The 54,738-nt window shown below is 69.3% G+C and carries 56 protein-coding genes, 1 tRNA gene and 1 pseudogene (1 of these 58 only partly in view); 29 read left to right on the top strand and 29 right to left on the bottom strand.

All coding sequences use genetic code 11. The annotated features are described in order from the left end of the window. Nucleotides 1-236 precede the first annotated feature (236 nt). Nucleotides 237-311: transfer RNA gene (locus tag GGD82_RS15100), tRNA-Val, on the top strand. A 5-nt stretch (nt 312-316) separates the two neighbouring features. Here GGD82_RS15100 and GGD82_RS15095 read toward each other — a convergent pair. From GGD82_RS15095 to GGD82_RS15070, 6 genes are all read right to left on the bottom strand, one after another. After that, complete coding sequence (locus tag GGD82_RS15095; RefSeq protein ID WP_150063251.1) at nt 317-679, bottom strand: site-specific integrase; 363 nt, start codon at nt 677-679, stop codon at nt 317-319. 63 nt (nt 680-742) lie between these two features. Then, nucleotides 743-1,207 carry a site-specific integrase gene (locus GGD82_RS15090; protein WP_150063250.1) on the bottom strand — a complete coding sequence of 155 codons (465 nt, stop codon included), beginning with the start codon at nt 1,205-1,207 and terminating at the stop codon, nt 743-745. Nucleotides 1,208-1,215: 8 nt separating this feature from the next. Beyond that, the gene (locus GGD82_RS15085) at nt 1,216-1,614 is read right to left on the bottom strand and encodes a hypothetical protein (RefSeq protein WP_150063249.1); all 399 of its coding nucleotides are present in this window, start codon (nt 1,612-1,614) and stop codon (nt 1,216-1,218) included. A gap of 3 nt (nt 1,615-1,617) precedes the next feature. After that, entirely contained in the window at nt 1,618-1,905 is a 288-nt protein-coding gene (locus tag GGD82_RS15080) for a hypothetical protein (RefSeq protein ID WP_150063248.1), read from the bottom strand. Further along, nucleotides 1,902-2,855: a phage Gp37/Gp68 family protein gene (locus tag GGD82_RS15075; protein ID WP_150063247.1), complete on the bottom strand. Its 954-nt coding sequence runs from the start codon at nt 2,853-2,855 to the stop codon at nt 1,902-1,904. The genes GGD82_RS15080 and GGD82_RS15075 overlap by 4 nt, the downstream gene beginning before the upstream one ends. Beyond that, nucleotides 2,855-3,127 carry a hypothetical protein gene (locus tag GGD82_RS15070; RefSeq protein ID WP_184123296.1) on the bottom strand — a complete coding sequence of 91 codons (273 nt, stop codon included), beginning with the start codon at nt 3,125-3,127 and terminating at the stop codon, nt 2,855-2,857. Before GGD82_RS15070 ends, GGD82_RS15075 begins: the two co-directional genes overlap by 1 nt. Nucleotides 3,128-3,176: 49 nt before the next feature. On the opposite strand from GGD82_RS15070, the gene GGD82_RS15065 reads away from it, so the two are divergent. Both GGD82_RS15065 and GGD82_RS21605 read left to right on the top strand, forming a co-directional pair. Further along, nucleotides 3,177-3,551, top strand: coding sequence for a phage tail protein I (locus GGD82_RS15065; protein WP_184123297.1), 375 nt, complete (start codon nt 3,177-3,179; stop codon nt 3,549-3,551). Between the two features lie 2 nt (nt 3,552-3,553). Further along, nucleotides 3,554-3,985, top strand: a pseudogene (locus tag GGD82_RS21605) (phage tail protein); the annotation flags it as partial. Here the strand turns inward: GGD82_RS21605 and GGD82_RS21600 are convergent. Then, nucleotides 3,877-4,302 carry an HD domain-containing protein gene (locus tag GGD82_RS21600; protein WP_170284372.1) on the bottom strand — a complete coding sequence of 142 codons (426 nt, stop codon included), beginning with the start codon at nt 4,300-4,302 and terminating at the stop codon, nt 3,877-3,879. The pseudogene GGD82_RS21605 and the gene GGD82_RS21600 sit on opposite strands and share 109 nt — an antisense overlap. Nucleotides 4,303-4,491: 189 nt before the next feature. Between GGD82_RS21600 and GGD82_RS15055 the strand changes: the two genes are divergently transcribed. Further along, complete coding sequence (locus GGD82_RS15055) at nt 4,492-4,845, top strand: HVO_A0114 family putative DNA-binding protein (RefSeq protein WP_150063243.1); 354 nt, start codon at nt 4,492-4,494, stop codon at nt 4,843-4,845. Between the two features lie 191 nt (nt 4,846-5,036). Here the strand turns inward: GGD82_RS15055 and GGD82_RS15050 are convergent, their stop codons facing one another. From GGD82_RS15050 to GGD82_RS15035, 4 genes are all read right to left on the bottom strand, one after another. Then, nucleotides 5,037-5,375 (bottom strand): HigA family addiction module antitoxin, encoded by a 339-nt coding sequence (locus GGD82_RS15050; protein ID WP_150063242.1) that lies wholly within the window; start codon nt 5,373-5,375, stop codon nt 5,037-5,039. Between the two features lie 110 nt (nt 5,376-5,485). Further along, nucleotides 5,486-6,067: an ATPase gene (locus GGD82_RS15045; protein WP_150063241.1), complete on the bottom strand. Its 582-nt coding sequence runs from the start codon at nt 6,065-6,067 to the stop codon at nt 5,486-5,488. Then, nucleotides 6,067-6,279 (bottom strand): hypothetical protein, encoded by a 213-nt coding sequence (locus tag GGD82_RS15040; RefSeq protein ID WP_150063240.1) that lies wholly within the window; start codon nt 6,277-6,279, stop codon nt 6,067-6,069. The genes GGD82_RS15045 and GGD82_RS15040 overlap by 1 nt, the downstream gene beginning before the upstream one ends. 243 nt (nt 6,280-6,522) lie before the next feature. After that, nucleotides 6,523-7,653, bottom strand: coding sequence for a CDP-glycerol glycerophosphotransferase family protein (locus GGD82_RS15035; RefSeq protein WP_150063239.1), 1,131 nt, complete (start codon nt 7,651-7,653; stop codon nt 6,523-6,525). A 241-nt stretch (nt 7,654-7,894) separates the two neighbouring features. Between GGD82_RS15035 and GGD82_RS15030 the strand changes: the two genes are divergently transcribed. After that, on the top strand, nt 7,895-8,914 hold the full coding sequence (locus GGD82_RS15030) for a serine hydrolase domain-containing protein (RefSeq protein WP_150063238.1): 1,020 nt from the start codon (nt 7,895-7,897) through the stop codon (nt 8,912-8,914). Nucleotides 8,915-9,028: 114 nt separating this feature from the next. Here the strand turns inward: GGD82_RS15030 and GGD82_RS15025 are convergent, their stop codons facing one another. Together GGD82_RS15025 and GGD82_RS15020 are read right to left on the bottom strand one after the other, a co-directional pair. Further along, nucleotides 9,029-10,093, bottom strand: a complete 1,065-nt coding sequence (locus GGD82_RS15025; protein ID WP_150063237.1) for a phosphotransferase family protein — start codon at nt 10,091-10,093, stop codon at nt 9,029-9,031. Continuing rightward, nucleotides 10,090-12,360, bottom strand: coding sequence for a tetratricopeptide repeat protein (locus GGD82_RS15020; protein WP_150063236.1), 2,271 nt, complete (start codon nt 12,358-12,360; stop codon nt 10,090-10,092). The genes GGD82_RS15025 and GGD82_RS15020 overlap by 4 nt, the downstream gene beginning before the upstream one ends. 382 nt (nt 12,361-12,742) lie before the next feature. Between GGD82_RS15020 and GGD82_RS15015 the strand changes: the two genes are divergently transcribed. After that, nucleotides 12,743-14,995 carry an adenylate/guanylate cyclase domain-containing protein gene (locus tag GGD82_RS15015; RefSeq protein ID WP_170284370.1) on the top strand — a complete coding sequence of 751 codons (2,253 nt, stop codon included), beginning with the start codon at nt 12,743-12,745 and terminating at the stop codon, nt 14,993-14,995. A 40-nt stretch (nt 14,996-15,035) separates the two neighbouring features. Here GGD82_RS15015 and GGD82_RS15010 read toward each other — a convergent pair whose 3' ends face one another. After that, nucleotides 15,036-15,299 carry a hypothetical protein gene (locus tag GGD82_RS15010; RefSeq protein WP_150063234.1) on the bottom strand — a complete coding sequence of 88 codons (264 nt, stop codon included), beginning with the start codon at nt 15,297-15,299 and terminating at the stop codon, nt 15,036-15,038. A 169-nt stretch (nt 15,300-15,468) separates the two neighbouring features. Here GGD82_RS15010 and GGD82_RS15005 point away from each other — a divergent pair, with 169 nt between their 5' ends. From GGD82_RS15005 to GGD82_RS14975, 7 genes are all read left to right on the top strand, one after another. Further along, nucleotides 15,469-15,783, top strand: coding sequence for a hypothetical protein (locus GGD82_RS15005; RefSeq protein ID WP_150063233.1), 315 nt, complete (start codon nt 15,469-15,471; stop codon nt 15,781-15,783). Nucleotides 15,784-15,826: 43 nt separating this feature from the next. Beyond that, nucleotides 15,827-17,800, top strand: a complete 1,974-nt coding sequence (locus GGD82_RS15000) for a Crp/Fnr family transcriptional regulator (protein ID WP_170284369.1) — start codon at nt 15,827-15,829, stop codon at nt 17,798-17,800. Nucleotides 17,801-18,157: 357 nt separating this feature from the next. Next, nucleotides 18,158-18,628: a cold-shock protein gene (locus GGD82_RS14995; RefSeq protein WP_150063231.1), complete on the top strand. Its 471-nt coding sequence runs from the start codon at nt 18,158-18,160 to the stop codon at nt 18,626-18,628. Between the two features lie 1,048 nt (nt 18,629-19,676). Beyond that, nucleotides 19,677-20,477 carry a hypothetical protein gene (locus GGD82_RS14990; protein ID WP_150063230.1) on the top strand — a complete coding sequence of 267 codons (801 nt, stop codon included), beginning with the start codon at nt 19,677-19,679 and terminating at the stop codon, nt 20,475-20,477. 140 nt (nt 20,478-20,617) lie between these two features. Continuing rightward, nucleotides 20,618-22,087 carry an outer membrane beta-barrel protein gene (locus GGD82_RS14985; RefSeq protein ID WP_170284368.1) on the top strand — a complete coding sequence of 490 codons (1,470 nt, stop codon included), beginning with the start codon at nt 20,618-20,620 and terminating at the stop codon, nt 22,085-22,087. Nucleotides 22,088-22,184: 97 nt separating this feature from the next. Then, a complete protein-coding gene (locus GGD82_RS14980) occupies nt 22,185-22,724 on the top strand; it encodes a polysaccharide biosynthesis/export family protein (RefSeq protein WP_150063228.1) in 540 nt (179 codons plus the stop codon). 372 nt (nt 22,725-23,096) lie between these two features. Next, nucleotides 23,097-24,110, top strand: a complete 1,014-nt coding sequence (locus tag GGD82_RS14975) for a DMT family transporter (RefSeq protein ID WP_211364801.1) — start codon at nt 23,097-23,099, stop codon at nt 24,108-24,110. Between the two features lie 19 nt (nt 24,111-24,129). On the opposite strand, the gene GGD82_RS14970 is transcribed toward GGD82_RS14975, so the two are convergent. After that, nucleotides 24,130-25,926: an acyl-CoA dehydrogenase gene (locus GGD82_RS14970; RefSeq protein ID WP_150063227.1), complete on the bottom strand. Its 1,797-nt coding sequence runs from the start codon at nt 25,924-25,926 to the stop codon at nt 24,130-24,132. A gap of 823 nt (nt 25,927-26,749) precedes the next feature. Between GGD82_RS14970 and GGD82_RS14965 the strand changes: the two genes are divergently transcribed. The 12 genes from GGD82_RS14965 (at nt 26,750) to GGD82_RS14910 (ending at nt 36,750) form a co-directional block, all read left to right on the top strand. Continuing rightward, nucleotides 26,750-27,373 (top strand): glutathione S-transferase family protein, encoded by a 624-nt coding sequence (locus tag GGD82_RS14965; RefSeq protein ID WP_150063226.1) that lies wholly within the window; start codon nt 26,750-26,752, stop codon nt 27,371-27,373. Nucleotides 27,374-27,415: 42 nt separating this feature from the next. Continuing rightward, complete coding sequence (locus GGD82_RS14960) at nt 27,416-28,231, top strand: pseudouridine synthase (protein ID WP_150063225.1); 816 nt, start codon at nt 27,416-27,418, stop codon at nt 28,229-28,231. Further along, complete coding sequence (locus tag GGD82_RS14955; RefSeq protein WP_150063224.1) at nt 28,228-28,737, top strand: GNAT family N-acetyltransferase; 510 nt, start codon at nt 28,228-28,230, stop codon at nt 28,735-28,737. Before GGD82_RS14960 ends, GGD82_RS14955 begins: the two co-directional genes overlap by 4 nt. Before the next feature lie 29 nt (nt 28,738-28,766). After that, on the top strand, nt 28,767-29,189 hold the full coding sequence (locus GGD82_RS14950; RefSeq protein ID WP_150063223.1) for a secondary thiamine-phosphate synthase enzyme YjbQ: 423 nt from the start codon (nt 28,767-28,769) through the stop codon (nt 29,187-29,189). Between the two features lie 97 nt (nt 29,190-29,286). Continuing rightward, nucleotides 29,287-29,820 carry a disulfide bond formation protein B gene (locus tag GGD82_RS14945; RefSeq protein ID WP_150063222.1) on the top strand — a complete coding sequence of 178 codons (534 nt, stop codon included), beginning with the start codon at nt 29,287-29,289 and terminating at the stop codon, nt 29,818-29,820. Between the two features lie 113 nt (nt 29,821-29,933). Continuing rightward, complete coding sequence (locus GGD82_RS14940) at nt 29,934-30,437, top strand: demethoxyubiquinone hydroxylase family protein (protein WP_246163961.1); 504 nt, start codon at nt 29,934-29,936, stop codon at nt 30,435-30,437. Between the two features lie 111 nt (nt 30,438-30,548). Further along, entirely contained in the window at nt 30,549-31,307 is a 759-nt protein-coding gene (locus GGD82_RS14935) for a TetR family transcriptional regulator (protein WP_150063220.1), read from the top strand. A gap of 246 nt (nt 31,308-31,553) precedes the next feature. Beyond that, nucleotides 31,554-32,030: a phasin family protein gene (locus tag GGD82_RS14930; RefSeq protein ID WP_150063219.1), complete on the top strand. Its 477-nt coding sequence runs from the start codon at nt 31,554-31,556 to the stop codon at nt 32,028-32,030. A 339-nt stretch (nt 32,031-32,369) separates the two neighbouring features. Continuing rightward, entirely contained in the window at nt 32,370-33,662 is a 1,293-nt protein-coding gene (gene ahcY / locus GGD82_RS14925) for an adenosylhomocysteinase (RefSeq protein ID WP_150063218.1), read from the top strand. Nucleotides 33,663-33,912: 250 nt separating this feature from the next. After that, nucleotides 33,913-35,019, top strand: a complete 1,107-nt coding sequence (obgE, locus tag GGD82_RS14920; RefSeq protein ID WP_150063217.1) for a GTPase ObgE — start codon at nt 33,913-33,915, stop codon at nt 35,017-35,019. A gap of 59 nt (nt 35,020-35,078) precedes the next feature. Then, nucleotides 35,079-36,263 (top strand): glutamate 5-kinase, encoded by a 1,185-nt coding sequence (gene proB / locus GGD82_RS14915; RefSeq protein ID WP_150063216.1) that lies wholly within the window; start codon nt 35,079-35,081, stop codon nt 36,261-36,263. A 202-nt stretch (nt 36,264-36,465) separates the two neighbouring features. Further along, nucleotides 36,466-36,750, top strand: coding sequence for a hypothetical protein (locus GGD82_RS14910; RefSeq protein WP_150063215.1), 285 nt, complete (start codon nt 36,466-36,468; stop codon nt 36,748-36,750). Nucleotides 36,751-36,789: 39 nt separating this feature from the next. Here GGD82_RS14910 and GGD82_RS14905 read toward each other — a convergent pair whose 3' ends face one another. From GGD82_RS14905 to GGD82_RS14860, 10 genes are all read right to left on the bottom strand, one after another. Further along, nucleotides 36,790-37,404, bottom strand: a complete 615-nt coding sequence (locus GGD82_RS14905) for an acyltransferase (RefSeq protein WP_150063214.1) — start codon at nt 37,402-37,404, stop codon at nt 36,790-36,792. Between the two features lie 54 nt (nt 37,405-37,458). Next, complete coding sequence (locus GGD82_RS14900) at nt 37,459-38,394, bottom strand: glycosyltransferase family 2 protein (protein ID WP_150063213.1); 936 nt, start codon at nt 38,392-38,394, stop codon at nt 37,459-37,461. Further along, entirely contained in the window at nt 38,391-39,623 is a 1,233-nt protein-coding gene (locus GGD82_RS14895) for a glycosyltransferase (protein WP_150063212.1), read from the bottom strand. The genes GGD82_RS14900 and GGD82_RS14895 overlap by 4 nt, the downstream gene beginning before the upstream one ends. Before the next feature lie 117 nt (nt 39,624-39,740). Continuing rightward, nucleotides 39,741-40,709, bottom strand: a complete 969-nt coding sequence (locus tag GGD82_RS14890; protein ID WP_150063211.1) for a 2-dehydro-3-deoxygalactonokinase — start codon at nt 40,707-40,709, stop codon at nt 39,741-39,743. Beyond that, nucleotides 40,706-41,368 (bottom strand): 2-dehydro-3-deoxy-6-phosphogalactonate aldolase, encoded by a 663-nt coding sequence (locus GGD82_RS14885; RefSeq protein ID WP_150063210.1) that lies wholly within the window; start codon nt 41,366-41,368, stop codon nt 40,706-40,708. Before GGD82_RS14885 ends, GGD82_RS14890 begins: the two co-directional genes overlap by 4 nt. Then, nucleotides 41,362-42,513 carry a galactonate dehydratase gene (dgoD, locus tag GGD82_RS14880; protein ID WP_150063209.1) on the bottom strand — a complete coding sequence of 384 codons (1,152 nt, stop codon included), beginning with the start codon at nt 42,511-42,513 and terminating at the stop codon, nt 41,362-41,364. The genes GGD82_RS14885 and dgoD overlap by 7 nt, the downstream gene beginning before the upstream one ends. Nucleotides 42,514-42,521: 8 nt before the next feature. After that, a complete protein-coding gene (locus GGD82_RS14875; RefSeq protein ID WP_211364800.1) occupies nt 42,522-43,850 on the bottom strand; it encodes a TRAP transporter large permease in 1,329 nt (442 codons plus the stop codon). Nucleotide 43,851: 1 nt separating this feature from the next. Beyond that, nucleotides 43,852-44,460, bottom strand: coding sequence for a TRAP transporter small permease subunit (locus GGD82_RS14870; RefSeq protein WP_150063208.1), 609 nt, complete (start codon nt 44,458-44,460; stop codon nt 43,852-43,854). Between the two features lie 99 nt (nt 44,461-44,559). Further along, complete coding sequence (locus GGD82_RS14865; protein WP_150063207.1) at nt 44,560-45,594, bottom strand: TRAP transporter substrate-binding protein; 1,035 nt, start codon at nt 45,592-45,594, stop codon at nt 44,560-44,562. A gap of 70 nt (nt 45,595-45,664) precedes the next feature. Then, nucleotides 45,665-46,621 (bottom strand): FadR/GntR family transcriptional regulator, encoded by a 957-nt coding sequence (locus tag GGD82_RS14860; RefSeq protein ID WP_150063206.1) that lies wholly within the window; start codon nt 46,619-46,621, stop codon nt 45,665-45,667. A 561-nt stretch (nt 46,622-47,182) separates the two neighbouring features. On the opposite strand from GGD82_RS14860, the gene GGD82_RS14855 reads away from it, so the two are divergent. Beyond that, the gene (locus GGD82_RS14855) at nt 47,183-48,985 is read left to right on the top strand and encodes a DEAD/DEAH box helicase (protein WP_150063205.1); all 1,803 of its coding nucleotides are present in this window, start codon (nt 47,183-47,185) and stop codon (nt 48,983-48,985) included. Nucleotides 48,986-49,277: 292 nt separating this feature from the next. Next, nucleotides 49,278-49,817: a GNAT family N-acetyltransferase gene (locus GGD82_RS14850; RefSeq protein WP_150063204.1), complete on the top strand. Its 540-nt coding sequence runs from the start codon at nt 49,278-49,280 to the stop codon at nt 49,815-49,817. A gap of 219 nt (nt 49,818-50,036) precedes the next feature. On the opposite strand, the gene GGD82_RS14845 is transcribed toward GGD82_RS14850, so the two are convergent. From GGD82_RS14845 to phnF, 3 genes are all read right to left on the bottom strand, one after another. Continuing rightward, complete coding sequence (locus GGD82_RS14845; RefSeq protein ID WP_150063203.1) at nt 50,037-50,498, bottom strand: bactofilin family protein; 462 nt, start codon at nt 50,496-50,498, stop codon at nt 50,037-50,039. A 245-nt stretch (nt 50,499-50,743) separates the two neighbouring features. After that, nucleotides 50,744-51,412, bottom strand: coding sequence for a GTP cyclohydrolase I FolE (folE, locus tag GGD82_RS14840; RefSeq protein ID WP_150063202.1), 669 nt, complete (start codon nt 51,410-51,412; stop codon nt 50,744-50,746). 213 nt (nt 51,413-51,625) lie between these two features. Then, a complete protein-coding gene (phnF, locus tag GGD82_RS14835) occupies nt 51,626-52,348 on the bottom strand; it encodes a phosphonate metabolism transcriptional regulator PhnF (RefSeq protein WP_150063201.1) in 723 nt (240 codons plus the stop codon). A 257-nt stretch (nt 52,349-52,605) separates the two neighbouring features. Here phnF and GGD82_RS14830 point away from each other — a divergent pair, with 257 nt between their 5' ends. Together GGD82_RS14830 and GGD82_RS14825 are read left to right on the top strand one after the other, a co-directional pair. Then, nucleotides 52,606-53,760, top strand: coding sequence for an alpha-D-ribose 1-methylphosphonate 5-triphosphate diphosphatase (locus GGD82_RS14830; RefSeq protein ID WP_150063200.1), 1,155 nt, complete (start codon nt 52,606-52,608; stop codon nt 53,758-53,760). Further along, complete coding sequence (locus tag GGD82_RS14825; RefSeq protein ID WP_150063199.1) at nt 53,760-54,467, top strand: DUF1045 domain-containing protein; 708 nt, start codon at nt 53,760-53,762, stop codon at nt 54,465-54,467. Before GGD82_RS14830 ends, GGD82_RS14825 begins: the two co-directional genes overlap by 1 nt. A gap of 32 nt (nt 54,468-54,499) precedes the next feature. On the opposite strand, the gene GGD82_RS14820 is transcribed toward GGD82_RS14825, so the two are convergent. Further along, a protein-coding gene (locus GGD82_RS14820) for a hypothetical protein (protein ID WP_150063198.1) crosses the window boundary here: on the bottom strand, nt 54,500-54,738 show its 3' portion. Its footprint extends 388 nt past the window's final position; only the last 239 of its 627 coding nucleotides appear in the window; its start codon lies beyond the right edge, outside the window; the stop codon is at nt 54,500-54,502.

Genomic DNA, 54,738 nt, shown 5'->3' with positions numbered 1-54,738 from the left:
CGGCGCGGGGTCACGCCCCGGGGGCACGCCTCGGGACGGCTATCGGCGCGCCCCCATGTCTCCATCCTTCCGCCGCCGTGCTGCGGCCCTCGGTCGGGTGAGGCCAGGTGACGGGTTCGGGAGGGAGGTGAAGGGAGGGGGGAGCGGGTGGTGGCGTTTTTCTCACGCAAAGGGCTTGCAAAGCCCCCAGAGCCGGAGTAAAAGGACGGCCCTCCGGGAAGGGAATGTCCCTCGGCGGGCGCGTAGCTCAGCGGGAGAGCACTACGTTGACATCGTAGGGGTCGCTGGTTCAATCCCAGCCGCGCCCACCATATAATCAAGGGGTTACGGGCTTTCCCGTAGCCCCTTTTTCATATCCGGTCACGCTTCCGGTCACGCTACGTCCGTCCAGCACCGCCGCCGCACGGTTCATGTGGTCGGGCGAATGGTGGGCATACAGCTCCGTCGTCCGGGCCATCGTGTGCCCGAGATACCCGGCCACTTCCCACAACGGCACGCCGCCCTGGGCGAGCCACGTGCCGCAGGTGTGGCGGAGGACGTGCGGCGTCACGTCCGACAGTCCGGCCCGGCGGCACGCGGACGCGAAGGCCTTCTTCACGCTTGCCACGGGCTGGCCATCGATGTGGATGACCGGACCGGACGGCCAGCCCTTTCGCTGGGCGCTCCGCAAATGGGTCATCAGCTTGCGGGGGATCGGCGTCCGAGCGCGACCCTTCGCCGTCTTGCGCTGCCCCGCCGGCCGCTAGTCGATCCGGCCCCGGGCAAGGTCGACCTGATCCCAGCGCAGTTCCAGAATCGCGCCGGGCCGGGCCCCACCGTACAGCCCTAGCAGGATGAACAGGGGCAGGTGCGCACGGCACTGTGGTTCCGTGCGGGCGGCCCGCAACAACGCGGCGGCCTCCTGGCGGGTCAGCCACCGTTCGCGGCCCGGTCCTTTCGCCGGCATCCACATCGGCCGGCGCGCGTCCAGGCGCTCCGCCTTCACGGCGTGGCCCATGGCCGCCGACAGGACGGAGAGTTCCCGGTGGACGGTGCCTGCCGCGCGCTGGCGATGGGCGGCGTAGGCCCGGCACATCTCGCCGCTGATCTGAGAGACCGTCTTGGCCCCCCAGAACCCCAGCAGAGCATCGATGTTGTAGGCCAAGGTTTCGCGCGCGGCATCGCTGGCGAGGTCCGGACTGTGCTCTTCCGCGTATGCAGAGAGCATGTCCGCGATCAGGGTCTGATCGGCAGGACGTTTGCCGGCGGGCCGCTCTCGGCGTTCCGCGAGGAATGCTTCGAGGGCTTTTTCAGCCTCGCGGCTATCTGCCGTGCCTGTGCCACGCTCACGGCTGTTTCCGTCGACAGTCCACCGGATGACCCATTGGCCGCGCCTCCACCGGAGTCGCGGGCCGGTTCCACGTCTGGGCATTGTGTCGTCCCCTCGATCACCTGCCGGATCGCTTCCGTGCTGTAGTAACGGCTGCGCCCGAGCCGGTGATAGCGGATTCCAAGCCGATCAGCAGTGGCCTGAAACACGCGCGGCGCCATGTCAGGATGTACGGCCCGCGCCGCCTCAACAACGGTCATCAGCGTCGGGCCGAGAGGACGGCTGTCTGTGGACACGGCGCCCATGGGTCAGGTCTCCGGCTGCGCGTAGGGACGCGCGGAAACGGCCCCATCCCACGCCGCAATCATCTCGCCCATGGGCATGTACATCTCCTCGGCGGCGGTCATCATCTCTTCCGTCGGATCCATCGGCACAACGCAGCATCGGGTCGCCTCAATGGAGGCCAGCACGGCGGCGGCCGGGCGCTCGTACAGCGGCCAGTTGTCGTCGATGTCCTCACGGTCAATAAGATCGTCGGCGCATATCGCCCGTGCGATGATTTCAACCAGAGCATCCCGATTCTTGGGAAGGGTCATATCGGTTGCCCATCGTATTCTAAGTTGTCCAGCAGACGGCCGGCGGCGTGCTTGCCGACGCGGACCATGGTGCGCCCATTAACGATGTGGTCGGGTTGGAAGCAGTGGACAGACCCGTCGTGCGCCACGATGAAAGCTGGCGTCCGCTGCATGCGCCCCCGGCTGGTGTCGTAAGGCTCCCCATGCAGCGGCGGACGCCACTCCCCCCACTGCTTGAAGAAAAACGGCACACCCGCCGCCGCGCACTGATCGCGCAGGGATCGCGCCCAATCCGGATGCATCGGCCGGGCATACGGGCCGGATTCGCCGCCGCAGATGACCCAATCGAGTTTCCCCAGCCACGGTGTCAGGTCCACCGGCCCCAGCAGGGGCTCGACGGACAGCCCGCGCCGCGCGGCTGGCGTGTCGAGCAGGATCGGGATCCGAAGATCGGCCATCGCCTGGGTTTCCACGCTGGCCAACAGGGTGACGTTGGGCAGCGGCCAATCCCGGGTGTCCGGCCAGGACGGATCGTCCTGCGTCATGCCGATGTGCCAGAGAGGGGGCATGTGGACGCCGTTCCCAGCGTCTCGACCCAGCGTCAGATAGTCCCGTGCGACCTTGGGCCGCTTGGTGACGACGATCCAATCCAGGTGCGGGGTGAGCGCCATGACCGCGAACATCTCGTCGCGCCATGCGTCCGGCACCTCCGCGTCGAACACATCGGCCAGGGACGCACAGAACACGCGGTACCGCCGCCCTTCCCGCTTCGCCTTCCGGTCCCAGGCGAACGGCTGGCGCCATGTGGACTCGGCGGCCCGTCGGCGTGGCTGGCCGTGCCCCCAGGGCACACTCAGGCGGCGCCCGACGCCCTCGGCGTAGCAGTGATCGCAAGCCGGCGAGACCTTGGTGCAACCGATCCAGGGGTTCCAGGTGTGATCGGTCCACTCGATGCGGGAGTTTTCGCCCATTATGCGCCCTCCTCCGCGCCCGACCTGCTGTCGTCAGGGCCGCCGGCGCATTCCAGGTGGCGTTGAAGCTCCGGCGGGATTTCGTCCAGGTCGGCGTCCACCTCCAAGAGTGTGAACGGGGGATGCGCGAGGTCGGGCAGGGTTGCCAACAGGTCTTCAAGCGAAACAGCCGAACTCACCTCGTACCAACTGTACTTCAGACAGGGATCATCCATGCAGGGCGACGGATCGCCCCCCGCCACCGGAACCGCCAGCACCCGCGCAACGATCATGTCGCCCGGCGCGTCGCCACCAAGCTCCACCGCCGCAAGCGCGTTGCTGATGGCCTCCCCCAGGCGCGCCCTGGCCTCCCTGGGCTACGACACCCGGCTGGTCGAGTGGCCCGACGACGATCCGCCGGCCGAGCCCTACACGTTCCGGGTTGAGGTGGACGTGATGGACCACGCGGTCACCGCCCGGACCTATGCCGAGATCGAACGGACGGCGCGCGCCGCGAAGAACGTCCGCTCGCACCTGACCGGCATCCGCGCGGTCGGGCGCGTGGATGCCGCCGTGTACGCCGGCGCCTTCGTCGTCGGCGGCACCGTCCTGCCCTGGACCCCGTCCGAGATCACCGTGACCGGCCCGTCCTACGCGGGTGCTGCCGTCTCCATGGTCTCCACACTCACCGTTCATCCCGCCACGGAGGGCCCCTGACCATGGCCGCGTATTACGGTCTTCTTACCACCATCGGCGCCGCCAAGATCGCTAACGGGCTCGTCACCGGGCAGGCCGTCGAGCTGACCCACATGGCCGTGGGCGACGGCGGAGGCGCCCCCGTGACCCCGGAGCAGACCGCGACGGCGTTGGTCCACGAGGTCTACCGTTCCACGCCGGCCGGGATCAGCCGCACGCCAGCGGATGAGGCCGTGTTGGAGGCCCTGCTAGTGATCCCGCCGCAAACGGGGGGCTGGACCATCCGGGAGGTGGGCGCCTTCGACGCGGACGGGGATCTGATCCTGCTGGCGAACTGGCCGGAGACCTACAAGCCGGTGATTGCGGAAGGGGCCTCCAACGACATGGCCCTGAAGATCCAGGCCGTGGTGGGGTCGACCGCGAACATCACGCTGAAGATCGACGCCAGCCTGCAATACGCGACGCAGGCGTGCCCCCGGCGCCCCTGTCCTTTGGTCCACTGTGCGCGAAAGTCCGGACAGGCTTTCCCGAAATCATGCAGGAACGCCACGGCGAAAAGGCGGGGGGTCCACGCCTCTGGAAGGTGGTCGTATCCGGCCAGAGCGGCCAGCCTGTGTCGTATGCACGGAACGGCCAGGACGGCGCCCAGGCAGGCCGCGACATCGGCGCTGTGGGCCGGAAGGCTGTGCCAGGAGACGATGCGGCCCGTTTCCGGGTCATGGCGAAGTTTGGCCCAGCCTTGTTCGGGCGAGACCTGCGGGACCCATGCCATGCCGATACACCTGGGGGTGAAGGGGAGAACACCGAATAGTAGGGCTGTGTTGGGTGGCTGTCACGCTCGGCAGGCTGGCGTCGCCGCGTGGATCCGACCTAAAATCCCGTTCCAACATTACACCGTCACCACGGTCGAGGCTCTGCTCGCCGACGTTGTGGCCGATGTGAGGACTGTTCGAGGTGACCTATGAGCGGCAGCGATACCGTGACCGTGCAGGTCGGCACCCTCGAAGACATGGGGCGGCGCTTCGTTGACGCCTGGCATCGGGCCGAGCGCGGTGAAGAGGTCGACGAGCGCCACGTTACCTTCATTGATCTTCCGGCTCTGCGGGCAGCCCTGACCGCTAGGCGATTGGCCCTGCTGCGGTATGTCCGGCATCACGAGGTGCGCACCGTCCAGGCGCTGGCGGCTGGGCTGCATCGCAACGAGGAAAGCGTCCAGGCGGACGTGGACGCATTGACCAAGTTGGGCCTCCTGACCCGCACCGCTGACCACTTGGTTGTGCCCTATGGCGAGATCAACACCATGTTCGTTCTGTAGGGGACGGCTACGATGGCCTGAGTGTCGGCGCCGTTCCTTGCTATAGGGGGCTCGGACTCCGTTCTCGACGACCGTAGGGGGTGCCGGCCGAAGCTGCTGGGCGTGCGCATCGTGTCCATGAGGTGTTGGTCGGTGTGCCGCCCGCCGCCGCGATCACATGGGGCTGTCGTGGCCGCCGTGCGGGCGCGCGCCTATTCCGCCGGCTTTACGTCGGCCTCGATCTGCGCCCCGTGATCGCGCAGTACCACGGCCACGTCGTAATCCCGTTGCATGCCCAACCACACCTCCGGCCCGGTTCCCAGGTAACGCCCGAGCCGCAAGGCCGTATCCGCTGAAATGGCACGGCGCTCTTTCAGGATGGCAGAGATACGCTTTGCCGGCACATGGAGGGCCGAAGCGAGCGCCTTTGTGGAAAGGCCGCGGGCCGCCATTTCTCTTTTCAGCAAACGACCTGGATGCACAGGGACCACGATGCCCTCCCGAGAATAGCTTACACGTTCAACGTCATTCACGTCGCCAGTCTTGCCCATGCATCAAAGCGCATCGACGCGGACCCTGCCCCCAAATTTGGCCTTCGATGTGCGGCGCGTCTGTTCGTTGAAACGCCCCGTCCTTATGATCATCCGATCCCCTTGCTGCTTTAGCACTCCCCCAGCACCTCGGCGGGAAGGGCCGCGCGGGCCCAGGGCGGAAGAGTGGGCGCTCGCTGGGTTACGGCTCCGTCTTCCCACGTCAGCAGAAGCCGATACTGCCGCGTTCCATTGTCGGCCAGCACCACACGATGCGCGAGGGCAAACACCTCGGCCAGGTTCCGCAGGCTGCCATGAAACCGGCGGGTCAGGTCGCGGGTCGGCACATCGTGCTCCCCGCTGGCCACCCGGGTTGCCACGCGGCTGTCCGACAGAACGGGGCTCGGCACGCCGACAAAAACGACCGTGATCCGATAGCCGGCCGCTCGCGCCTCGCGCAGAAACCGCAGCTCCCCGCGTCCCGAAAGCGTGGTTTCCCAGCCGAACGTCTGCCGCCGGCTCAACAGCGACGCCCGTTCCAGCACCGCCGCCCGGCCGGCGGCCGGCGCGCTGACGGCCGTGTCGCGGGCGATGATGTCGGGGTTTATGATGGGCATGCGCCTGTACAGGTGTCGGCTGGCGATCGTGGACTTGCCGGCCCCGTTCGGGCCGCACACGACCCATAACTCTGGGCTGGTCTCGGGGTTCGCCATCACAGCCGCCGCACCACCTGATCGCCCTGTCGGTCGAACCGGATCAGCTCTGCCCGGCCGTCCGGGTGGTCCTTCCGAAGCAATCCCGGTGGCATATCGTCCGCGATGGAATAGACCGGCCGGCCCGCGTCCAGATGCGACCGTGCGGCCGCCCCATCGTCCTGTGTAAGACCTTGTATCAGATCGCGCCAGATCGGGTCATCGTCACACATCCCTTGGGTCTCCAATGTCATGGCTCTTTTGGCCCGAACCGCACGCAGCGAGGAGCCCCCGCCCGTGCCACAGCCGTGCGGAGGCACCGATGTGCGTTCGGATTTGGCCGCTGGCAAGGGGCCACATTTCGCACGCAACCGGACGAATCGTTTTCTGACGCAGAGGCGTGAGGCCGACACGCACCCCGGCGGGGCGCCCGACCGCCTGAGACGCGCGGGCGCCCGTTCCATCCCCGCGCGGGATCAGGGCGTGCTGGCGATCTGTGCGCGGACGATCTCCGCCCCCCGCGCGGCGGCGCCGGAGACCTCGCCGAACGCCTCCCGCACGGCGGCCGTTTGCCGCGCGATCTGGGCCGGATGCCCGGCGACGGCGGTGTCGATGGCGGTCAGCACCGCATCGACGCTCTCCGCCACCTCCCCCAGCGCCCAGCCCGCGAAGCGCGCGTTGTGCCGCCACGCCGCGTGATGGGCATTGATGAAGGCGGCGGGACGCGGCCGGATCAGAAACTCGTACAGCTGGCTGGACATGTCCCCCAGGTACACATCCGACGCCAGCGTGTACGTCATGTCGACCAGGCGGGGGGAGTCCAGGTCGATGAGAATTTTCCCCGGCTCGGCCAGGCTTTGCCAGCGGTCACGCTCGGCCGCGCCCATGTTTTCGGACACCCGGATGTGCGGCGCGAAAATCAGGTTGTAGCGGGATTGGTGGCGAAAGCGGTCGATCACTTCGGCGGCCACCGGCCAGGACGAGATCTCCGGATCGAAATGCGGATTGTAGAGAACGGTCGGCCGCTCGTTGTCGAACACACGCGGGATGCGTCGGGCCGGATCCGTGAAGAAGTCGAGCTTCACATAGCCGCAGGTTCGCAGCTTCTCGGCCGGCACGTAGCCCTGGGCGAGGGCGCGTTGAAGGTCCTTCGGGCCGGGCACGACGACCAGATCGAACGCGGCCAAGCGGCGTTCCGAGCGGGGCGCCCGGTCGCCTGCCCCGTGCCGGAACTGGATCATCAGCGTGGACCGCAGGCCCATGCTGCGCAGGCGCGCCGATGTCCGCTCCGCCGTCACCACCGCTTTCGCTCGGCGCAGGCGTGGGATCAACGACAGCAGCAGAAACCGCTTCCGCGCGCTCTTCCGGCCGATGACGGCGGCATACACGCGGCCGGGCAGGGGGACGCGGACGCCCTCGATCCGCAGGGCGGGGGCGATCAGATCCTCCCGGACACGATGCAGGCTGTCGGCGGTCGCCTGGTCGCCGTGGGGGTACAGGCACACGACGGAGACATCCGGAAGACTCCGGCTCAGCTCTGCCGCCACCGGCGCGACATGGAAGACCTGATGTGATCCGCCAATGAACAAAAAAACGATGTCCGGCATAAGACTCCTCATGTGACCGCGAACCGTGGCCTCTCGCGTGGCCGCATGCGCCGCGGATCGCCTCAGGCCGGTGACCGGCCTCGCCCTTAGGGCATACCCCTTCTATCGTCGACGGGCGAGGGGCGGCCTTCCACGATCCCCTGCCCGGCCCGGACCCCTGGCGCACCTGCGGTCGCACGCCAACGTTTTGGAGGACCGCACAGACGGCCACCCGACGCCGACCGATGCTCCTGGAGGGCCCATGACCCTGTCCCGACGCCACGTTACCGCCCGCATGGCCGCGACGCTCGCCGTGACGGCGACCCTTCCCTGGGCGCGGCCCGCGCGCGCCTTGGCCCGGACCCCGGCGGAGGCGGCCGGCGCGCTGGACGCGGCGCTCGAACGGCTGCCCCAACTCCATTCGCTCCAGGTGCGGCGCGGGGCCGACGTGGTGTTCGCCGAGGCCCCCCGGGGGGGCGGCCTCGACGCGCCCGCCAACATCAAGTCCTGCTCCAAAAGCCTCGTGGCGCTGCTGTTGGGCGTGGCCATCGACCGGGGCGAGGTGACCGGCGTCGATGCGCCCTTGCGCACGGTCGCCCCGGGCCTCATCCCCGAGGATGCGACGGAGGGCGTCGGCGGCATCACGTTGGAGGATCTCGTGACCCTGCGGGCGGGGTTGGAGGCGACCTCCGGCGCGCATTACGGCGCCTGGGTGGGGTCGAACAACTGGATCGCCCATGCCCTGCGCCGCCCGATGGTGGCCCGGCCGGGCGGGCGCATGATCTATTCGACCGGGTCCACGCACGTGCTCGGCGCGGCGCTGACGGAGGCCACGGGGAAAAGCCTGCTCGCCCAGGCGCGGGAGCGGCTCGGGCAGCCGATGGGCTTCGCCGTGCCGCCCTGGACGCGCGACCCGCAGGGCTACTACTTCGGGGGCAACCAGATGGCGCTGACGCCCCGGGCCATGCTGGATGTCGCCACCATGGTCCGCGACGGCGGCACGTTCGACGGCACACAGGTCGTTTCGGCGGACTGGATGCGCGCGTCGCTGGAGCCGCGCACGGTGTCGCCGTGGTCGGGCATGGACTACGGCTATGGCTGGTTCCTGACTGGTTCCGGCTATGCCATGGCGCGTGGCTACGGCGGGCAGGTGATCGCCGCCCATCCGGAGCGCGCCCTGGCGGTGGCGATCACGTCGGACCCGACTCAGCCGGCCCGCTCCGGCGGCTATTTCGGGGATCTGATGGATCTGCTCGACGGTCCGATCCTCGATCTGGCGTGAACCGGACCCGCCGGCACAGGGGGGCGTCGTGCCTGGAGCGCCCCCGTTTCGCCCCGGCCAAAAAAGGCGAGTCGGCGGCGAAGGCGGCCTCGACCCCATTCCGCTGTCGTTCCGTCAGGCCCCCGTGCTCCCGGAGCGGCGTAGGCGGGGGCGCCCACTCGTCAGGCGGTCCATGGCGCCGGTCCACGAGGCGCTGTCCAGGATCCTCTCGCACGCCTCGGCCTGGGTGGCGAACCGGCGGCGCAGGCTGTCCTTGGTCGGGTCCGCGCGGCCGTCCATGAACGCGCCGTGCAGGTCCATCAGCCGCAGATACGCGGCCACCAGACGATAAACCAGGGTGCGGTCCCGCGCGGGACCAGCGTCCCCCGGCCCGAAGTAGGCGTTCAGGAGGGCGGCGGCCTCTTCGGCGTTCAGGCCGCCCTGGGTGCTCAGGCCGGCGAGGTCGAAATGGGGGTCGCCCATGCCGGAGGCCCGCCAGTCCACGAAGACGACGCGCGAGCCGGTGTCGAACGCGGCCTCCAGCGCCGCCGCGTTGAGGCAGGGCGCGGGCGGCACCGGGATCGTCGCCAGCGTCTCCTGGCACCGCGCCACGGCCTCCGTGATCCGGGTGAGGGTGCGCAGCGGCAGGCCGATCGCCGACTCCCGGGGCCAATGCGGACTGAGGTCCAGGCCCGCGAACGGCGCGCGCTGGCCCTCGAACGTCTGACCGCTGATGTGCAGTAAGCGCAGGCTGGCGGCCAGCCGCCGGAGCATGCCCGGGGCGCCTCGCAGGGACAGGGCCTCGACGGTGCGCCCCGCCCAGGCGGGCCGGACCCACATCCCGTCCGCGGGATCGAACTGAAGCGTGGCCGGCGCCAGGCCGAGGGGCGTGATCCGCTCCAGGTTCAGGCCCTCGTCGTCGGCGGCCGTGTCGTCGGTGCGCGGCACGGGGACCAGCCCGATGGGGTGGCGCGCCCGTCGGGGCGTCCACGCGGGCGGCAGGCGCACATGCAGCGAGTCTGCCGTGGCCTCGCCCGCCCCGGCGCTGATCGTCCCGGGGCTGATCGACACGGTGCAGGTGGGGCCGGTCGGCGCGAGCGGGTGCGGGGTGACGGTCAGGGTGTCGGGGTCGAGCCCCTGAAGCACCCAGACCCGCTGCATCAAAAACGCCCGCAGCGCTTCGGGATCTGCGTCGGTCATGCCGGCTCCCTCGCGGCGCGCGCCGCATCCCGGTAGTGGCCGAGGGCCGTCGCCGCGCGTGCGACCGGGCCGGTCCAGTCGCCGGGCGTGGTCTGCCGCGCCAGCCGCAACGCCGGGTACCAGACCGAGCGCGTGCCCGACAGGCCCCACCGCCAGTCGGCCGCATAGGGCAGCAGCACGAGGCCCGGCACCGCCAGCGCACCCGTGAGGTGTGCCGCCAGCCCGTCGATGGTCACCACCGCGTCGAGCGCGGCGATCTGCGCCGCCCGGCCGTCCAGGTCGTCCGGATCGGCCTCGATGGTGGCATCCCGTAGAAGGGGGCCGGGCAGCGCCGGGGCGTTGTCCTCCAGCGGGTCCGGCCCGCCGGCGCTCGGCTGGATCGAGACGAAGCGCACCCCGGGCACCGCGAACAGGGGGGCGAGGGCATCCCACGGCACCACGCGGTCCGGGTACCGCGTCGCGTCGAGCGGCGTCCAGCTCAACCCGACCAGGAGGTCGGGCGCGGTGCTCTTGGTGTCGTCGTCCGCCGTTGCTGTGGCCGTGGCGATGTAGCGGCTGCGTAGCGCCGCTGCCCGTTCCGGATCGGCCGCGATGGTGGGGGCCGGCGTGATGCTCGCCGCCGGGTCGGGGCCGACGAGCCGCGCCAGACTGCCGAACGGCACCTGGGCGCCCAGATCGGGGGCGCGTGTGTCCGGCGCCGGCGGGTCGGCCGTCGCCACCACGGTGGCCTCCGGCAGGCCGCGCGCAACCAGCGGCACGATGCGGCGGTCGACCTCCAGCACGAGCCGCCCGCCGGACTGGCGCCCGGCGGCGGGCGCCAAGCGCAGGAACATCAGGGCCTCGGCCACCCCCTGGCGCTCGTTCCAGATCAGCAGCGGATGGGAGGCCGTCGTGCCGCCGGTCCAGGGCGGGGCCTCGAACGTGTCCGCCGGGCGGTCGGTGCGCGGCCGCCGCCATTCATAGGCGTCCCAGCCCTCCGCCCAATCCCCGCGCCGGAGCAGGGCCAGGGCCAGGGACAGGTGGGCGTCGATGTTCTCCGGTTCGGCGGCCACGGCCCGGCGGTAGCGTTCGATGGCGGGATCGACCTGATTGCGCCGCTCCAACAGGCGCCCCACCAGCCCGTGTCCCCAGACGAACCCGGGTGCGCGCAAAACGGCGCCGTGGCTTGCCATCAGGGCGTCGTCGAGCCGCCCGGCCTGCTCGTGGATCTGGGCCAGGGTGCGCCACGCCTCGGCGCTGCCCGGATCGGCGGTGATGGCCTGTTCGGTGATCTCCACCGCGGCGTCGAGCCGGCCGGCCGCGCGGAGCAGGCTCGCCCATAGCCTCAGCAGCGGCGCGTGGTGGCGGAGGGCCGGGGTGTCCTGCGCGGCTTCGATCAAGGCCAGCGCGGCGACGCCGTCCCCGGCGTCCCAGAGGGCCAGGGCGCGCTGGTGCAGAACCGCGGGATCCTCGGGGCGGTGGCGAGCCCGCGCCTCCAGCAGGGCGACGGCGCTCCCCATGTCGGTCCCGAGCGCGGCGTCCGGCGGTGTGAGCGTCGGCACCAGATCGGCCATGATCTCGTCGAACGGGGCGGGGCCACCGCCGAAAGGAACGTCGCGGCCCTCCACCGCGCTGTCGTCGTCGCCCGGGTGGAGGGCCTGCAACCGGTGTCGCAGATGCGCCATCATGGGGGCGTCGCCCGCCTTGTGCGCCGCCTGCATAAGGTCGCGCAGCGGCTGCCCCGTCAGGTGGGGCGGCAGGGCCAGCATCCAGACATCGGCGTCGGGCGAGGTCCGCGCGATCAGGGCTGCCATGGCCCGCCGCCACCCGGCCAGCGCGCCGGCGCGGTCGCCCTGTTCCTCCAACGCCCGCGCCAGCCCGATGGCGGCACCCACCGCCGACGGCGCGTCCGCCAGCACGGCGCGGAATCGTACCTCGGCCTCCTCAAGGGCGCCCGTCGCCAGACAGGCCCCGCCCAGCGCGACCCGCAGCGCGATGTCCGGTGTCGGCGTGGCCTCCTGGGCGTGGGACAGCCATCGCAGCGCCTCGTCTCCGTTGCCCGACCGCAGCGCCGCCAGCCCGATCAGCCGCATCAGGTGCAGGGTGTCGGCGTCGGGGGCGATGTGATCCGCGCCGATCGTTACGGCCAGGGCCTGGACGGCGGTATCCTCGCCGGCCCGGAACAGACGAAGGGCGCGCGCCAGGGGCGTCTCATCGGGCGGTCGCGGGGGCGGCGACGGGCGAGGAGAGGTTCGATCCATGGCCTCCGGGCGCTCCGAGTCTGTCATGCCGCCGTCGTTCCGCCGTGTTTCGTGATGGTCCCGCTGGAGGGCTGAGGTCGGCGCGGACGCCGTGGCCGCGCCCCCGGGGCCCTTGGGCCGGGAGCCCTGGTCACGACAGCGAAGGAACCGGCACGGCCTGTCAAGTCCAACGCGCGCGGACCCGGCGCCTGTTCGTCGAAATATGCGAGTCGCGCGGACTATTGTTTGCCTAAACCCCGCGGCGTGCCCTAAATACGAAAGCACCGCAGAAGGCCGGGGCGGACGCGGTCGCGCTCTGGAACGACGACGGGATACCAGGGGCCGCGCCGCCGGATCGCGACGCTGGATACGGCGAGCGCTGGGGAGCGGGGTCCGGTGGCGCCGGACGTCCGGCGACAGGAAGGGTTGGATGCCCACGATAGCGCACTACGAGGTCTACACGCTGGAAGACTCCGGATGGGTCCTGCATGCGCGATTCATCAGCACGGAGAAGGCCCGGGCCCTCGAGGAGGCGCGGGTCGTCGATGAAACGCTGGCGCGCCCCACCAAGGTCGTCAAAGAAACCTACGACACCGAGACGGCACGCTACGGCGAACAGACCGTCTACCTGAGTGCGCGGGCCCGGCACGCGCGTCGGCGCGGCAAGGATCCGTCCCATCCCCAGGGTGGGCCGGGCGGCGCACCCGTCGGGGCAGGCCTGCGGCCGAACGCTCAGATTCCACCGGGACTTGACGCCTTCAGTGGCGAGGCCGCCCGCCCCGGGATCACCCGGTTCGGCGCGCCAACGCACGCGGCGTCGACCAGCGATCTGATCGCCCGCGTGATCTTCACGGTCGTGGGCAGCTTGGTCCTTGCGACATCGGGGACGGCCCTGATCCCGATTGTCATCGCCCTTCTCAGTACCCTTGGCGTCGCCATTCCCAGCGGCGCGCTGTCGAGCACCCTGTTCGCGGTGTTCATGGTGATCTTCCTGGCCAGCGGGTTCTTCCTGACCCTGCGTTTCGTGCCCATGCAGGGCGTGTGGGATCCCGACCGTCCGCGCTCGCGATGGCAGACCAAGGCAAAGACCGCGTCCAAACCGAAGGCGTTCGGGGCGTCCGCGAGCGGCGGCGCGCCGCCGCGGCGCGACCGGGATGCCGTGGGAGACCCGGGGCCGACGGGGGCGACGGCTGCCGCCGGGGGAGACCCCGCCCCGAAAAGCGCGCCTCCTGTGCCCGACCCGGTCCAGGCCCCGGCTTCGGCGTCCCCCAACGCGACGGCCGAGGCCGCGTCCGGCCGCGAGACGCCGTCGCAGAAGGAGCGTGAGCGGGAGAAGGAGCGCGAAAAGCGGGCCGAGAAAGAGCGGGAGAAGGAGCGCCAGCGCAAGAAGAAGAAGGAGAACGGGAAGGCCGCGGAGGACGGCGCGGAGTCTGGTGACGCAAAAGAGAAACCGGCCGAACCCGCCGAGACCGTGAGCAAGGCGCTCCAAACCGCCCAGGATGCCAGCACCGCGTTCCTGAGTCGCTACGTCCCCGCCCTGAAAAGCGTGCGGCCGCGCATCGACACCTACAATCGCTTCGGCATCAATCTGTATCTGGCCGGCGTGTGCGAGATCATCGCCCAGGACCACGGTCTGACCTATGGCGAGTTCGAGCGCTTGCTGCGCGAGACCGTCGAGATCATGGGCACGCGGCCGCCTCAGGCGTCGTCGTTCGTCGACCGTCTGCGCACCTATCTCGCCGAGGACCGCTACGCCGAGATGGTTCAGCACGGCCGCGAGGCCATGACCCTGCAACGCACCGGCGCGGCGGAGCCTTTCGCCAGCCTCGGCATGGTCGTGGAGGACTGGAACACGCCCAAGACCCAAAAGGTCACCGGCAGTACCATCGCCATCGTGTTCACCGACATCGTCGGCTCCACCGACATGACCAGCGAGTACGGGGACATCAAGGCCCAGCAGATCCTGCGCGCCCACAACGCGGCGGTGCGCGCGGCGCTGGCCCGGTTCTCGGGACGTGAGATCAAGCACACCGGCGACGGGATCATGGCCACGTTCGAACACGTGCCGGACGCCGTCTGGGGCATGATCGACGTGCTGAAGGCGGTGCAGGCGCACAACGAGTCCCAGCCCGAGATTCCCTTGCGCATCCGCATCGGCATCAACGCCGGCGAACCGGTCAGCGCCGAGAACGATTACTACGGTCTCGCGGTCACCCTGGCCGCGCGCATCTGCGCCCAGGCGGCCATGAATCAGATCCTGGTCTCGCAGGTGGTGCGGGATCTGTGCGAGGGCACCAAACTGGCCTTCGCCGAGCACGGCGCGGCGCGGCTCAAGGGCATCAAGCAGCCGCAGTCGTTGCACGAGGCGCTGTGGGATGGTGCGCCCAAGGTCGGAACCAACGGAGCCTCCTCCGGGACGCCCGGGGCCGAGGGCAACGACAGGGGAGACCCCAACCCGGGGGCCGGCGCGGCGGACGCCGACCCGGAAGATGGATCCGTGCGCGAGCGAGGCGCGGGACCCGACGGAACGGTCGCACCGCCGCCGCCCCCGACGTCCGCACGGTCGGATGCCGCGGGCGCGTTCGATCCCGACACGGGGGGCTGGCTGGATCAAGCCGCCGCCCCCCAGGGCGCGGCGCCGTCGGCCCCGGATCCGCGTGCCGCAAGGGGGGCCGCAGGATAGGCGAGCCCCCGCCCGGTCGTCGAACCCGAGGTCCGGCGGCTCAGTCGAGCGTGACTTCGCCGTGCCGGAACGGGATCCAGTCCATGTGGTCGCGACGGAACTGGAGTCCGTAGGGCGACTTCAGGAACACCTTCTCAAGGGGGGCCCCCCCCTCGGATTGTGTGCGCGGGACGTCGACCAGGGGCGAGGTCGCGAACAGCGGGTCCCAGTAGGCATCCGGCTCCAGGTCGCCGTCCGACTTTTCCTTGAGTTTCATCGCCTCGTCGATCAGGCTCCAGGCTTCCTCGACCTGTTCGTAGCTCATGCCGGCATCTCCCTTGTCCTGGCGGCCCACCCAAAGGGCCGTCGCGCGGTTGAGTCGGCGCATCGGCATCCGCCCGCGCGTCAGGCCTTGATCTTTAGACTTTCGGGGCGTCTTGGTAAAGATATCGCCACCGACGCGCGTTGCGGCGCCCCCAGACGGAGAACAGTGCATGACGGCCCCGCCCCCGGAGTCCCGCGACGACACGCGAGAGATGTACGCGGAAATCAGCACCCTGCTCGGGCACCTCGGCACGGCGCTGGAGATGGAGCCGGACGCCGTGGCGGCACTGCTGGAACAGGGCGCGCTCGATTTGCGTATGGAGACCGACGAGGCGGGCTGCCCATGCGTCGCCGTGACCCACGGCACGGGCGCCGACCGGCGCGAGGCCCGCATTTACAAGGACACGATTCTCCACCGGGGCACGCCGCCCGGGGATGCAGGTCCGGCCCCCCTTGACACCGGCAGCAAGACCGGGCGCGGATGATCCGCGGCCAGCGTGCGCGGCCCCATCGCACGGTTCAGAGTGTATGGCGACAGTGAAGCCGACAATTCAGAAATACGAAGCCGGGGACATCATCTTTCGGGAGGGTGAACCCAGCGCCATGGCCTTCATCGTCGCGGCCGGCGAGGTGGCCCTGTTCAAGGAATCGGAGCGGGGCCTCATTCATCTGGCGACCGTCGGCAAGGGCGAACTGCTCGGCGAGATGGGGGCCATCGATACCGATCCCCGGGGCGCGACGGCGGTGGCGCGTGGGCCTGTGACGCTGCATGCCTATGGCCGCAAGGCGTTCGTCCGTCGGCTGGAGGACGATCCGGATCTGGCGCTGCGGCTGATGGTCCGGCTGTCCCGGCGCCTGCGCAACGCGAACGAGCGGATCGCCCGGCTGGAGCCCGTCGCCGATGTGACGCCGGAGGGCCGGTCGGGCGACGAGTCCGGCACCAGCACGGCGCTGGTCCCCGTGACGGCGGCGGCCGTCGGTGGGATGGCCGACGGCGGGGGCGGTGGTGGCGCCAGTGGTGGTGGGGGCGCGCGCGGCGACGGGCTGCTCGGCCGGCTGATCGGGGTCCTCAAGGGCGGGAGCGGCCCCAAGACTGCGGAGAGCGCGTTGGCCGGCGCGGCGCGGGTCCGTCACCCGGTGCTGGCCGTGGCGGGCTTTCCGGAGCGGGGCGGCGAGGAACAGCGCGTCCGCGTGCTGGAGGCTCTGGAGGGCCTGGCCGCCGTCCGTTTGCGCAAGCTGGATCGGGCGGTGCCGTATTCGGCGGAGTTGGATCCGTACACCGCGCTGAGCGGCGCGATCGGTGCCGGCCGGCCCATGCTGCGCGAGGTCGGGGCGGACCTGCTGGTGTGGGGCGGCCCGGATGCCAGCGGGCGCCTGGTGGAGCTGCGCTTTCTGAGCCCCTGGGGCAGCACGGAGATCGAGCGCATCGGCATGATGTCGCCGCAGAACGCCCTTTATGTCCCCGTGGACTTCGATCCGTCGTGGCATGTGCTGATTCAGGCCGTGACGCTGGCGGCCATGGAACCGCGATCGGAGGCCCAGGGGCGGGCGCTGGTCGAAACCCTGCCGCCGCTGGCCGAGGCCGCCGGGGCGCTGCTGTCCGAGCTTCCCTACGGGCTCAGCGGTCTGGAAACGGCACAGATCGTCGGCTGTTACGGAAACGTCCTGGCCATGGTCGGCGCCTGGGCCAACGAACCGGCCTGGCTGGAGCATGCCGCCGCCGCCTACGAGGAGGCGATCCGCCATCTGCCTCGCGATGCCGACGCCGAGTGGGGGGTGCTGCACCGCTCGCTGGGACTGGTGTGGCAGGCGCTGGTGGAGCGCAACCACCCCACCATCGGGCCGCGTCAGGCGGCGGATGCGTTCAAGGCCGCGCTCGAATCGTTTCATCGCGACCTGTACCCCTATGACTGGGCCGGCCTGAAAAGCCGCCTGGGGCTGCTGTGCTATCGGATCCACATGGCGGAGGGCGACCCGGCCGCGCTGCGGGATTCGATCAACGCGTTTCAGGCCGCGCTCCAGGTCTTCAGCCCGGCCGACACGCCCGATCGGTGGGGCGAGATCATGCACGACCTCGCCCAGGTGCTTCAGGTCTACGGCGGGCAGGAGCGCAAGCCGGAAATCCTGACGCGCGCGGTGGAGGCCGCCAACGCCGCGTTGCAGGTGCGGCCGCTCGACCGGGTGCCGCTGTTGTGGGCCGCGACCCAGAACAACCTGGGATCCGCGCTGTTCCTGCTGTTCCGCGTGACCAAGGATGCCGGGGCGCTGCACCGTGCGCGCGAGGCGTTCCACCTGTCCGCCGGGACCTACGAAGTGCAGGGCGCCAAGCGGCAGGCCGATATCGTGGCCCGCAACCTCCGACGGGTGGAAAACCTGATCGACCGGCAGGGTGGTGCGTCGGCGCCGGATCCAGCCTGGGCGCGGGGCGACGGCGGAGGGGCGGTCCCGCCGGACGCGAGCGATGGTCCCGAGGCGCTGCCCCTGGACGGGGGCCTGCGGTAGCGACCCCACGTCGGGCACGGTGCGTGGCCGGAGTCCCGCGCCCAGGCCGGATCCCGCGCTGGATTCGGCGTTTGCTCGGGTTTTTTGGGGCGCGGGCCCGCAATCCGGGCGCGCATAGGCCCGCGGGCGGCAAACCCTAGCCGCGCCCGGGTCTGTCACGTTTTGCGTTTATGTCCAGGATGTTGCGTTGTCATACCGACCGTTCGCAGTCGTGCGTATACGCGCGAAACACGGACGGTGTGCTGGCATTTCGACGAAAAATCCCGACGAGATGCGCAGATGTATTGGCGACGGCGCGGTTTTCAGGTATCCCTGAAACGGTTTTTATCGCCACCGTATGAAGGTTCTTCCTCCGCTATGCAGTCTCGGTCTTCGGCCACGGTGAAGTGGTTTAACGCCACCAAGGGCTTCGGCTTCGTTGCCCTCCAGGATGGCACTCCCGACGCATTCCTCCACATTTCCGTACTTCAGCGTGCGGGCTATCGGGATATTCCTGAAGGCGCGACGCTCGTTTGCGACCTCTCCATGGGGCAGAAGGGACCGCAGGTCGCCTTCATCCATGAGGTTGATGTTCCGGAGGGCGCTCAGGTCGCTGGCAGCGTCGATGGCCCGGGTGGTGAGGAAGAAATTGACGGTGTCGTCAAGTTCTTCAGCGCCGACAAGGGGTTCGGGTTCGTCACGCCGGACAGCGGTGGCAAGGACGTGTACGTGGGCAGCCGGGCGCTGGAGTACTCGGGCCTGACCACGCTGGACGCCGGGCAGCGCGTGCGGATGATGTGCCGCATGGGCAAGAAAGGCCCGATGGCCGGTCGCGTCGAACTCATCTGATGCCACGGTGGAGCGGTCCGCGCGCCGGCCGGTTCGGTCCGGCGCCGCGGGCGTTCCTGGCGTCATGGTGAACGGATCCGCGCCCGGTCGTCGGGAGCGAGGCCTGTCGGTTGGACAGGGGCGACCGAGCGCCCCGTGTGAGAGGCGTTCGCGTCCGGGCGAGCCCGCACAGCTCCGATGTCATATCGGGCGGTTTGGCGGATGGCGGTACGGTGTTGGCCTTTGTGATCTTCGGGATCGCCGGCTCGCGACTACTTTTTTCATGCTGGTCCAGGTTTAGGATGGGCTGGCCCAGGCTGAGGCGGGTGACGTCCGAATCCCGCGTCTGGCGCTGGGCTTTTTTAGTTTAGTCCTGGGCTTTTTTATTCTGAAGGGGGTTACGGCGCGGTGCGTCGTCACCCAACCTGTCTCCTCCCCCTATCGATCCAAAGCCCCTCGCCGCGCCGGGTGCGCGAATCGTCGGGCCTTCGCCGCGGATGCGGGGGGGCGGCGCCCGTCGTGGCCGCCGGTCTTGTTGCGTGTCCGCCACAGGTCGCCGGTATGGCGGCGCGGGGATGCCGGCCGATTGCACGCCGCAGTGACGGGGACGCCCTGGCGTTAAGTACTGGTTTTGCCGCGCCTGTGAGTCGGGCAAGCACTGGTGTCGTGGCGCCGGTCCGAACACGCGCACCTTGCCGCCCCTTTTCTCGGTATGGCTCCCCTGTTCGTCTGGATCCCGCGGTCCACCGTTCGCGCCCTGTCGATCAAAAACACACCCGTCGATCTGAGTGCTTGCAATGATTTGTGCGGACGCGGCGCTATTTTTCTCGGGTGCCGGACGATAGATACGTGGACGCTTGCCGTGTCCCTATGTCTTCGATGGTAATTCGTAGATTCCGCTTGCGTGGTTTTCACTATTTCCATAAATTTTGGACTAATCGATACGAGGCCGACCCGCAGCGGGCGGTCGTGCGTTGCCGTCATCCAGCTCCCTCCGGCGTGCCGTTCCCGCGATGGGGGTGTGTTCGGGGGAGGGAGGAGGGGGCGCCAGACGATAAGGAGAACCGCCGTGCTCGACCGTGTTCTTGGGGCAACGCTCTCCGCCGCGATGGCGTCCGCCCTTGCGCTGACACTGGCGATGCCCGCCCAGGCCCAGTCGACGGGCGATCGGGGAGCGTCCGACCCACTGGCCCAGTCGCCGGGCCTCGTCGCGCCCATGGACGACCCGCTCGACATGAACCGCGCGGCCCAGCCGGCGCTGCCCGCCGATGCCCCCGCGTGTTCGGTTCCCACCGGCACCTGCGAGGATTTCGACCAGAGCGCGGAGGACCTGCGCCGCCGGCTGTTGGACGCCGTGGCCCAGGGCGACGAAGGCAACGTCCTCGCCGATCTGCTGGACGACGGCCTGTGTGAGGCCGAGGAAGACGCTCTTGAGCAGGCCCTGGCCACCATGGCCCAGGAGTCGCCCGAGGCCTCGGCCGCCGTGGTGCGCGCTCTGGTGTCGGAGGCCATGGCGGCCGCCGAGACCAACGGACAAGCGGCGGTCAACCTGCTGAGCGTGGCGTTGGTGGCGATCCCGGAGGAAAGTCCGGTGACCGTCGTCTCGGCCGGAACGCCGGACACGCCGGCCGACCCTCTGCTGGATGGCGACTTCTTCGCCCAGCTTGACGAGGCCTACCAGCGGGCGGAAGCCCAGGCTCTGGCGGACGGTTGCGTGCTTCAGGATACGCTGGCCGGGTTTGAAACGGCAGCGGGGGGCGCTGAGCCCAACACCGCGCCGGCGGACGTCTTCGGCCGCACCTCTAACACCGGGGGCAGCGATCCCGGGCCGCTGCCGTTCAACGACGTCGTGCGCGTCAGTCCGATCTAACCGCCGGTCTAAGGCGTGTCGGGGGCGCGTGGGATCGACCGGAGCCGACACGGAGGCCACGGTCGAAGCGGGCGACTGTGTCTCGGACGGCTGAAGGGGGGCAGGTGGGCGACGCCGGTGAATAATGGCTGGGGGATACCGTGAAAAAAGTTGTTTCGTCCGCGCTTGCGGTGGCGTGCCTGCTTGCGGCGGACAGTGCCGTCGCCCAGAGCCTTGATCGAATCAATGACCGTGGACTGGACCGGGGGCGGGCGGAGGCGCTGGAGCGGTATCGCCTGGATCGGTCCGTGGACCGCGGGCGTGCCCAGGGACGGGAAGCCGAACGGTATACGGTCAGCCCCGCCTGGAGTCCGGACGCCAATCGCTTCGCCGGCCGTCCGTCGGGACGGGGGGCCGCTCAGCGGATCGGCGGTCAGGACCGGGACGTGGACTTCACCCGCAGCGTCGGCCAGCGCCAGCGTGCCGAGGGTCTGAACCCCCAAGGGGGCCGCGTCGGGTTGTTCCGCGTGTTCCCGCGCCTGTCCGCTGGCGGTGCGTACGAAAGCAACGTGTTCGCGACGGACGAGGACACCAAGGGCGATTTCGTCGCCACCGTTGAGCCGAATCTGACGGTCCGTTCGGACTGGCCGGTGCACAGCCTGAACTTCGGTGCGCACGCGGTCATCGGCCGCCACGCCGAATACACCGGCGAGGACTATAACGATTTCGGGGCCGAGGCCGACGGCGTGATCGAAATCCAGCGCGGCACCGACTTTCTGTGGAGCGCCGCCTACGAGGAAGGACACCTTGGGCGCGGCAGCCCCGATGACGTGGGCGGCGGGGACGGCCCGCGCACCTTCGACCGCAGCACCGGCTATGCCGCGCTGTCCCGGTCGCTCGGGGTTTTGGGGGCGACGGTCGATTCGTCGATCACCTACACGGATTTCCACGACGGCGAGACCATCACCGGCGCGACCATCAACCACGACGACGACGATCACGTGGTGATCGCGCCGGGCGCCCGGCTGAGCTACAGCCATGTCGCGGGCGACGAGCTGTACGTGCGCACCCGGTACGTGGAAACCATTTTCGATGATCCGACGGAAGACGGCGGTCCGGATCGCGACAACACCGGGTTCGACCTGATCTTCGGCGCCACCAAGACCTTCGATGCGGTGTGGCGCGGCGAGGTCTATGCCGGCTATGCGCCGCGGTTCTTCGACGACGACGCCATGGAGGCGATCAACGGCGCCGATGCCATCGTGGCCGGCGTCAGCGTCGTGTGGAACCCCACCGCCCAGACCTCGGTGCTCGGCAATGTCCGCCGCTCCGCCACGGCCACCGTGACCGGGACCACCTCGGGCATTTCGGCGACCGGCCTGGGTTTGGGGGTCGAGCACGAGGTGACCCGCGCGACGGTCGTCTTCGGCACGGTCCAGTACTCGTACAACGACTTCATTGGCGAATCCCGCGAGGACGACATCTACGAGCTCAATCTCGGCGCGGATTATGCCATGAACCGCTATGTCAGCTTCGACCTGGGCTACAACTTTACCCAGCAGGACAGCAGCGAAGACGGCGAGGACTACGAAGGGCACACGATTGGGCTGGGTGTGACCTTGCGCTACTGATGCCGCGCCGGATCGCCCGGCCGGGACACCGGCCTGGCAGCGGTCCGAACGGCAATTCCACCAGCTTGAGAGAACGAACGGATAGCAGGAGGTAAAGATGCGGGCGATGATTGGCGGTGTCTTGATGGGGCTGGCGGTCCTGGTGGGCGGCGTACCCCAGGCGGTCCCCCAGGCGATGGCTCAGGAAGGCTACTCCCTCGGTCCCGGGGACGTCATTCGGGTGACCGTGTTCGGCGAGCCCGACCTGTCGGGCGACTTCGAGGTCGGCTCCAACGGTGGTGTGTCGCTGCCCCTGATCGGCGAGGCGATGCTGGGGGGCCTGACCGTGCCGGCCGCCGAAACCTTCATCGAGAACAAGCTGTCGGCTGGGTACATCCAGAACCCCGATGTCGCCATTGATGTTCTGAACTACCGCCCGTTCTTCATCCTGGGCGAGGTCAATGACCAGGGAATCTTCCCCTACGTCGCGGATCTGACCGTGATGAAGGCCGTGGCGGTTGCGGGTGGCTTTACCTACCGCGCCGACCAGGACGACATTACGGTCAAGTACGGCGGTCAGGGCGAGGGCGTCGACGCCGAACTCGATACGCCGGTCAACCCGGGCGACATCATCATTATCGGCGAGCGGTTCTTCTAACCCCCCTCCCGATCCGTCTCAGAGCCGGCCATTCGCCGCGTACCGGACCGTGCGGGTTTATCGTCCGCCCCACGGTCCACGGCCGGTTCGACCTCCTCAGGATCGCCGGTTTTGGCCGCGTTGGCTGGCCGCGTCGTTGTCAGGGCGCCCTGTTGACAGCCGGCACGGCCTGGGGCATGCCAGAGCCATGACTCCCATCACGCATATCCATCTCGCCGTTCTGCCGCCGCCGGCGCTGGGCTGATCGCCCAGCCGCCGGCCGCGCGTTCGTGGCGCCATCGCTCGGTCCGCTCTCGCATGGGTGGACCGACGGCGTGTCGTGCGCGGTCGGCCTTTCGCCAGACCTGCCCCGACCGAGAAAGGATGCGACCCATGATGGGCCATCGCTCCCCCACGCACACCGACGCCCATGGCACCTCCGATGCGGACACGGCCTCCGCTCCGGCCCCCTCCCCGTCCACACCGGACCCCACACCGGATACCACACCGGGCGCTACGCCGACGCCGGCACTCACCGGGCTGCTTCTGGTGGCGCTGGCCGCCCTGCTGTGGAGCACGGCGGGCATCGCCTCTCGCGTTCTGTTTGATCTGTCCGACATCGACCCCCTGACGGTGGGCGCCTGGCGCCTCGTCCTGGCCGCACCGCTGGTCGGCCTGCTGGCGCTGCGCCGGCCCGGCGCACCGCTGGACCGGCGCGACCTCGGCGCCTTGTTGGTCCTGGGCCTGACGCAGGCGGGCTACCAGGGTCTCTACTTCGGCGCCGTCGCGCGCGTGGGGGTCGCCCTGGCGACGCTGCTGGCGCTGTGCGCGGCGCCGGTTCTGGTGGCGCTGCTGGCGCGGCTGGTGCTGGGCGAGCGCCTGGGGCCGCGTACCCTGGCGGCGGTCGTTCTGGCGGTGGCCGGGGCCGTGCTTCTGGTCGGGTTCCCGGGGCCGCTGGAGGCCGACGGCGCGACGGTGGTGCTGGGGCTGGCGATGGCCGGTGGCTCCGCGTTGAGCTACGCCGTGTTCACCCTGGCAAGCCGGCGGCTGGCGCCCCGCCACCATCCGTTCCGGCTGGTCGCCCTGGGTTTCGGCGCCGGCGCGGTGGTGCTGGCGGCCGTGACGGTCGCGGTCAACGGCGGGCTGGCGCTGCCGACCAGCGCGCCCGCCTGGGGGTTGGTTCTCTACATGGGCGTGGTGCCCACCGCACTGGCCTACGTGGTGTTCCTGTGGGGCATGAGGCGCGCCAGCGCCACCGGCTCGGCGGTGGTGGTCCTGCTGGAGCCGCTGAGCGCCACCCTGCTGGCCTGGATGCTGTTCGGCGAACGCCTGGGGCCGTTGGGTGCCGCGGGGGGCGCCCTGCTGCTGTCGGCGGTTCTGGTCCTGGCGTTGCGGCGCCGGCGGTAGCGGCCACGGTCCGGGGGCGTCAGAACCAGTCGTCCGCCATCGCCATCAGGCTGTCGGACCCGGCCGTCACCGCCAACCGATGCGCGCCCGTCGCGGGCATCAGAGCGTCGGCGTAGAAATGGGCCGTGGCCAGTTTGGCCTGGAGGACCGCCGGATTGCCGTCGCCGGCATCCAGTCGGCGGCGGACTTCCAGCGCGGCGCGCATCATCTGCCAGCCCCCGGTCGCGACGCCGAACAGCAGGGTGTAGGGCGTGGCGGCCGCCTGCGCCTCGACGGGCCCGTCGTGGGCCAGCAGCCAGTCGGTCGCCGCCTCCAGATCGTCGAGGGCCGTGCCGTAGTGGGGCGCCATGGCGGCGAGCCCCACCGGCGCGTCCACCAGCGCGGCGTGGGTGGCGCGCATGTCCTCGAGTAGCTCGCGCACCGCCGCGCCCTGGTCGCGCAGCACCTTGCGGCCGACGAGGTCCATCGCCTGAATGCCGTTGGTGCCTTCGTAGATCCGGGCGATTCGGGCGTCGCGCATATGCTGCGCGGCGCCGGTCTCCTCGATGTAGCCGGTGCCGCCGTGAATCTGGATGCCCAGATCGGCGACCTCGAACCCGATCTCGGAGCCCCAGGCCTTGACCACGGGCACCAGCAGGTCCTGACGGCGCCGGGCCTTGGCCTGCTGTGCCGGGTCCGGGTCGGCTTTGGCGACGTCCATCTGGGCGGCGGCGTAGTAGGTGAGGGCGCGCGCGGCCTCCGTTTTGGCGCGCATGGTCATCAGCATGCGGCGGATGTCGGGATGGCGGACGATGGCGACCCGCCCTGCCTTCGGGTTCGCGACGTCCACGCCCTGGATTCGGTCCCGGGCGAACGCGGCGGCCTGCTGATAGGCCCGCTCGGCGATGCCGACGCCCTGGAGGCCGACGTTCAGGCGCGCGTTGTTCATCATGGTGAACATGCAGGCGAGACCCTGATGCGGGGCGCCGACCAGGGTGCCGATCGCGCCGCCCTCGTCCCCGTAGGCCATCAGGCAGGTCGGGCTGCCGTGGATGCCCAGCTTGTGCTCCAGCGAGACGGCCTTGACGTCGTTGCGCGCGCCCAGCGTCCCGTCCGGCTCCACCAGGAGCTTGGGCACCAGGAACAGGGAAATCCCCTTCACGCCGGGCGGGGCGTCGGGCAGGCGGGCCAGCACCATATGGCAGATGTTCGCCGCCATCTCGTGGTCGCCGTGGGTGATGAAGACCTTTTGGCCGGTAATGCGATAGAGCCCTTCGCCCAGATCGGGCGCCGGTTCCGCCTTGCAGTGCAGCGCGGCCAGATCGGACCCGGCCTGCGATTCGGTCAGGTTCATGGTGCCGGCCCATTCGCCGCTGATCAGCTTCGGCAGGTACAGCGCCTTCTGCTCGTCCGTGCCATGGACGCTCAGGGCCTCGATGGTGCCGGTGGTCAGCAGCGGACACAGCGCCCAGGCCATGTTGGCGGCCTGCCAGATCTCGGTGACCGCGACCCCCACGACGCCGGGCAGTCCCTGGCCGCCGTAGTCGGGATCGAACGGCAGGCTGGTCCAGCCGGCCTCGACGAACTGGGCGTAGGCCTCGACCGCGCCCTCGGGCACCCGGACCGTCCCGTCCGGGTCGAGGCGGCAGCCTTCGTGGTCGCCGGGCGCGTTGAGCGGCGCCAGGACGCCCGCGCCGAACTTGCCGGCCTCCTCCAGCACGGCCGCGATCAGATCGGGCGTGGCGTCCGCGAACCGGGGCAGGGCGGCAAGGTCGGGCAGGCCCGCGAGATCGAGCGCCAACCGCATGTCGTCGAGGGGGGCGGCGTAAGGGGTCATGAGACGGATCCTCCGAGTCCAACCGGCGTGCGGTGCGGCGTCGCAGGGGCGTGGTGTGCCGCAGGCCGACCGTCGCTCTCTGTCTCCGTCTAGAGTACCCGTACCCGTGCAGGCCAGCACGTGTATTCGGTGCATATCGGCATCCTCTGGGGGCGAAGCCGGGCGGGGTCGGAGAGGTGGGGATGCGACTCGCGGTGCAACGTGTGCACACGACTTTCAATTCGAAGTTCAACATGCAATACGCGGGTCAATTTGACAAAGTGCGTGTCAAATTGAAGGGGCCCGTGCCGCACCCCATGTCGCCCCGGGCCGCCGCCGCACACCCGGCGCCTCGCGCGGACGGGGCGCCCTCTGGCCGGTGTCACGACGGCCAGACGGGGGCACACGCACGGAACCCCCCGCAATCCGGCGCGGATCGCAAGGGGGATTGGGCGTCCAGAGCAGGGGAAGGGGGCGTCGTCCGGCGGTTTTCAGGGGCGCGCGATGCGCGCTCGGAAAACGGCGGGAAAGGGCCGGAAAAAAGGAAGAACGGGGAACGGTGGGGTCAAGAGAGGGAGCAAGAAAACCCACACCGTTCCCCGTTCCAGTGTCCTTCCACACAAACCGGGACGATATCCTGGTGGTGGTGCGGACGAGTGGGGTCCTCTGCGACGGCGGACACGGGAAAGTCGCATTGGGTACCCCCAAACAGGGTTGCGGGAGGGGACGCAATCCCTGTCGTGATAATCTTCTGCATATGGCGTGCCAGTTCCGGGTGTGGTGGGGCTTGGACCCATCACGCCATTGCGATACGTTGGATACGGTGTAACACGGAGGCATCGCTGTGATCCTGGTCGGCCGGAATCTGTCCCCCTTTACCCGCCGCGTCCTGATTTCAATGCGGATCCTCGACGTGCCGTTCGAACGGCGCGAGTTGGCGACGGCGACCCAGGTCGAGGCCATCCGCGCGTTCAACCCGCTGGCCCGCGTGCCGGCGTTGGAACTCGACGACGGGATGGTCCTGATCGACAGCGGCGCGATCCTTGACTACCTCGACGAACAGGCCGGTCCCGACCGTGCGCTGACACCGTCTTCCGGGGTCGAACGGCGGCGGGTGCTGCGGCATTGCGCCCTGATCACGGGCGCGTGGGACAAGGCGGTGGCCGCGTTTTATGAACGCTCGCGCCGACCGGCCGAAATGGTGTACATGCCAGCGGTCGAGGCCAGCGAACGCCAAGTGGCCGACGGTCTCGCCGCCGCCGAGGCGGAGCGCCCGGCCGAGGGCGGTTGGCTGCTCGGCGGGGAGCGGCCGACCCAGGCGGACATCACCGCCGCGGTGGCGCTGCCGTTCCTGCGGGTCGTGCTGCCCCACCTCGTCCCGGCGGGCCGGTATCCGCGCCTTGAGGCTCTTCTCGATGGGCCGGCAGCGCACGTGCCCGGGTTCGCCGAATCCGATCCGACGCCCTGACCGGGGGCGCCGGCCCCTCTCTCTCGCGCAGGCGTGTCCCCCATGGTCCCTTCGTCCTCCGAGTCTCCGTCGGCGCCCGGCGGCGACCGCATCGCCAAGGTCCTGGCCCGCGCCGGCGTGTGCTCCCGCCGCGAGGCCGAGCGGATGATCGCCGCCGGCCGCGTGGCTATCGACGGTACCCTTCTCGAGACGCCCGCCCGCACCGTCCAGCCGGGTGAGCGCGTGACCGTGGACGGCCAGCCGATTCCGGAGGCCGAGGAAACGCGCGTGTGGCGCTACCACAAGCCGCCCGGTCTGGTGACCACCAACCGCGATCCGCAGGGCCGCCCCACGGTGTTCGAGAACCTGCCGGCGGAGCTGCCGCGCGTCATGACGGTCGGTCGGCTGGACCTGAACAGCGAGGGGCTGCTGCTGCTGACCAACGACGGCGCGCTCGCGCGTCACCTGGAGCACCCGGACACCGCCTGGATCCGGCGCTACCGGGTGCGGGTGCATGGCCAGATCGACCCGGACCGCCTCGGCCCTCTGGAGCGGGGCGTCGACGTCAACGGTGTGCGCTACGGGCCCATCAAGGCCGCGCTGGAGCGCCAGCAGGGCGCGAACGCCTGGCTGACCGTGGCCCTGCGCGAAGGGCGCAACCGCGAGATCCGCCATGTGATGGAGTTCCTTGGGTGGCCCGTGACGCGCCTGATCCGCGTCGGCTACGGACCGTTCATCCTGGGGCCGCTGCCCCGCCAGGGCGTCGAGGAGGTGGCGCGCCGCCACCTTCGCGACACGCTGGGGGCGACCTGGAAAACGGCGGGCCCCAAGCGGCCCCGGCATCGCGCCCGCCGCGACACCTCGGGAGATCCGGAATGAACCTGATCGCGTTGACACCGCAGATGACCCAGGCCCTTGCCCACGGCAACGAGACCGTTCTGCCCGCGGGTGTGGAGACCGGCCCGGTGCGGGAGCTGCTGCACGCCGCAGCGGCCGCTCAGGGCAAGATGTATGCGGTGACCGGCGCGACGGACCCCTGGCTCGGCCATCTCGCGGTGGCGGACCAGGACGGGGCGGACCAGGACGGGGCGGCCCAGGTGGTCGGGGTGTGCGGCTTCAAGGCGCCGTGCCGCGACGGGGCGGTCGAGATCACCTATTTCACCTTTCCACCCTTCGAGGGTCAGGGCCACGCCGCCGCCATGGCCGGGGCACTGCTGGACATCGCGCGCGCTCATCCCGACGTCGATACGGTCACGGCGCACACGCTGCCCCGCGCGGGCGCCTCAACCCGGGTGTTGGAGCGTCTGGGCTTCCAGCGCGGCGACGCGGTCGAGGACCCGGCGGATGGCCGGGTCTGGCGCTGGTCACGGCCGGCCCGGCCCTGACACCATCGGGACCGTGCGGGAGGAATGCCATGCTGCGCCAATCCAGCCGTGTGCTGACCGTCCAGACCAAGGGCACCGGGTTTACCGAGATCACCCGTCTGGTTCAGGGCTTCGTCGCCGACAGCGGCCTGGAGGAGGGCCTGCTGACCCTTCTGCTCCAGCACACGTCGGCGGGCCTGACGATCACCGAAAACGCCGATTCCGCCGTACTGGCCGATCTGACCGACCGGCTGGCGGTGCTGGCGCCGCGCGACCCGTCCCTGTACCGCCATGGCGTCGAGGGGCCGGACGATATGCCGGCCCACATCCGCGCGATGCTGACCAACGTGCAGCTCTCCATTCCCGTGCAGGAGGGGCGACCGGCCCTGGGGACGTGGCAAGGCATCTTCGTGGTGGAGCATCGCGCCCGGGGTCACCACCGCAGCGTGGTCGCGCACCTGATCGGACGGTGACGGATCAGAAGTTGACGGAGCGGGTGAGGCATGCCTCCCTTGCAGGATGCATCCACCCCCCTCAAGTTCCCCCTTCCCCCGCCACTGAACCCGAGCCATGACCGCCTCACTCGCCCCCGCCGCGCGGCCCGGTCCGCGCACGATTCCGCTGCTGTTTCTCGTCGCCGCGCTCGCCGTGCTGGGCGGCGCCCTGTTCATTGAGCATGGCCTGGGCATAAAGCCCTGCATTTTGTGCCTTTACCAGCGCATCGCACCGGCCGTGGCGGCAGGACTTGCGGCGCTGGCCCTGATCCCGCGGGTGCCGCCGATGGGCGCCCGCGTGCTGGTTGCGCTGATCGGCGTGGCCTTCGCCGCGAACATGGTGCTGGCCGGCTACCACGTCGGGGTGGAGCAGCATTGGTGGGCCGGCACCGACCAGTGCGGCGGCCCGGCCGCCGCGCCGCCGAACCTGTCCACCGACCTGTCGGATCTGCGCGCGTCCCTGGACGCGCCGGAGATCGTGCCCTGCGATGCGGTGGCCTGGTCGCTCTTCGGGGTCTCGCTGGCGGGCTACAACGTGCTTATGTCCCTGGGGCTGGCGGTGCTCGCCCTGTGGACCGTCCGCCAACCGGCTTGCTGGAGAGTGCGATGACGACGACCGAAGACCCCGCATCCCGATCCGAAACCCGATCCGACACCCTGGCCGAGAGCGTGGCCGGCGCCGCCGGCCCGACCCACCTGCCCGGCGACCGCAGCCGGCGCGCCATGCTCGAACGCCTGATCCGCGTCGATCAGGCCGGCGAATACGGCGCCGTGCGCATCTACGAGGGCCAGATGGCCGTGCTCGGCCGGCGCACCGCGAACGCCGCCGTGCTGAAGCACATGCGCGATCAGGAGTTGGTCCATCTGGAGACCTTCAACGGGCTGATCCGCAAGCGCCGGGTCCGGCCGACCGCCATGACCCCGGTGTGGCACGTGATGGGGTTCGCCCTGGGCGCCGGCACCGCGCTGATGGGCGAAAAGGCGGCCATGGCCTGCACCGTCGCGGTCGAGGAGGCCATCGACGGGCATTACAAGGGGCAGGCCGACCAGCTCGGCGATGACGAATCGGACCTGCGCGACACCATCGAACGGTTCCGCGCCGAAGAGCTGGAACACCGCGACATCGGCCTGCGCAACGGCGCCGAGGAGGCCCCGGCCTTTCCCCTGCTGTCGCGCGCCATCAAGGGCGGCTCTCGCCTCGCCATCTGGGTGTCCGAACGCCTTTAGCGAGCACCGTCAGCGGTTGCGCGTGCCCTCCGCCGTCCCCACCTTGGGGACGGTGACCGGTGAGGTTTGCCGCGTCGCCGTAGGCATTCGCGACCGAAACGGAAGGCACCCATGGCCAAACAGAACACCACCTCCCACGGGTCTGACCGCGCGTCCGGCTCCGGCGCGGCGGACGATGTTTCCTTGCGTCTGGTGGACGCGGGCCTCGGCCTCGCGGCGGAGAGCGGCTGGCGTCGTCTGACCATGGCCGCTATTGCCGAGCGCGCGGGCGTCCCGCTGCATGAGGCCTTGCGGGTGCATGGATCCCGCAACGAGGTGCTGCGCGCCATGGGGCACGCCGTGGACGCGGCGATGCTGGAGGAGGCGCTGACGTTCACCGATCAGGACGGTCCGCGCGACCGCCTGTTCGACATGCTGATGCGGCGCTACGACGCCCTCTCGCGCTGGCGGCCCGGTCTGGCCGCGATCATCCGCGACCTACCGACGGACCCGGTGACGTTCCTGGTGTCCATGCAGGGCGTCTACCACTCCATGGGGCTGGCGCTGGAAGCGGCCAGCCTGCCGGCGGACGGGTTCGGCGGTCTGGCCACGCGCAAGGGGCTCGCGGCCGTCTACCTGGCCACCATGCGGGTCTGGGTCGACGACGACAGCGAGGATCTGGCGCCCACGATGGCCGCCCTCGACAAGAACCTGGACCGCGCGCAGAGCGTCATGAAAACGCTGTGCAAGGCGATGCCCTGCCGGCCGGGCCGGCGGCGCAAGACAGGCGGAACCGACCATAAGGCCGGACCGGAGGACACGGCCGGATCGGACACCATGGCCACGACCAGCCCGGCGGACGCGGATTCGAACGGCGCCGCCCCGGCCTGACGGACCGGGCGTTCAGACCGGGTGTCCTTGCCGCGCGGATCCCGCTCCGTGGGGGGGCTTGGTCCGCACGGTGCGTTGCAGCATTTTGATTTTTGTGCGGTGCACAAAAATGTCGTTGACACGATGCCGCCCCGTTCCTATCGTGAAGGCGGAATGAGTTGCCTGGCGCTCGAATGACATGTATGGCGTCGGCACCGGATGCTCCATCCCTCCACCCTCGCTTTGCTCTCACATTGGAGAGGATCCATGGCCAAGCAGCCCGAGTTTTTCGATTTCGACTTCACCAAGTACCTGCATGACATGAAGATTCCCGGCGTGGATCTGGACGCCATCGTCGAAAGCCAGAAAAAGAACATGGAGGCCCTGACCAACGCCAACCGTCTTGCCTTCGAAGGCATGCAGGCGGTGATGCAACGTCAGGCCGAACTGCTGCGCCAGAGCATCGAAGAGTATGCGAAGACGGCCCAGTCGATGGGCGACATGAAGGACCCGCAGGACGCCATCGCCCGCCAGACGGACATGGCCAAGCAGGCCTTCGAGCGCATGATCTCCAACATGCGGGAAATGTCCGAGCTGCTCGCGAAGTCCAATAACGAGGTCTTCGAGCTGCTCAACAAGCGGTTCAGCGAAACGCTTGAGGAAATGAAGGGCATGATGGACAAGGCCGAGGCGCCGAAGCCCGCGCCGAAGAAGGCCGCCACCGGCGCATCCAGCGCGTCGTAAGCCCCAGCCGGGGTAAGCCCCCGGGGTAAGCCCCTGGGTAAGCGCCGGGCCGCACGTCCTGGCTGACGTCGTCCGTTGCGCTGCACGCCAATGTGCGGCGGCAACCGGACCGGGGCTGACCCTTTCGGCGAATATCATTCAGGCCGCCGTGCCCCCACCGGGCGCGGCGGTCTTTTTCGTGGGCGCCCCGAGAGCCGCCCAAAAATCCAGCCCGCCAAAAATCGGCTTGATAAACATATAAAGATATCTTTATATTCTGCGGCAGCCGGATCGCCCTCCGACCCGTTTCGGGCGGGGTGGGCGGCCGCACTTCCTCCCGCCGACCGGAGAGACCTCCCGATGACGTTCACCGATTACAAGGTCAAGGACCTGAGCCTCGCCGATTGGGGCCGCAAGGAAATCAACATCGCCGAGACCGAAATGCCGGGCCTGATGGCCACGCGCGAGGAATACGGCGCGTCGCAGCCGCTGAAGGGCGCCCGCATCGCCGGCTGCCTGCACATGACCATCCAGACGGCGGTGCTGATCGAGACTCTGATCGCGCTGGGCGCCGAGGTCCGCTGGTCCTCTTGCAATATCTTCTCCACCCAGGATCAGGCCGCCGCCGCGATCGCCGCCGCCGGCATTCCCGTGTTCGCCTGGAAGGGCATGAACGACGAGGAATTCTGGTGGGCCATCGAGCAGACCATCTTCGGCCCGGACGACTGGCGCCCGAACATGATCCTGGATGACGGCGGCGACTTGACCCAGGTCATGCATGAGAAGTACCCCGAGCTGCTGAAGGACGTGCGTGGCCTGTCTGAGGAAACCACGACCGGCGTTCACCGCCTCTATGAGATGGCGAAGAAAGGCACCCTGCAGTGCCCCGCCATCAATGTGAACGACAGCGTCACCAAGTCGAAGTTCGACAACAAGTACGGCTGCCGTGAAAGCCTGGTGGACGGTGTCCGCCGCGCCACCGACGTCATGATGGCGGGCAAGATCGCGGTCGTGGCCGGTTTCGGCGACGTCGGCAAGGGCTCCGCCGAGTCCCTGCGCAGCGCCGGCTGCCGCGTGCTGGTGACCGAGGCCGATCCCATCTGCGCCCTGCAGGCCGCGATGGAAGGCTACGAGGTCTCCACCATGGACAAGGCCGCCCCGCGCGGTGACATCTTCGTCACCTGCACCGGCAACCTCGACGTCATCACGCTGGACCACATGCGGGCCATGAAGGACCGCGCCATCGTGTGCAACATCGGGCACTTCGACAGCGAGATCCAGATCAGCGCCCTGCGCAACTACAAGTGGGATAACATCAAGCCGCAGGTCGACGAGGTCGAGTTTCCGGACGGCAAGCGCATCATCGTGCTGGCCGAGGGCCGACTGGTGAACCTGGGCTGCGCCACCGGTCACCCCAGCTTCGTCATGAGCGCCTCGTTCACCAACCAGGTGCTTGCCCAGATCGAGCTGTGGAACCACGCCGACAAGTACGAGCGTCAGGTCTACGTGCTGCCCAAGCACCTCGACGAAAAGGTGGCCTCGCTGCACCTGGGCAAGCTGGGCGTCGAGTTGGAAACCTTGTCGGAAGAACAGGCCGCGTACATCGGCGTGACCCCACAGGGTCCGTTCAAGCCCGACACCTACCGCTACTAATCCTATCGGCCGTGCGGCGCCGGGGGTTGGGCTCCGGCGTCCGCGCGGGCCGTTGCGCACAGACGGCGCCGGTTCGGGTCACGAAACCATGCCAGAACGGCGCCGGATTTGGTATGACGGGTCCACACCGCCGGATGCCCCGCGCGCCCGGCGGTGTCCGGCGTTGTGCCGTCCCCCTTCGGGTGGCAGACCCAAGCCGGTAACCCTGGGCCGCTTCGGTGTGCGGCCCGTGCAGTGACGGACACGTCCCATGAAGTTCCTCGATCAGGTCAAGATCTTCGTCAAAAGCGGTGACGGCGGCCCCGGCTGCGTCTCGTTCCGGCGCGAGAAGTACATTGAGTTCGGCGGCCCCGACGGCGGCGACGGCGGCCGGGGCGGTGACATCGTCCTGGAGGCGGTGGCGAACCTGAACACCCTGATCGACTTCCGCTATCAGCAGCATTTCAAGGCACCGCGCGGCCAGCACGGCATGGGGGCCAACCGCACCGGCAAGGGTGGCGAATCGGTGACCATCAAGGTCCCGGTCGGCACCCAGGTCCTGGCCGACGACCAGGAGACCCTGCTGGCCGACATGACCGAGCCGGGCCAGACCCTGGTTCTGTGCCGCGGTGGCGATGGCGGCCCGGGCAACACGCGCTTCAAGTCCTCCACCAATCAGGCGCCGCGCAAGTTCGGCACCGGCTGGCCGGGCGAGGAACGCTGGGTCTGGATGCGGCTGAAGCTGATCGCCGACGTGGGCCTTGTCGGGCTGCCGAACGCCGGCAAGTCCACCTTCCTGGCCTCGGTCACGCGGGCGCGGCCGCGCATCGCGGACTACCCGTTCACGACCCTGCACCCGAACCTGGGCGTCGCCGCCCTGGACGAGCAGGAGATCATCCTGGCCGACATTCCGGGTCTGATCGAGGGTGCGCACGAGGGCGCTGGCCTGGGCACGCGCTTCCTCGGCCATGTGGAGCGCTGCGCCGTGCTGTTGCATCTGGTGGACGGCGCCCAGTCCGCGGCCTTCGAGGACCCGGGCGTGGATGTCGCGGAAGCCTACCGCGTTGTCCGGGCGGAACTGGAGGAGTACGGCGCCGGCCTCGTCGACAAGCCGGAGCTGGTGGCGCTGACCAAGGCGGACGCGCTGTCCGAGGAGCTGATTGCGGAACGCAAGGCCGCGCTCGAGGCGGCCTGCGGGCAGCCGGTGGCGGTGCTGTCGAGTGCGTCCGGCCAGGGTGTGACGGAGGCGCTGCGCCAGATCTGGCCGGCGGTTCAGGCGCACCGGGCGGCCCTGCGCGCGGCCGAGACGCCGGCCGATCCGGATGCGGATGTGGACCCGCCGGATTCGGCCGAGCCGGCCCCGGGCTGGACGCCCTGATTTCCGCCGCGCGTTTGACCCGCGCGGCTCCCCGTTCTTTCGACCCTCCGATGGACACCATGCGTTCGCATCCCCCCCAGGACTCCGCCGAGGCCGCCGTGCAACCCCTGGCCGGCGTGGACGCCACCGGGCGTCTGCGGGCGGCGCGGCGGATCGTCGTCAAGATCGGCTCCGCCTTGCTGGTGGATGACCGCACCGGCAAGACCCACCGGACGTGGCTGGACGCCCTGACCGACGAGGTCGCGCTGCTGCGCCGGCGCGGGCAGGAGGTGATCCTGGTGTCCTCCGGCGCGGTCGCCGTCGGCCGGCGCATCCTCGGCCTGACCGACCCGCACCATATTCTCCGCCTGGAGGAGAAGCAGGCCGCCGCCGCCACCGGCCAGATTCGGCTGGCGCACGCCTGGCAGGAGGCGCTGGCCCATCACGACATCACGGTGGCCCAGGTGCTGATGACCCTGGACGACAGCGAGAACCGGCGCCGTTATCTCAACGCCCGCAAGACCTTCGAGCAACTGCTGTCCCTGGGCGCGGTGCCGGTGGTCAACGAGAACGACACCGTGACCACGCAGGAGATCCGGTTCGGCGACAATGACCGCCTCGCCGCGCGGGTCGCGGCCATGGTCTCCGCCGATGCGTTGGTGCTGCTGTCCGACATCGACGGGCTGTACACCGCCAACCCGCGCGTCGACCCGACCGCCCGCCGCCTGGACGAGGTGCGCGCCATGACGCCGGAGATCGAGGCCATGGCCGGAGCGGCCGGCTCCTCGATGGGCACCGGCGGCATGGTCACGAAGCTGATCGCGGCGCGCATCGCCATGGATGCCGGCTGCGCCATGGCCATCGCCCCGGGCAAGGGGCTGGGGCCGCTGGGCGCGCTGGAGGCCGGAGGGCCCTGCACGTGGTTCGTCCCGGCGCAGGAGCCGCGCGCCGCCCGCAAGCGCTGGATCGCCGGCGCGCTGAAGCCCGAGGGTGCGCTGGTGCTGGATGCCGGCGCGGTGCGTGCCCTGATGGACGGCAAGAGCTTGTTGCCGGCGGGGGTGACGCGGGTGGATGGCCGGTTCCAAAAGGGCGCGGCCGTGCGCATCCTGGATCCGAAGGGCCGACGCCTGGGTGTGGGGCTCACCAACTACCCGGCCGACGAGGCCGCCAAGCTGGCGGGCCACCGGACCGGCGATATCGAGGACGTGCTGGGCTATCGGGGACCCGACGAGTTGGTGCACCGCGACGATCTGGCGCTGACCTGACGGCGGCGACCCGTTTGGACCGGGCCTCGGCGCTCCGATCAAGGGACATGCCACACATAAATGTGGTTTTCGCCCGCGACTTCCGCTTTGTTGTCCGGGTCAGCCATCATGTGTGGGACGGCCTGAGTCGACCCCTTCACGCGAAACGTCCGGGGCCGATTCACAATCCGCGCCGCACACGGAAAAAGCAGGACGCCGAACTATGACCGATACGATGACCGCCGACCGTCAGGTAAGGGCGCAAGTTCTTCTTTCAAGGAAGAAGAGCATGGGTATGGCCCTCCTTCTCGCATTACTCTTCGGTCCGCTGGGGATGTTTTACGCCACGATACTTGGCGCCATTGTCATGATCGTTCTTAACATGATAACCCTGCCGCTGACCGCTGGGCTCGCCGGGCTGGTCACCTGGCCGATCGGCCTGATTTGGACCGGTGTGGCGGTCAAGCTTCGGAATGATGCCCTCGAACGGCAGGCCCTGGCTGCATAGGCTTCGGCGCCGAAGCCCCCGGTGGACGACGGCGCGGCCCTACCCCTTGGGGCGGTCGCCCGCCGCCACGTCCGCCCGCTCCCCCACGATCCGAGCCGGGGCCCCGACCGCGATGGCGCGCGCCGGCAGGTCTTTGGTCACGATGGCGCCCGCGCCCACGATGGCGTGGTCGCCGATGGTGACGCCCGGCATCACCATGACTCGGGTCGCCAGCCAGACGTCGCGGCCCAGGGTGACGTTCCCTTCCTGCATGGGCTGCTTGGTGACCGGGGTCCCGTCGTTGAAGCGGTAGTCGGCGGCGGTGATCATGACCTCGGGTCCGAACAGGCAGTCGTCGCCGATGCGGATGGTGCCGTGGCGCGGGCCGGCCCACAGGTAACAGCCGGCGCCGATGCGCACCCGGGCGCCCAGTTCGATGCGCTCGGCGTCGGAGAACACGGCGGTCGGGCTGATCGCGCAGTCCGGCCCCCGGCGCAGCCGCCGCATCGGCTGGACATGGGCGTAGTTGTAGTAGTTGACGATCTTGAGGGCGTGCAGATAGGCGCCCGGACTGAAGAGACCGCCGAGCAGGCGCAGCAACCGCCGGCCGCGCGACAGGGACCGCTTATGTGGCGCGGTCTCCTCGGTCCCGGGGGGGGGCGGTGTGTCGGTCATGGCGGGGGCTCCCTCCGGTTGGCGCTGGTCTCATCGTTTTTTTCGGGCGCGGTCTCACGAATACCCGTTTCGCCAGTCGGCCCGGCTGCGCCACACGGCGGCCCATTTGTCGCGCGCGGGGCCGAAGCGGCGCGGCAGCACGGTGCTCAGAACCGCACTGGCGGCATAGCGGTTGGCGACCCAGGCCCATTGCATGGCGCGGCCCCACGGCCGCCACACCGCCGACCAGTGCCGCCGGATCAGGGTGGCGCGGCCCTTGGCCAGCAGCGCGAGTTTCGCGCCCGAGGTCGAACTGCTGGCGCCGATGATGTGCATCAAGCCCGCGTCGGGGGTGATCCGGGGTCTATAGCCCAGGGCGCGCGCCCGAAGGCACAGGTCGGCGTCCTCGCCGTACATCCAGAACCGGGTGTCGAACCCGCCCAGCTCGTCCCACAGGCTCTTGCGGATCAGCAGGAAGCAGCCGACCACGATATCGACCTCGCGTTCCGTGTCGCGCGCCCAGTCGCCCATCCGCTCCGGATGAAACAGGGCGGAGCGGGGAAACAGCGCGGTGAGCCCGAAGGCGGAGCAGAACAGGCTCCACGGCGTCGACCGGCCCCAGCACGAGGCGATGTTCAGCGAGCCGTCCGGAAAGTACGTCCGCCCACCGTAGATCCCGCCCTTGGGATGCGCTTCGCCGAACGCCAGGATGGTGTCGAGGGCGCCGGGGTACAGCGCCGTGTCGGGGTTGAGCAGCAGCAGCCATGCGCCCCGGGCCTCCTGCGCGGCGATGTTGTTGCCCTTGGCGAAGCCGTGATTGTCCTCGGAGCGGATCAGCCGCACCTCCGGGAAGTGCTCCGCCACCGCGTCGGCCGAGCCGTCCGACGAGGCGTTGTCGAGTACGATTACCTCGTAGGGGCGGGAACACCCGACGTCCCGCACCGCCGCCAGCGCGTCCAGCAGCAGGGCGCGGGTGTTGTAGCTCACCACCAGGATGCTGAGGTCCGTCATGCCGCCGTATTACTCCTTTCGGGCCGGCTCCCCCCGGGTCCGGTGCGGTGTCGTCCGCGCGCGGTCTCGACCGCAGCAAGATAGGTGGCCCGGATGCCCGCCCGGCGCAGTGGATCGAGCCCGCCCGCGTCCTGAAGGGTCCGCAGCGCCGCCTTGATCGTATCCTGCCGTCGCACGCGGTCCACCAGCACGGCGGCCAGGCCGTCCGTGTCGCCGGGAGGGACGCCCACAACGGCCTCGGTGTCCGGGAAGTAGCCGGCAATACCGTTGGTGTTCGCGTGCACCACCGGGGCGCCGGACAGCAGCGCCTCGGTGTAGACCATGCCGAAGCTTTCGCGGAACGGCACCAGGACAAAGGCACAGGCCGCATTCATTTCCGCCTGGATGCGCTCGCGCGGCACCGGGCCGACAAGGCGGCAGCGGTCCGGTGCGTGCGTCCGGATCGCCGCCTGCACCGCGGCGCAGCCGGCCGGATCGCCGCCCCCCAGGATCTCGAGCCGCAGGTCGGGCACTGTGCGGGCGGCCACCGCGACCGCCTGTATCAGGCCGAGTACGTTTTTGCGCGCGTGCTCCCGCAGGTGAAAGCAGGTCTTGACCACGGGGTCCGCGGGACGTGGGGCCACCACGGTGTCCTGTTCGTTGGGGCAGGGCAGCACGACCGTCGGCCCGGCGCGCGGGCCCAGCAGCTCGGTCAGCAGAGTCGTGGTCCAGGGCGCGAACGGCAGCATCACGGCGGCCTCGCGCCAGATGGCGCGCCAGACCCGGCGCAGGTCCGGGCGGGCGCGCAGGATCTTCTCGTCCGAAATCCCCTGGGACGACACCATCAGCGGCACGCCCAGCGCCGTCGCGAGCCGGGCCCCGACCAGCCCGTCCGTGGACAGCTTGTGTGCGTGCACGAGATCAACCCGCAGCCCCCGTGCCCGTACGTCGTCGCGAATCCAGTCCGCGACGCGGTCCAGGTACGTTTTCAAGAACAGCCCGCGCGGCGGGCCCGGATAAGCCACGGCGCGCCAGTCCGGCCCGAACGGCAGCGCCGCCAGTGTGTGCCGGGGGCCGATGCGGTTGAGTGAATAGACGTGATGGTCGAGCGTGTCGTGCGTCAGGTCGATCAGGTTGGAAATCGCGCGCGTCTTGGCCGGCTGCAACGGATCGGGAAAATCCGCCGAGATATGCAGCACGCGGCACGCGCCGCCCCCCGTTCTGTCCTGACCGTCCGTCTGGCCTGCCATATCTGCGTCCCGACTGCCCGTCCCGCCGCGCCGGTCGATCCGCGGCCGGTCCGCAGTATGGGTGGCCGGGGCCGGGCAAGGCAAGCCGTGCCGGTGCGGTTCGCTGTGGTGTCCGGATTAGGGACCCGGATGACGCGGGAGCGTTCGGTCCGCAAGGGCGTCCATCCGGTCCGCCACCGCCCGCACGCCGGCGATGGTGGCGCGATCGGCCGGCACCCAGGTCACGGACAGGCCGCGCGCGGTCAGGGCACGTTCGTAGGGGGCGCGCAGCGCGGCGCCGCCGACCAGGATCACCGGGCCGTCGCGGAGGCCCGGATCTCGCGCCAGCGCCCCGTCGAGTTCCGCCCCGATCAGGGTCCCGGATAGAAAGCTGGCGATGGCCGCCGGGGGCAGGGCGCCGTACAGGAACCGGCCCCGCGACGAGAACACGTGGTGCAGCAGGCCCTCCGGCCCCGCCGCCTGCGCCAGTCCGGCGTCGAACGCGGCGGCATCGAACGGGGCCTCCACCTGGGCCGGTTGCCCCAGGATACTGGCGCCCAGCAGCACCGCGTGCATCTCTCCGGTCAGGAAGGTGGCGAAGTCCACCAGCCGGCCGCCCTCGGCCCGGGCCCATTTGGAGTGCGTGCCGGGCAGGCAAAACCGGGCCTCGGTTTGGTCCAGCAGGGCGAGCGCGCCCAGGATCTGCACCTCCTCCCCCCGCATCACGTCCACGTCGCCGTTCGAATCCCGGCGGTGCGCGCCGGGCAGGATCCAGGCGTTGTCGAGTCCCTCCGCGGCCACGACGTGGGCCGCCAGAACCTCGGGGCCGACCGGCAGGGAGGGTTGATCCGCCGTGCGCCAGCCGGAGGGCGCGCCGACCATGCCGGCCATCAGGACGGGCGGCACACCCCGGCCGTCCTCTCTCCAGGGTGCCAGCCGCCCGGCGCAATATTCGGGAAACGACAGACCGGTCATGGCGGTCAGGCCACGCCCCTGCGCGATGGTTTCCAGCACCGCGCCGCTCGCGGCGTCCACCAGCCACGCCCGAAAGCTGGTCGTGCCCCAGTCGACGACGATGATCGACTCGTTCGAGATCCGGTCCCTCATGGCGCGGCGCGTTCCGGCGCGGTCAGCCGCCGCCACTCCGCCACCAGGGCCTGGGCGCGGGCGTTGATCGTGTCGGGGGCGAGCCCGGGGGCGTACAGGGCGGATCCGATGCCGGCGCCGTCCGCCGTGGCGGCATGCCAGTCCGCCAGCGTGCCCAGGTCCACCCCGCCCACCGGCAGGATCGGGGTGCTGGGCGGCAGCACCGCGCGCAGGTCCTTCAGGTAGCCCGGCCCCATCCGACCGGCCGGGAAAACCTTCAGCCCGCGGGCGCCGTGGCGCAGGGCGGTGAAGGCCTCGCTGGGGGTCAGGCAGCCGGGCAGGGCGGCCAGTCCGGCCTCCGCCGCCGCGTCCAGCACGGCCGGGTCGGTGTTGGGTGCGACCAGGATATGCCCGCCCAGGGCGCCGAGCCGCCGCGTATCCTCGACGGTCAGCACCGTACCGGCGCCCACGGCGACCGTCTCGGGCATCGCGTCCAGCAGCCGGGCGATGCTGTCGAACGGCTGGGGCGAGTTCAGCGGGACCTCGATCAGGGTGATCCCCGCATCGACCAGGGCCTCGCCGACTGCCACCACCTCGTCCGGCTTCACGCCGCGCAGGATGGCGACCAGCGGCATGGCGGCGAAGGCGGCCTCGAACCGGGGATGTGCGATCCTTACCATTCCGCGATACTCCCGTCGGTGTGGCGCCAGATCGGATTCTTCCAGGTGTGCCCCTCCTTCGCCCGTTCGAGCACGGCCTCTTCGTTGATCTCGACCCCCAGGCCCGGCCCTTCGGGGATCGGCAGGAAGCCGTCTTCCGAAATGGTCAGCACCGACGGATCCACCACGTAATCCAGGATATCGGAGTTCACGTTGTAATGGATGCCCAGGCTGAACTCCTGGATGAAGGCGTTGTGGCAGACCGCATCCAACTGCAACGAGGCCGCGACCGTCAGCGGTCCCAGCGGGCAGTGCGGCGCCACGGCCACGTCGTAGGTTTCCGCCAGAGTGGCGATCTTGCGCCCCTCCGTCAGGCCGCCGCAGTGCGACAGGTCCGGCTGCACGATGTCTACCGCGCCGGAGTCCAGCACCGGCCGGAACTGGGTGCGGTGGAACAGCCGCTCCCCGGTGGCGATGGGGTAGCCCAGGCCCTGGGTGATCGCCGGCAGGATGGCGAGGTTCTCCGGCAGCACCGGTTCCTCGACGAACAGGGGGTGGAACGGCTCCAGCTCCCGCAGCAGGACCTTGGCCATTGGGCGGTGCACGCGGCCGTGGAAGTCGATGGCGATGCCCACGTCGCGCCCCACCGCCTCGCGCGCCTCCGCCACCCGGGCGACGGCCTCGTCGATGCGGGCGTGGCTGTCCACGATGGCCATCTCCGGCGTGCCGTTCATCTTGAAGGCCGTGAAGCCTTTCGCGACGATGGCCCGCGCCTGCCGTCCGATGTCGGACGGCCGGTCACCGCCGATCCAGGCGTACATGCGCATCGTGTCGCGCACCCGCCCGCCCATCAGGGCGTGCACCGGCACGCCCAAGGCCTTGCCGGTAATGTCCCACAGGGCCTGATCGATGCCGGCGATGGCGCTCATCAGGATCGGGCCGCCCCGGTAGAAGCCGCCGCGATAGAGGGTCTGCCACAGATCCTCGATGCGGCGGGGGTCCTTGCCGATCACGTACTCCGACAGTTCGTGCACGGCCGCTTCGACGGTGGCCGCGCGTCCCTCGATCACGGGCTCGCCCCATCCGGCGAGACCTTCATCGGTCTCGACCTTCAGGAACAGCCAGCGCGGCGGGACACGGTAGGTTTTCAGGGCGGTAATGCGCATGACGACGCCTAATTCACGAGCCACATGGCGAACTGGGGCTCGAACAGGAGGAGGGCCAGCACGGCGATCTGGATCGCCATGAACGGCACGACGGAGCGGTAGATATCGCCCAGTGAGATGTTCGGTGGCGCGACGCCCTTCAGGTAGAAGGCGGCGGGTCCGAACGGCGGGGACAGGAACGACACCTGCATGTTCACCGCGAACAGGATGCCGAACCAGATCGGGTCGTAGCCGAGTTGCTCGACGATCGGCACGAAGATCGGCAGGCACAGCATGGCGATGCCGATCCAATCCAGGAACAGGCCCAGGATCAGCAGGATCAGCATCATCACCATCAGGATCAGCACCGGCGCCATGTCCAGGCCCAGGATGGTCCCGGAGACGAAGCGGTTGCCGCCCATCAGGTTGTAGACACCGACCAATGTCGCGGCGCCCACGCCGATCCAGATGATCATGCCGCAGGTGTTGATGGTCTGGGTGACCGCCTGCTGCATCAGCGTGAGTGTGAATTCGCGCCGGATCATGATGCCGACCAGCACGCCGAACACGCCCATGGCTGCCGCCTCGGTCACCGAGGCCACGCCGCCGTAAATCGAGCCCAGCACCATGAAGGCGATGACCGCCGGCAGGATGATGTGCCGCATGGCGCGCAGCTTTTCGCGCCACGGCATGCTGGCTTCCTCGGCCGGGACGGGGGGGCCCATCTCCGGGTTCCAGAAGCAGCGCGACAGCACATAGGCCATGTAGCACAGCATCAGCACCACGGCCGGGGTGATGGCGGCGGTGAACAGGTCGGCGATGGAGACGCTGGCGATCAGGCCGTAGATGATCAGCACGATCGACGGCGGCATCATCGTGCCCAGGGACCCTCCCGCGCAGACCACGCCGATCGACAGGTGCTTGTCGTAGCCCAGGCGCAGCATCTGCGGCAGCGCCAGCAGGCCGAGCAGCACGATCTCGCCGCCGATGATGCCGGACATGGCGGCCAGGAAGAACGCCACCACCAGGGTCTGCACCGCGACGCCGCCGGGCACCCGTCCCGCCAGCACGCGCATCCCGTTGAACAGGTCGCGCGCGATGCCGGAGCGGTCCAGCAGCGAGGCCATGAAGACGAACATCGGCACCGCCACCAGCGAATACTCGGTGATGAAGCCGTAGACCCGGCTGGTCACCAGCGGCAGGGCATTGGGGCCGAACCAGCCGTAGGTGAAGACCAGCGCGACCATGCCGGTGGTGAAAGCCAGCGGCAGGCCGGTCAGAAGAAGCAGAAAGATGCTACCGATGAGCACATAGGTGCCAAGCTCGATGCCCATCGCGTTCAGGCCGAGGCTGCCCATGTTACCGGTCCTCCGCCGCGTCGGCGTCCGGTCGGGCGCGCAGGGATTGAATCAGGTGCAGGGCGGCCTGCACGGCCATAAGGCCGACGGCCAGCAGAATGAACCCTTTGGCGACGGCCGGGAACGGTGGGTTCCACGAGGTGCCGGAGCCCTCCAGGCTGATCGCGCCGCTCGGGTTGTGTGTGGCGCGATAGAAGAGCTGCCACGCGGCGTAGGTCATGCCGACGCAGAACGCCAGAATGACGCCGTTGTTGAACACATCCAGCCAGCGGCGGGCGCGGGGCGGGACGGCGTCATAAATCACGCGGACCCGGATGTGCTTGTCGCGGGCCAGCGCGACCGGCCCGCCGAGCGCGAACAGGGCCGCGATCAGGATCACGGTGGTTTCGTGCACCCAGGACGTCGGCGCGTGGAAGGCGTAGCGCATGACGACCTCGAACACGCTGATCGCCATGGCGATGAACACCAGCCAGGCGATGCCGTCGGCGGCGCGGGCGATGACCCGGTCGAGACCGGTTCGGATGACGCCTTCGGCCGCCTTGTGCGGGTCAGGCTCCGGGGTGGAGGGCAAATTTTCGTTGGAAACGGATGGGCGCAGCGGATCGGACATCACCGGATCCCTCCAGGAACGAGGGCAGCGACAACAACACAAGGCGGGCGAAGGGGCGCCGCGCGTCGGTCAAGCGATCGCGCGCGGCGCCCACATCCGTCAGAGCAGGTTGCGGTCCTTCAGGAACACGACCACGGAGTCATAGACCTTCTGGGTCATCTCGTTCCGCTTGGCCCAGTTGGCCCATTCCTGCTGGGCGATGGCGCGGAACTTTTTCCGCTCCGGGGCCGGCAGGTCGATGATCTCGATGTCCGGATCCGCGCGGGCTTCGGCGACGGCGACCAGATCGCGGGCCTTCAGCTTGAACACGAGATCATAGGCCAGGGCGTCCGTGGCGGTGCTCATGATGGCTTTCAGATCGTCCGGCAGGCCGTCCCAGATCTCCTTGTTCATGGAGACCGCCACCATCGGCAGCGAGTGGAACCCGGGGTAGCTGGGGTAGCGCGCGAAGCTGTGCAGCCCCTGGTCCTGGTTGGTGGCGAACACGGTGTAGTCGGCGGCGTCGATCACGCCCTTTTCCAGACCGGTGTAAACCTCGGAGCCGGGCAGGTTCACCGGCGTGGCGCCGGCCTTGGAGAAGATGTCGTAGACCATGCCTTCCGGTGCGCGCAGCTTCAGGCCCTGAAGGTCCTCGACGGTGCGGATCGGCTTTTTGGAGACCAGCGCCTCCAGCCCGGTTGCGGCGGCCCCGATGAGTTGCACGTTATACGGATTTACGAGCTCGTTATACAGCTCCTCGCCGCCGCCGTACTGCATGTATTCCAGGAACTCCAGCGGATCGCCCCAGGCGCCGACCAGATTGCCCAGCATGGAGAACGCCGGGTCGAGACCGGAGAAATAGCTCGGGTCGGTCAGATGACCCTGGAGGATGCCGCTGCCCACCGCGTCGAGGGTCTGGTTGTGGGGCACCACGGCGCCGGTCGGCAGGATTTCGATCTCGATGCGGCCGCCGGACATTTCGTTGATGTTGTCGGCCCACGCCTGCTTGATCTTGAACTGCGGTTCGCCCGCCGTTTCCGAGGTCTGGAACGTCCACTCATAGTCGGCGGCAAGGGCCGGCGCGGCCATCATCGCCACGCCCAGAACGGCGCCGGCGGCGCCCTTCAGCAGCGGGGTCACGGACTGCAGGGTCATCACGTCCTCCCATAGAGTTTTGCACGCATCGGCGTCCGGGGCCCGTGCGGGGGAGCGGACGCCGCAGTGCTCATGCCTCGGGCCTGTCGGCACCGGGGACCGGACTCGCCCAGGCGCGGGCGAGCAGGGCCGGATCCGCCATCGCGTCGCGCCCGTCGAGGCCCAGGTCCTGGCCGGTCCGGGCCATGACGTGGACGGCCGCGCTGAACGCGGCTTCGGGCTGGCGCAGGCGGATGCATTCCATCAGGCGGCGGTGGCGCTCCAGGCTGTCGCGCAGCTCTTCCGCCGTGTCGTTGGTCTTGCGGATCACGATCAGGATGGTGGGTCGCAGGATGTGTGCCAGTTGCGACCAGACCAGATTGTGCGTGGCGCGGTAGATGGCGGCATGAAACGCCACATCGCTTTCGGTGAAGGCGGCCGCCAGACGGGCGTCGGCCTCCTCGGACTCAGACGTCCCGGGCGACGTCCCGGGGGATGTCTCGGGGCCCGTTCCGGGCGGCGTCGCGGGCACAGGGGCCGGCCGTCGCTCCGCCTCGTTCAGCGCCCGCTCCATGCCCAGATAGCCCTCCTCGATCGCGGCGAGGTTGCGGGCGTTGGCGCGCACGGCGGCCTGGGCCGAGATGAACGGCTCGGTGGCGCGGCGGAATTCGAAAATCTGGCGCAGGATCTCGGGGTTCGGCGCGGCGTAGTCGGCCATCCAGCGCGTCACGAACGGGTCGAGGATGTTCCAGTCCCCGTACTCGCGCACCACGGTGCCCTGGCCGGCGTGCCGGCTGATGATGCCCAGCGACGTCAGGCTTTGCAGACCGGCGCGAATGGTGGCGCGGCTGACCGCGAAGCGCTCGGCGAGGTCGACCTCGCGCGGCAACAGGGTGCCCGGGGGGTAGGTGCCGGAGAACAACTCGTGTGCGAGCCGTTCGGCCACGCGGCTGCCCTGGTCGCGGGCGGTGCCGCTGTTGGGGGTGCCGGTTGGACCCCCGTCGAGGGGACGGGCGGGTCCGGATGTCGGAGCGTGGGGTCGGGACATGCGCCGCACCCTCGTGCGACCCCCGGTGTCGTGACGGTTGGCCGTGGTGGTCAACCGGACGGCGCGGGAGTTTGTGACAGTTCAGTGACAGCGACGGTAGTTCATGTCTGACAAACGGTCAAATACATCTTACTTGCGCACCGCATATGTTTATCTTGCGATGCAGCATGCGCGACATGGGGCGTGTGCCGGGTGGGAGCGCCCGCGCGGCGGCGTCCGGCCAGATGTGCCGGAGCGCTTTGGTCAGAGCGATGCGTTTGGGACCGTGCAAAAAGGGCCCAGAGCGGACAGGCCGGTTTCCGGGCAACGGCCCGGGATGGCGGACGGGTGAATCGCTTTCCAATCAACCCGCTTATCACGGTGTCCGGTGGGTGTCCGACCGGTGCCTGGGCCGCGTCCCGACTCCGCCCTCCGGTCACTTTCGCGGGGAGTCGTCATCAGCCCAGCGTTCCAAGAAGCCGAGGTTCGGGAAAACTATCGCTACCCAGAGCGCGCACATACCGCTACCCAGAGCGCACACAGACACATGATGATATTCGGCGACCCGCAAAGGTAGCGACCATGACGTCCAAGATCGATTCCAACGCCCCATCCCCGATCACCGCCATACATCCGGCCCTTGCCGCCGCCCTCGCGGCGAAAGGCTACAGCGCGCTGACGCCGGTTCAAATGGCGATGATGAATGAAGATCACGATGACGCCGATCTGTTGGTCTCGGCGCAGACGGGCTCGGGAAAGACGGTCGCCTTCGGCATCGCCATCGCGCCGACGCTGCTTGGAAACGACGCGTGTTTCGACGCCGCCGCCGCGCCGCTCGGTCTGGTCATCGCGCCCACGCGCGAACTTGCCATTCAGGTCCAACGGGAACTCGATTGGCTCTACGCGGCCGCGCAGGTCCGGATCGCGACCGGCGTGGGCGGCATGGACATGCGCACCGAACGCCGTGCGCTCGACCGTGGCGCCCATCTCGTCGTCGGTACGCCCGGACGCCTGCGCGATCACATCACGCGGGGCGCGCTGGACCTAAGCGCCGTTCGTGCCGTGGTTCTCGACGAAGCCGACGAGATGCTGGATCTCGGGTTTCGCGAGGACCTGGAATTCATCCTCGGCGCCGCGCCGCAGGAGCGCCGCACCCTGCTGTTTTCGGCGACCGTGCGGCGCGGCATCGCCGAGTTGGCCAAGACCGTGCAGAAGAACGCGGTGCGCATCGAGACGACCGGGTCCACCGAACAGCATGCCGACATCGAATACCAGGTGATGCTGGTGCGGCGCGACGAGCGCGAACACGCCATCATCAATACGCTGCTCGATTCCGACAGCTCAAGCGCCCTGGTGTTCTGCCACACCCGTGAAGCGGTTCGCCATCTCACGGCGCGCCTCGCAAACCGTGGTTTCAGGGTGGTTTCGCTTTCGGGTGAGATGGCGCAATCGGAGCGGTCGAACGCGCTGCAATCCATGCGCGACGGACGCGCAAGTGTCTGCGTGGCGACCGATGTCGCGGCGCGCGGCATCGACCTTCCGAACCTCGACCTCGTGGTCCACGCCGACCTGCCGAGCAACCCGGAGACCCTGCTGCATCGGTCCGGCCGGACCGGCCGCGCCGGTCGAAAGGGCATCTGCGTGCTCATCGTTCCGGAACACAGGCGTGGCGCGGTTCAGCGCGTGCTTACCTTGGCGAAGCTGACGGCGACCGTTCGCGCGGCGCCCGGCATTGCCGATATCGAGGCGCGCTACCGCCGACGCATCATCGATGCCGCCGCCTCTGCCGCGCCGCCCGACGAAGCGGAGTCGGACGTCGTGGCCGAATTGCTCGACCGGGTGGGGCCGGAGCGCGTTGCCGCGGCGTTCCTGCGCACGCAAATGGCCGCCCACCCCGTGCCCGAGGACCTTGTGCCGCTTCCCGCCGAAGCGCTTGAGACCAAAACGTCCGGTCGCGACCGCCGGTCCGCGGACAAACACGCGCCGGGTCGCGAGCCGCGAGGCCCGGACATGCAGGACGGCGTATGGTTCACCCTCTCGCTCGGGCGCAAGCACCGCGCCGACCCGAAATTCCTGCTGCCGATGATCTGCAACGCGGGCGGCGTGACGAAACGCGATGTCGGCGCGATCCGGATTGACGACACCGAAACCCGTTTCGAAATCGCCGCCGACAAGGCCGCCGGTTTTGCGGACCAGCTCAAACAGCCGGGCAGCCTCGAGAACGGCATCATCATCGCGCCGGCCGGTGAGACGCCCGAACGGCCGAGATACGCGAAACCGAAGTTCAAGCCGGACGGCAAGCCGACCCGCAAACACCAGGCCCCGTCAGCGGATCGCGGCAAAGCGATGAAACACAAGAGCCGCAAACCGAAGCGCCCGTCCTGAGCGGGGCGTTTCGGCCCTGCGCCGCCGGAATGACGGCGTTCGCGAGCCCGTCGCGGCCGATCGAACGACCATCAAGGGCGTACTACGGAACGGACGAAAGAGGCCGTGGGCTGTCTGTCCGCTGACTGCTGAGAGGCGGGCGAAAGCCGACATTGCGGACAAAACCGCGCTCAACCGCTCCCGACCCAACGCCGCCGGTCATTAGCTTGATCGGGGCACCACAAACCGGACATTACATGATAGCAAAACATATCGCGGCCTTCGGGTTTTTGCGACATAAGGAGGAAAGATCGTGCTGCCGAGCTTCGAAACTGACCGCCTTAGGGTTCGGCCTCGCACGATAGCTGATTTCGAAGCCTGTCTTGCGATGGATCGCGATCCAGCAGTTACGCGATTTATACCCGGCCCGTGGAATGACCCCGCAAAGCATGAAGCCTTTCTAAGAGAAAGGATTGAGACCTCACTTGGTGATGGGCTTGGCTATTGGTCAATTTTCCCAAAAAACCAACCCGAACAGTTCTTGGGGTGGGTTCTTCTAATCCCCTATGATGGCGTCGGCCCCGAAGTTGAAATCGGTTGGCGTCTTAATCAATCCGCTTGGGGAAACGGCTTCGCACCGGAAGCTGCCCGCCCAATCGTTGAGCACGCTTTTTATACTGTCGGGCTTGACCGCATCGTCGCGGACATCGACGTCGGCAACATTTCCTCGCTGCGCGTCGCAGAAAGGATTGGCATGAAACACATTGGCGATAGTGAGCACGGGGACCATCCCTGCAAATGCTATGTAATGACCAAGGCAGATCTGGCTGAACTAATGTCGCCGAACTCCTGATCTTCGACTGGAAGTCCGCTTCAGCCCTCGGTCATGCCGAAAGCGGTCTGACAGCTATCCACCCTCTGCGGTCCTTTCCAGCGGGTGCGATGATGTCCGGTTCCGACATGACGGCCAAGGCGGCTGGACGACGATAATGGGCGCATGCTGGCCGAAAGCGCGGCTCTTGCCCGCTCACACCGTCGCCTAAGGGATAGGCGATACGCCGGACGAATTCCGTCAGGCGGTGGCGTGCGCGGGAGAGGCGGAGGGGGTGCGCTCGGCGCTGCCGACGGCGCCCTCGGCGGTGCGGCCGCGCGATCGGGCGGGCGACTCGCGGGACGGGGCGGCCTCGGTCGTGGGCCGGTTGGCGGCCACGGGCAGGGACGCCCCCGGGCTGGCCGGTGCGCAATGGGCGTTCAGGCCGCCGCCGACCTTCATGGACAACGTTTTGTACGACACCGTGCCCTCGACCGAGCCGGTGGTGTCGATCGCCACGCGGTCGCAGTCGATCAGGCCGGTGACCCGGCCGCCGATCTCGGCGGAGGCGGCGCGCACCGTGCCCTCGATGGTGGCGCCGCGGGTCACGCTCAGGGCCCGCACGCTCAAAGAGCCCTCGACGTGGCCCAGCACGTCCAGGTCTCCCTTGCTGGTCACGTCGCCGTACACCCGCAGGTCGGCGGCGAAAACGGATTTGGTCATGACGATCTTGGCTCCCAACGCGATCGGAAGTCTAACGAACACCCCTCGGCTTGAACAGGCCCGAGCTGCCGCGTCGCGGAGGACCGGCCCCCTCCGCGTCCGAACGGGCGGCCGCCCCGGCCCGTCACGACGGACGGTGGCGGGACTCGCGCCGGAGACTCGGGCAGAGCCTCGCGTAGAGCCCTGAGTGAGCCCCCCCGGCGAGGCTCCATGTGAGGGCCCCCAGGTAAGGCCATACGTTCAGGCTAGCCGCGATCGTGGCCGACCATGGACAAGAACTCGCGTCGGGTGTCGGACGAGGTGCGGAAGGCGCCCAGCATGCGGCTGGTAACCATCGTGACCCCCGGCTTGTGCACGCCGCGCGTGGTCATGCACTGGTGGGCGGCCTCGATGACCACGGCGACGCCCTTGGGTTCCAGCACGTCGTTGATGGCGTTGGCGATCTGGGCGGTCATCTTCTCCTGAATCTGGAGCCGCCGGGCGAAGGCATCCACCACGCGCGCCAGCTTGGAGATGCCGACCACCCGGCTGTTCGGCAGGTAGGCGACGTGGGCCGTGCCGATGATGGGCACCATGTGATGCTCGCAGTGGGACTCGAGGCGGATGTCGCGCAGCAGCACCATCTCGTCGTAGCCCTCGACCTCCTCGAAGGTCCGGCGCAGCAGGTCCTCCGGATCCTCGGCGTAACCGGCGAAGAACTCCTCGTAGGCGGCGGCGACGCGCTTGGGCGTGTCCACCAGCCCTTCGCGCCCGGGGTCGTCGCCGGCCCACCGCAGCAGGGTGCGAATGGCGTCTTCGGCCTCCTCGCGTGTCGGCCGCTCCACGGCATCGCCCCCGGGGCCGCCGGAGACTCCCGCGCTGTCGCGGTAGTCGCGGGGGGCCTGCGGACGGCTGGTCGATCGATCGAGGCTCATCGGGCGTGATCCTTTGCTGTCGCTGCTATAACCGTGGGGCGCGTGCGGATCGGTCCAGCGCCTCGGGTCGCGTGGATCGCGACCCGAGGCCCGGCGGCGCGCCCGGCGCCGGCCACCTTAACGGTCAGGTGGCGCCAAACCATCCGGATCGCAAGGATCTGCCGTACCGCGGTCGCCGGTCTTGTCTCGCAGGGTCCTCAGATCGGGACGCCGTCACGGCTCGAACACGATCTGGACCCAGTCGCTGCTGAACTGGGAGCGTCCGAATTCGATCGGGTGTCCGTCGGAGTCGACGTTGAGGCTTTCGGTCAGCAGGATCGGGCGGGTGCGGTTCTGGTGCAGCCATTCGGCGTCCCGTGCGGTGGGCATGCGGGCGGTGACCTGGGTCCACTTGCGTCGGTAGTCCATGATCCCGAAGCGGCGCAACGCGGCGGTCACCGACCGTTCGGCCCGGACCGCGTCGTCGATCCCGGGGAAGCGGCGCGCCGAAAAGAAATGGTCGGAGTAGGAGACGCGGTGGCCGTCGCAGTCGCTGACGACGCTGACGCAGGCCAGGGTGTCCTGGGGGCGGAGGCCCAGGGCGTCCGCCGGCAGACCCTCCGCCCGCAGCGTCCGGACGTCGACGACGGCGCGCGACGGCCGCCGGTTCTCGCCGATCACGTTGTCGGTGAAGCGCGTGCATTGCCCGATACGGTAGGACAGGATCGGCTCCTGCACGAAACTGCCCCGGCCCTGTTCCACGCGAATCAGGCCGCGATCCTCCAACTCGGCCATGGCGCGGCGGATGGTGTGGCGGTTGACCCCGAACCGGTCCGCCATCTGCGCCTCGGTCGGGATCTGGTCGCCGGGCTTCAGCGTCCCGTCCGCAAGCGCGGTCTCGACGTGAGCCTGCACCTGCCGCCAAAGGGCGACACCACTGCGGCGCGCCAGGACCATGGTCTGTCCTCCCTCTGCTTCGGAGCGCGACCGCGCGAACCCCGGATCCACAAAAAAGCAAAAACTCTAGGGCTGCAGACCTAGGCCAGCAGATTATGCGTGTCCATATGACCCGGGTGGTCCGCCGGAGGGCGTGCGGACCGGACCCGTGCCACCCGATGGCGTGGTCCCCAAAAGCTTCCCTTGACGCCCGCCGGGGGGGCTCCGACAAAGGCGGTCAGGAGACCGCTGCCGCGCCCCCGCCGTTTCGAGGCCTCATGACGCCCTCCGACACCCTGATTCTGACGAACACCCGCGTCGTCACCCAGACCGATGTGCTGGACACCGGCACCGTGGTGGTACGCGACGGCCGGATTGTGGAGGTCGACGACCGCGTCAGCACGGCGCCTGGCGGCCTCGATCTGGGCGGCGACTACCTGCTGCCCGGGCTGGTCGAGATGCACACGGACCACATGGAACGGCACTTCATGCCGCGCCCGAAGGTGCTGTGGCCCTCGCCCCTGGCCGCCGTGGCCGCGCACGACGCCCAGATCGCCGCCGCCGGCATCACCACGGTGTTCGACGCCATCTCGTGCGGGCAGTATTCCGACGGTTCCATGCGCCGCCAGATGCTCGCCGATCAGATCGCGGCGGTGAAGCACGCCCGCGCCGAGGGCCTGTTGCGCTGCGATCACTGGTTGCACCTGCGCTGCGAGGTGGCCGATCCCTGCGTGGTGGAGATTTTCGAGCCCTATCGCCAGGACCCGCTGGTCCGGGTGGTGTCGCTGATGGACCACACGCCCGGCCAGCGGCAATGGTCCGATGTGTCCAAGCTGCGCCAGTTCACCAGTGACAAGGGCCTGTCGGGGGACGAGTTCGACGCCCGCATCCGCAAGAGTCTCGGCGATCAGGCGCGCTATGCCCACACCCACCGGCTTCAGGTGCTGGAGATGCTGCGGGACCGCCCCGACATCGTCCTCGCCACCCACGACGACACCACCGAAACCCACGTGGACGAGGCCCTGAGCGAGGGCGCCACCATCGCCGAATTCCCCACGACCTTCGCCGCCGCCGCCAAGGCGCACGGCGCGGGCATGAAGACCATTCTGGGCGCCCCGAACGTTGTGCGGGGCGGGTCGCACTCCGGCAACGTCTCCGCCATCGATCTGGTGCGCGCCGGCGTGCTGGACGGGCTGTCCTCGGACTATGTGCCGATGAGCCTTGTGCACGCCGCCTTCGTGCTGCCGGAGATCACGGACCTGACTCTGCCGGCCAGTGTCGCGCTGGTCAGCGCCAACGTGGCCGATATGGTTGGGCTGGACGACCGGGGCCGTATCGCGCCGGATCAGCGGGCCGATCTGGTCCGGGTGGCGGTGGCCGATGGCGTGCCGCTGCCGCGCGACGTCTGGCGTGGCGGCCGGCGGGTGTGCTGATGACGTCGCCCCGGTACGCCCTATACCACGCGCCGGAGCCCGGCTCGCCGTTGGCCGAGCAGGCGGTCTTGTGGCTCGGTCGCGATGCGGAAACCGCTGAGGCCCGGGAGCATCCGGCCGTTCCCGGCCTCGACGCGGGTCGGATCGCGCGCTTGACGGCGAGCCCCCGGTTCTACGGTTTCCATGGCACGCTGAAGGCGCCGTTCGCGCTGGCGCCCGGGACGACACCGGACGATCTGGTGGCGGCCGTGGACCGGTTCGCGGTCGATCGGGCGCCGTTCACGATCCCGCCGCTGACCGTGGCGGCGCTGGGCGGGTTCCTGGCTCTGGTGCCGTCGGCGCCGTCTCCAGCGCTGGAGGATCTGGCGGCGGCCTGCGTGCAGACGTTTGACGGCTTCCGCGCCCCGCCCGCGCCAGACGAGGTGGCCCGGCGACAGGCCGCCGGCCTGACGGCCGCGCAGGCGGCGCTGCTGGACCGCTGGGGCTATCCCTACGTGCTGGGGGAGTTCCGCTTTCACATGACGCTGACCGGCCGCATCGACGATCCGGCGGAGCGGGCCGCCGTCGCCGACGCCCTGACGCATCTGTTCGCGCCGCTCCTGGGCGCACCGGAGCCGGTGACGGGAGTGGCGGTGTTCCATCAGCCCGACCGGACTCAGCCGTTCCGGGTGATCCACCGCGCCCGGTTCGGGGAGAGCCAAGCGTAACCCAGCGTGCGTCCAAGCGGTGCCGAAGGGGCTTACGGACAGGGGTGGGCGTGGCTGTCCGGCACGCAGACGACGGCCTTCGCCAGAAGCTGGATGGCGGCGCGCTGCTCCCCGCGGTCGATACCCGGGCCGGAGGCCGGGTCGAAGGGCGCGGTGCGCCAGATCCGTTGCACCAGATAGATCCCCTCCAGGCCGCGCACGGCCTTGAAGAATGCGGTCTCGCCGTGGTCGGAGCGGGTGTTGTGGCCGCAGCCCAGGGTCCAGAAGCCCG

Source organism: Roseospira marina (assembly GCF_014197855.1).
GTDB lineage: Bacteria > Pseudomonadota > Alphaproteobacteria > Rhodospirillales > Rhodospirillaceae > Rhodospira > Rhodospira marina.
This window is presented reverse-complemented; position numbering and strand designations above follow the sequence as displayed.

Excerpts from the sequence above, each read along its gene's own strand:
- GGD82_RS15095 (WP_150063251.1), bottom strand. The coding sequence starts at position 679 with ATGACCCATTTGCGGAGCGCCCAGCGAAAGGGCTGGCCGTCCGGTCCG.
- GGD82_RS15090 (WP_150063250.1), bottom strand. The coding sequence starts at position 1,207 with ATGCTCTCTGCATACGCGGAAGAGCACAGTCCGGACCTCGCCAGCGAT.
- GGD82_RS15085 (WP_150063249.1), bottom strand. The coding sequence starts at position 1,614 with ATGGGCGCCGTGTCCACAGACAGCCGTCCTCTCGGCCCGACGCTGATG.
- GGD82_RS15080 (WP_150063248.1), bottom strand. The coding sequence starts at position 1,905 with ATGACCCTTCCCAAGAATCGGGATGCTCTGGTTGAAATCATCGCACGG.
- GGD82_RS15075 (WP_150063247.1), bottom strand. The coding sequence starts at position 2,855 with ATGGGCGAAAACTCCCGCATCGAGTGGACCGATCACACCTGGAACCCC.
- GGD82_RS15070 (WP_184123296.1), bottom strand. The coding sequence starts at position 3,127 with ATGATCGTTGCGCGGGTGCTGGCGGTTCCGGTGGCGGGGGGCGATCCG.
- GGD82_RS15065 (WP_184123297.1), top strand. The coding sequence starts at position 3,177 with ATGGCCTCCCCCAGGCGCGCCCTGGCCTCCCTGGGCTACGACACCCGG.
- GGD82_RS21600 (WP_170284372.1), bottom strand. The coding sequence starts at position 4,302 with ATGGCATGGGTCCCGCAGGTCTCGCCCGAACAAGGCTGGGCCAAACTT.
- GGD82_RS15055 (WP_150063243.1), top strand. The coding sequence starts at position 4,492 with ATGAGCGGCAGCGATACCGTGACCGTGCAGGTCGGCACCCTCGAAGAC.
- GGD82_RS15050 (WP_150063242.1), bottom strand. The coding sequence starts at position 5,375 with ATGGGCAAGACTGGCGACGTGAATGACGTTGAACGTGTAAGCTATTCT.
- GGD82_RS15045 (WP_150063241.1), bottom strand. The coding sequence starts at position 6,067 with ATGGCGAACCCCGAGACCAGCCCAGAGTTATGGGTCGTGTGCGGCCCG.
- GGD82_RS15040 (WP_150063240.1), bottom strand. The coding sequence starts at position 6,279 with ATGTGTGACGATGACCCGATCTGGCGCGATCTGATACAAGGTCTTACA.
- GGD82_RS15035 (WP_150063239.1), bottom strand. The coding sequence starts at position 7,653 with ATGCCGGACATCGTTTTTTTGTTCATTGGCGGATCACATCAGGTCTTC.
- GGD82_RS15030 (WP_150063238.1), top strand. The coding sequence starts at position 7,895 with ATGACCCTGTCCCGACGCCACGTTACCGCCCGCATGGCCGCGACGCTC.
- GGD82_RS15025 (WP_150063237.1), bottom strand. The coding sequence starts at position 10,093 with ATGACCGACGCAGATCCCGAAGCGCTGCGGGCGTTTTTGATGCAGCGG.
- GGD82_RS15020 (WP_150063236.1), bottom strand. The coding sequence starts at position 12,360 with ATGACAGACTCGGAGCGCCCGGAGGCCATGGATCGAACCTCTCCTCGC.
- GGD82_RS15015 (WP_170284370.1), top strand. The coding sequence starts at position 12,743 with ATGCCCACGATAGCGCACTACGAGGTCTACACGCTGGAAGACTCCGGA.
- GGD82_RS15010 (WP_150063234.1), bottom strand. The coding sequence starts at position 15,299 with ATGAGCTACGAACAGGTCGAGGAAGCCTGGAGCCTGATCGACGAGGCG.
- GGD82_RS15005 (WP_150063233.1), top strand. The coding sequence starts at position 15,469 with ATGACGGCCCCGCCCCCGGAGTCCCGCGACGACACGCGAGAGATGTAC.
- GGD82_RS15000 (WP_170284369.1), top strand. The coding sequence starts at position 15,827 with ATGGCGACAGTGAAGCCGACAATTCAGAAATACGAAGCCGGGGACATC.
- GGD82_RS14995 (WP_150063231.1), top strand. The coding sequence starts at position 18,158 with ATGCAGTCTCGGTCTTCGGCCACGGTGAAGTGGTTTAACGCCACCAAG.
- GGD82_RS14980 (WP_150063228.1), top strand. The coding sequence starts at position 22,185 with ATGCGGGCGATGATTGGCGGTGTCTTGATGGGGCTGGCGGTCCTGGTG.
- GGD82_RS14975 (WP_211364801.1), top strand. The coding sequence starts at position 23,097 with ATGATGGGCCATCGCTCCCCCACGCACACCGACGCCCATGGCACCTCC.
- GGD82_RS14970 (WP_150063227.1), bottom strand. The coding sequence starts at position 25,926 with ATGACCCCTTACGCCGCCCCCCTCGACGACATGCGGTTGGCGCTCGAT.
- GGD82_RS14960 (WP_150063225.1), top strand. The coding sequence starts at position 27,416 with ATGGTCCCTTCGTCCTCCGAGTCTCCGTCGGCGCCCGGCGGCGACCGC.
- GGD82_RS14955 (WP_150063224.1), top strand. The coding sequence starts at position 28,228 with ATGAACCTGATCGCGTTGACACCGCAGATGACCCAGGCCCTTGCCCAC.
- GGD82_RS14950 (WP_150063223.1), top strand. The coding sequence starts at position 28,767 with ATGCTGCGCCAATCCAGCCGTGTGCTGACCGTCCAGACCAAGGGCACC.
- GGD82_RS14945 (WP_150063222.1), top strand. The coding sequence starts at position 29,287 with ATGACCGCCTCACTCGCCCCCGCCGCGCGGCCCGGTCCGCGCACGATT.
- GGD82_RS14940 (WP_246163961.1), top strand. The coding sequence starts at position 29,934 with ATGCTCGAACGCCTGATCCGCGTCGATCAGGCCGGCGAATACGGCGCC.
- GGD82_RS14935 (WP_150063220.1), top strand. The coding sequence starts at position 30,549 with ATGGCCAAACAGAACACCACCTCCCACGGGTCTGACCGCGCGTCCGGC.
- GGD82_RS14930 (WP_150063219.1), top strand. The coding sequence starts at position 31,554 with ATGGCCAAGCAGCCCGAGTTTTTCGATTTCGACTTCACCAAGTACCTG.
- ahcY (WP_150063218.1), top strand. The coding sequence starts at position 32,370 with ATGACGTTCACCGATTACAAGGTCAAGGACCTGAGCCTCGCCGATTGG.
- obgE (WP_150063217.1), top strand. The coding sequence starts at position 33,913 with ATGAAGTTCCTCGATCAGGTCAAGATCTTCGTCAAAAGCGGTGACGGC.
- proB (WP_150063216.1), top strand. The coding sequence starts at position 35,079 with ATGCGTTCGCATCCCCCCCAGGACTCCGCCGAGGCCGCCGTGCAACCC.
- GGD82_RS14910 (WP_150063215.1), top strand. The coding sequence starts at position 36,466 with ATGACCGATACGATGACCGCCGACCGTCAGGTAAGGGCGCAAGTTCTT.
- GGD82_RS14905 (WP_150063214.1), bottom strand. The coding sequence starts at position 37,404 with ATGACCGACACACCGCCCCCCCCCGGGACCGAGGAGACCGCGCCACAT.
- GGD82_RS14900 (WP_150063213.1), bottom strand. The coding sequence starts at position 38,394 with ATGACGGACCTCAGCATCCTGGTGGTGAGCTACAACACCCGCGCCCTG.
- GGD82_RS14895 (WP_150063212.1), bottom strand. The coding sequence starts at position 39,623 with ATGGCAGGCCAGACGGACGGTCAGGACAGAACGGGGGGCGGCGCGTGC.
- GGD82_RS14890 (WP_150063211.1), bottom strand. The coding sequence starts at position 40,709 with ATGAGGGACCGGATCTCGAACGAGTCGATCATCGTCGTCGACTGGGGC.
- GGD82_RS14885 (WP_150063210.1), bottom strand. The coding sequence starts at position 41,368 with ATGGTAAGGATCGCACATCCCCGGTTCGAGGCCGCCTTCGCCGCCATG.
- dgoD (WP_150063209.1), bottom strand. The coding sequence starts at position 42,513 with ATGCGCATTACCGCCCTGAAAACCTACCGTGTCCCGCCGCGCTGGCTG.
- GGD82_RS14875 (WP_211364800.1), bottom strand. The coding sequence starts at position 43,850 with ATGGGCAGCCTCGGCCTGAACGCGATGGGCATCGAGCTTGGCACCTAT.
- GGD82_RS14870 (WP_150063208.1), bottom strand. The coding sequence starts at position 44,460 with ATGTCCGATCCGCTGCGCCCATCCGTTTCCAACGAAAATTTGCCCTCC.
- GGD82_RS14865 (WP_150063207.1), bottom strand. The coding sequence starts at position 45,594 with ATGACCCTGCAGTCCGTGACCCCGCTGCTGAAGGGCGCCGCCGGCGCC.
- GGD82_RS14860 (WP_150063206.1), bottom strand. The coding sequence starts at position 46,621 with ATGTCCCGACCCCACGCTCCGACATCCGGACCCGCCCGTCCCCTCGAC.
- GGD82_RS14855 (WP_150063205.1), top strand. The coding sequence starts at position 47,183 with ATGACGTCCAAGATCGATTCCAACGCCCCATCCCCGATCACCGCCATA.
- GGD82_RS14845 (WP_150063203.1), bottom strand. The coding sequence starts at position 50,498 with ATGACCAAATCCGTTTTCGCCGCCGACCTGCGGGTGTACGGCGACGTG.
- folE (WP_150063202.1), bottom strand. The coding sequence starts at position 51,412 with ATGAGCCTCGATCGATCGACCAGCCGTCCGCAGGCCCCCCGCGACTAC.
- phnF (WP_150063201.1), bottom strand. The coding sequence starts at position 52,348 with ATGGTCCTGGCGCGCCGCAGTGGTGTCGCCCTTTGGCGGCAGGTGCAG.
- GGD82_RS14830 (WP_150063200.1), top strand. The coding sequence starts at position 52,606 with ATGACGCCCTCCGACACCCTGATTCTGACGAACACCCGCGTCGTCACC.
- GGD82_RS14825 (WP_150063199.1), top strand. The coding sequence starts at position 53,760 with ATGACGTCGCCCCGGTACGCCCTATACCACGCGCCGGAGCCCGGCTCG.